Source organism: Desulfacinum hydrothermale DSM 13146, assembly GCF_900176285.1.
Taxonomy (GTDB): Bacteria; Desulfobacterota; Syntrophobacteria; order Syntrophobacterales; family DSM-9756; genus Desulfacinum; species Desulfacinum hydrothermale.
Window position 1 is genome coordinate 1 of record NZ_FWXF01000006.1, and the last position, 57,671, is coordinate 57,671.

39 protein-coding genes and 1 pseudogene (1 of these 40 running past the window's edge) are annotated in these 57,671 nt (G+C 62.0%); 19 read left to right on the forward strand and 21 right to left on the reverse strand.

Annotation, left to right across the window (positions count from 1 at the left end; genetic code table 11):
- Window positions 1-290 (reverse strand): FAD-dependent oxidoreductase (locus B9A12_RS06770; protein WP_170920405.1); only part of this gene is annotated, 290 nt, incomplete at its 3' end.
- A gap of 596 nt (window positions 291-886) precedes the next feature.
- On the opposite strand from B9A12_RS06770, the gene B9A12_RS06775 reads away from it, so the two are divergent.
- The 5 genes from B9A12_RS06775 to B9A12_RS06795 all read left to right on the forward strand — a co-directional run bounded on the left by B9A12_RS06775 (window position 887) and on the right by B9A12_RS06795 (window position 9,914).
- Complete coding sequence (locus B9A12_RS06775) at window positions 887-1,990, forward strand: ABC transporter substrate-binding protein (protein ID WP_170920406.1); 1,104 nt, start codon at window positions 887-889, stop codon at window positions 1,988-1,990.
- Window positions 1,987-5,319, forward strand: a complete 3,333-nt coding sequence (locus tag B9A12_RS06780; RefSeq protein WP_170920407.1) for a hybrid sensor histidine kinase/response regulator — start codon at window positions 1,987-1,989, stop codon at window positions 5,317-5,319. Before B9A12_RS06775 ends, B9A12_RS06780 begins: the two co-directional genes overlap by 4 nt.
- A 122-nt stretch (window positions 5,320-5,441) precedes the next feature.
- A complete protein-coding gene (gene tkt, locus B9A12_RS06785) occupies window positions 5,442-7,427 on the forward strand; it encodes a transketolase (protein ID WP_084057139.1) in 1,986 nt (661 codons plus the stop codon).
- Window positions 7,428-7,517: 90 nt separating this feature from the next.
- The gene (locus B9A12_RS06790) at window positions 7,518-8,294 is read left to right on the forward strand and encodes a DUF3047 domain-containing protein (RefSeq protein ID WP_084057140.1); all 777 of its coding nucleotides are present in this window, start codon (window positions 7,518-7,520) and stop codon (window positions 8,292-8,294) included.
- A gap of 426 nt (window positions 8,295-8,720) precedes the next feature.
- A complete protein-coding gene (locus tag B9A12_RS06795) occupies window positions 8,721-9,914 on the forward strand; it encodes a trans-sulfuration enzyme family protein (protein WP_084057141.1) in 1,194 nt (397 codons plus the stop codon).
- A gap of 273 nt (window positions 9,915-10,187) precedes the next feature.
- Here the strand turns inward: B9A12_RS06795 and B9A12_RS06800 are convergent, their stop codons facing one another.
- From B9A12_RS06800 to B9A12_RS06820, 5 genes are all read right to left on the reverse strand, one after another.
- Complete coding sequence (locus B9A12_RS06800; RefSeq protein ID WP_084057142.1) at window positions 10,188-12,080, reverse strand: SurA N-terminal domain-containing protein; 1,893 nt, start codon at window positions 12,078-12,080, stop codon at window positions 10,188-10,190.
- 81 nt (window positions 12,081-12,161) lie between these two features.
- Entirely contained in the window at window positions 12,162-12,416 is a 255-nt protein-coding gene (locus tag B9A12_RS06805; RefSeq protein WP_170920408.1) for a PLDc N-terminal domain-containing protein, read from the reverse strand.
- 103 nt (window positions 12,417-12,519) lie between these two features.
- Window positions 12,520-14,247 (reverse strand): GTPase, encoded by a 1,728-nt coding sequence (locus B9A12_RS06810; protein ID WP_084057144.1) that lies wholly within the window; start codon window positions 14,245-14,247, stop codon window positions 12,520-12,522.
- Complete coding sequence (locus B9A12_RS06815) at window positions 14,234-16,024, reverse strand: GTPase family protein (protein WP_084057145.1); 1,791 nt, start codon at window positions 16,022-16,024, stop codon at window positions 14,234-14,236. Before B9A12_RS06815 ends, B9A12_RS06810 begins: the two co-directional genes overlap by 14 nt.
- Complete coding sequence (locus tag B9A12_RS06820) at window positions 15,996-16,988, reverse strand: DUF4126 domain-containing protein (protein WP_170920409.1); 993 nt, start codon at window positions 16,986-16,988, stop codon at window positions 15,996-15,998. The genes B9A12_RS06815 and B9A12_RS06820 overlap by 29 nt, the downstream gene beginning before the upstream one ends.
- Window positions 16,989-17,201: 213 nt before the next feature.
- On the opposite strand from B9A12_RS06820, the gene B9A12_RS06825 reads away from it, so the two are divergent.
- The 6 genes from B9A12_RS06825 (at window position 17,202) to B9A12_RS06850 (ending at window position 27,251) form a co-directional block, all read left to right on the forward strand.
- Window positions 17,202-18,305, forward strand: a complete 1,104-nt coding sequence (locus B9A12_RS06825; protein ID WP_084057147.1) for a 3'-5' exoribonuclease YhaM family protein — start codon at window positions 17,202-17,204, stop codon at window positions 18,303-18,305.
- 91 nt (window positions 18,306-18,396) lie between these two features.
- Window positions 18,397-19,059, forward strand: coding sequence for a dTMP kinase (gene tmk / locus B9A12_RS06830; protein ID WP_084057148.1), 663 nt, complete (start codon window positions 18,397-18,399; stop codon window positions 19,057-19,059).
- A complete protein-coding gene (gene holB / locus B9A12_RS06835) occupies window positions 19,056-20,096 on the forward strand; it encodes a DNA polymerase III subunit delta' (RefSeq protein WP_084057149.1) in 1,041 nt (346 codons plus the stop codon). Before tmk ends, holB begins: the two co-directional genes overlap by 4 nt.
- Window positions 20,041-21,027 carry a PSP1 domain-containing protein gene (locus B9A12_RS06840; RefSeq protein WP_084057150.1) on the forward strand — a complete coding sequence of 329 codons (987 nt, stop codon included), beginning with the start codon at window positions 20,041-20,043 and terminating at the stop codon, window positions 21,025-21,027. The genes holB and B9A12_RS06840 overlap by 56 nt, the downstream gene beginning before the upstream one ends.
- Before the next feature lie 16 nt (window positions 21,028-21,043).
- Window positions 21,044-22,978 (forward strand): methionine--tRNA ligase, encoded by a 1,935-nt coding sequence (metG, locus tag B9A12_RS06845; protein ID WP_084057151.1) that lies wholly within the window; start codon window positions 21,044-21,046, stop codon window positions 22,976-22,978.
- Between the two features lie 844 nt (window positions 22,979-23,822).
- Entirely contained in the window at window positions 23,823-27,251 is a 3,429-nt protein-coding gene (locus B9A12_RS06850; protein WP_170920410.1) for a PAS domain S-box protein, read from the forward strand.
- Between the two features lie 61 nt (window positions 27,252-27,312).
- Here B9A12_RS06850 and B9A12_RS06855 read toward each other — a convergent pair whose 3' ends face one another.
- The 6 genes from B9A12_RS06855 to B9A12_RS06880 all read right to left on the reverse strand — a co-directional run bounded on the left by B9A12_RS06855 (window position 27,313) and on the right by B9A12_RS06880 (window position 38,539).
- The gene (locus tag B9A12_RS06855) at window positions 27,313-28,143 is read right to left on the reverse strand and encodes a sterol desaturase family protein (RefSeq protein ID WP_084057153.1); all 831 of its coding nucleotides are present in this window, start codon (window positions 28,141-28,143) and stop codon (window positions 27,313-27,315) included.
- Window positions 28,144-28,157: 14 nt separating this feature from the next.
- Window positions 28,158-32,072, reverse strand: coding sequence for an efflux RND transporter permease subunit (locus B9A12_RS06860; RefSeq protein ID WP_084057154.1), 3,915 nt, complete (start codon window positions 32,070-32,072; stop codon window positions 28,158-28,160).
- Window positions 32,073-32,308: 236 nt separating this feature from the next.
- A complete protein-coding gene (locus B9A12_RS06865; RefSeq protein WP_084057155.1) occupies window positions 32,309-34,522 on the reverse strand; it encodes an efflux RND transporter periplasmic adaptor subunit in 2,214 nt (737 codons plus the stop codon).
- A gap of 351 nt (window positions 34,523-34,873) precedes the next feature.
- Window positions 34,874-35,149 carry a YHS domain-containing protein gene (locus tag B9A12_RS06870; protein ID WP_212636853.1) on the reverse strand — a complete coding sequence of 92 codons (276 nt, stop codon included), beginning with the start codon at window positions 35,147-35,149 and terminating at the stop codon, window positions 34,874-34,876.
- Window positions 35,146-36,630, reverse strand: coding sequence for a TolC family protein (locus tag B9A12_RS06875; RefSeq protein ID WP_084057156.1), 1,485 nt, complete (start codon window positions 36,628-36,630; stop codon window positions 35,146-35,148). Before B9A12_RS06875 ends, B9A12_RS06870 begins: the two co-directional genes overlap by 4 nt.
- 25 nt (window positions 36,631-36,655) lie before the next feature.
- Entirely contained in the window at window positions 36,656-38,539 is a 1,884-nt protein-coding gene (locus tag B9A12_RS06880; protein WP_170920411.1) for an ABC transporter ATP-binding protein, read from the reverse strand.
- A 754-nt stretch (window positions 38,540-39,293) separates the two neighbouring features.
- Between B9A12_RS06880 and B9A12_RS06885 the strand changes: the two genes are divergently transcribed.
- The 5 genes from B9A12_RS06885 to B9A12_RS17295 all read left to right on the forward strand — a co-directional run bounded on the left by B9A12_RS06885 (window position 39,294) and on the right by B9A12_RS17295 (window position 45,898).
- Window positions 39,294-40,310 (forward strand): ATP-binding protein, encoded by a 1,017-nt coding sequence (locus tag B9A12_RS06885; RefSeq protein WP_170920412.1) that lies wholly within the window; start codon window positions 39,294-39,296, stop codon window positions 40,308-40,310.
- 497 nt (window positions 40,311-40,807) lie between these two features.
- The gene (locus B9A12_RS06890) at window positions 40,808-42,679 is read left to right on the forward strand and encodes an ATP-binding protein (RefSeq protein WP_170920413.1); all 1,872 of its coding nucleotides are present in this window, start codon (window positions 40,808-40,810) and stop codon (window positions 42,677-42,679) included.
- Window positions 42,657-44,042: a sigma-54-dependent transcriptional regulator gene (locus tag B9A12_RS06895; RefSeq protein WP_084057160.1), complete on the forward strand. Its 1,386-nt coding sequence runs from the start codon at window positions 42,657-42,659 to the stop codon at window positions 44,040-44,042. Before B9A12_RS06890 ends, B9A12_RS06895 begins: the two co-directional genes overlap by 23 nt.
- 318 nt (window positions 44,043-44,360) lie before the next feature.
- A complete protein-coding gene (locus B9A12_RS06905) occupies window positions 44,361-45,041 on the forward strand; it encodes an SUMF1/EgtB/PvdO family nonheme iron enzyme (RefSeq protein WP_084057162.1) in 681 nt (226 codons plus the stop codon).
- A gap of 89 nt (window positions 45,042-45,130) precedes the next feature.
- Entirely contained in the window at window positions 45,131-45,898 is a 768-nt protein-coding gene (locus B9A12_RS17295) for a thymidylate synthase family protein (RefSeq protein ID WP_084057163.1), read from the forward strand.
- Here the strand turns inward: B9A12_RS17295 and B9A12_RS06915 are convergent.
- The 3 genes from B9A12_RS06915 to B9A12_RS06925 form a co-directional block, all read right to left on the reverse strand.
- Window positions 45,890-46,633, reverse strand: a complete 744-nt coding sequence (locus B9A12_RS06915) for an epoxyqueuosine reductase (protein WP_084057164.1) — start codon at window positions 46,631-46,633, stop codon at window positions 45,890-45,892. The two genes, B9A12_RS17295 and B9A12_RS06915, sit on opposite strands and share 9 nt — an antisense overlap.
- A gap of 305 nt (window positions 46,634-46,938) precedes the next feature.
- Window positions 46,939-47,505, reverse strand: a complete 567-nt coding sequence (locus B9A12_RS06920) for a hypothetical protein (RefSeq protein WP_084057165.1) — start codon at window positions 47,503-47,505, stop codon at window positions 46,939-46,941.
- 75 nt (window positions 47,506-47,580) lie between these two features.
- Window positions 47,581-48,231, reverse strand: a complete 651-nt coding sequence (locus B9A12_RS06925; protein WP_084057166.1) for a class I SAM-dependent methyltransferase — start codon at window positions 48,229-48,231, stop codon at window positions 47,581-47,583.
- Between the two features lie 225 nt (window positions 48,232-48,456).
- On the opposite strand from B9A12_RS06925, the gene B9A12_RS06930 reads away from it, so the two are divergent.
- The 3 genes and pseudogenes from B9A12_RS06930 (at window position 48,457) to ahcY (ending at window position 52,225) form a co-directional block, all read left to right on the forward strand.
- Window positions 48,457-49,233 carry a class I SAM-dependent DNA methyltransferase gene (locus B9A12_RS06930; RefSeq protein WP_084057167.1) on the forward strand — a complete coding sequence of 259 codons (777 nt, stop codon included), beginning with the start codon at window positions 48,457-48,459 and terminating at the stop codon, window positions 49,231-49,233.
- Between the two features lie 392 nt (window positions 49,234-49,625).
- Window positions 49,626-50,792, forward strand: a pseudogene (gene metK, locus B9A12_RS06935) (methionine adenosyltransferase); the annotation flags it as partial.
- A 167-nt stretch (window positions 50,793-50,959) separates the two neighbouring features.
- A complete protein-coding gene (ahcY, locus tag B9A12_RS06940; protein WP_084057169.1) occupies window positions 50,960-52,225 on the forward strand; it encodes an adenosylhomocysteinase in 1,266 nt (421 codons plus the stop codon).
- 159 nt (window positions 52,226-52,384) lie between these two features.
- Here the strand turns inward: ahcY and B9A12_RS06945 are convergent, their stop codons facing one another.
- The 6 genes from B9A12_RS06945 to fmt all read right to left on the reverse strand — a co-directional run.
- Window positions 52,385-53,587: a thiolase family protein gene (locus tag B9A12_RS06945; protein WP_084057170.1), complete on the reverse strand. Its 1,203-nt coding sequence runs from the start codon at window positions 53,585-53,587 to the stop codon at window positions 52,385-52,387.
- A gap of 37 nt (window positions 53,588-53,624) precedes the next feature.
- Window positions 53,625-54,476 (reverse strand): 3-hydroxybutyryl-CoA dehydrogenase, encoded by an 852-nt coding sequence (locus B9A12_RS06950; protein ID WP_084057281.1) that lies wholly within the window; start codon window positions 54,474-54,476, stop codon window positions 53,625-53,627.
- 79 nt (window positions 54,477-54,555) lie between these two features.
- Window positions 54,556-55,227: a ribulose-phosphate 3-epimerase gene (gene rpe / locus B9A12_RS06955; RefSeq protein ID WP_084057171.1), complete on the reverse strand. Its 672-nt coding sequence runs from the start codon at window positions 55,225-55,227 to the stop codon at window positions 54,556-54,558.
- Between the two features lie 88 nt (window positions 55,228-55,315).
- On the reverse strand, window positions 55,316-56,668 hold the full coding sequence (rsmB, locus tag B9A12_RS06960; RefSeq protein ID WP_170920414.1) for a 16S rRNA (cytosine(967)-C(5))-methyltransferase RsmB: 1,353 nt from the start codon (window positions 56,666-56,668) through the stop codon (window positions 55,316-55,318).
- Window positions 56,661-57,437 (reverse strand): DUF116 domain-containing protein, encoded by a 777-nt coding sequence (locus B9A12_RS06965; RefSeq protein WP_084057173.1) that lies wholly within the window; start codon window positions 57,435-57,437, stop codon window positions 56,661-56,663. Before B9A12_RS06965 ends, rsmB begins: the two co-directional genes overlap by 8 nt.
- A 20-nt stretch (window positions 57,438-57,457) precedes the next feature.
- A protein-coding gene (fmt, locus tag B9A12_RS06970) for a methionyl-tRNA formyltransferase (protein ID WP_084057174.1) crosses the window boundary here: on the reverse strand, window positions 57,458-57,671 show its final stretch. 767 nt of this gene lie beyond the right edge of the window; the window shows 214 of its 981 coding nt (coding positions 768-981); the start codon falls outside the window, past its right edge; it ends in the stop codon at window positions 57,458-57,460.

A 57,671-nucleotide genomic window follows, 5' to 3' on the forward strand; every position in this document is an offset into this window, starting at 1 on the left:
AAGTTTCCGGGCTCCCCGCTCACCGCTTCCACTTCGCTCAACGTCAACAACTCGATGTTCAGATGCCGGCCGACCTCGACCAGTTTGGGCGAGATGATTCACATGGCGCAGTCGTTGGTGGGAAAGGTCTTGTCCAGCTGGGCCATGGCCCCGCCGATGGACGGCTCTTTTTCCACCAGATAGACGTAATAGCCCATCTCCGCCAGATCCAGCGCCGACTGCATCCCCGCAATCCCGCCACCCGCCACCAGGACCGATCCGACGGGATTTCTGCTATCGTTTGAATGCATGACGATTCTCCCTGCTCACCTCATGTTCAATGGGATGTGCCAATATGTGCATCTCGGTACAAGTCCAGCCACAAAAAAACCCGACTTCCACGGGAATCCGACGGCACGACGGTCAAATTTTCCGCACTCCCCTTGTTCGCCTCCGGTTTATAAAGTACCTGGGACTCGGGAGTCAAGGCAGAGCGCACCCCGATGCGATCTCCGAAGGGCTGCGGGAAAACCACTGGGTCCAAGCGGAATCATTCCGGCCCCTTATGACTCTTGTCTCGCGGATCGCCTGGCACAAGCAATCCCCTCAAGGGGCTGTGTGAGAATTCAAAGAGCACCAAAGGGTCCGGTGAAATTTCAACCAGTTAGAAACCTCCCGAAAGGCTGAAGGCCCCTTGTCAGACAGCTTCCTGGGTGCCCATCACTCCCCCACCAAGGACGGGGAACCTGGGGGTTCTCGGACAAACTCCTCAAGTGTTGCGCCTCTCTAGACGATAGGTATAAAGAAGTGTGAGCAGGAAGGTTGTGCAAAGTTCTTCCACCAGGCGCGACGAAAGGGGAAATGATTGCGGTTCATGGGCCGGGCTGCGGTGCTCACGAAAGTCCTGATGGCGGTACTTTTGCTTTTGGTTTCGGCATGTGGACAAGAACCCATAAGGATCGGCGTCTCGGGACAGCTGAGCGGAGTCTATTCGGACTTTGCCGTCCAAGGGCGCAACGGTGCGCGCCTGGCCGTTGAAGAGATCAACGCCAGGGGGGGTATCGGCGGACATCGGCTGGAGCTCGTGACCGCCGACGACGGCGGAACGCCGCAGGGCGCCGTGGAGGCGGACCGCCGGCTCATGGGCCGGGGGGTCGTGGCCATCATCGGCCACATGACCAGTGACCGGTGCCTTGCCGCCTTGGCCAATCTTCAGGGGGTAGGGGTCCCCATGATCTCCCCCACCGCCTCCTCCCCGCAACTCAGCGGCAAGCGGGACCTCTTTTTTCGCGTGCAGCCCTCCATCGAAAAGGTCCCCCAGATGCTGGCGCACACTTTGGCCGAACATCGTCCCTTTGCCAAAGTGTGCACCGTTCGTGATCGCAGGGAAGCAAACTATACGGGTCCTTGGGAGGAGGCGTTCGCCCGAGCCTACCGGTCCTCAGGGGGGTCTTTTCTGTGCCGCCTCACCTATTCTCGATTGGACCAATCGAACATGGAAAGGATTTCCGAGAGCCTGAGCTCGTCCCGCCCCGATGCGGTGGTCCTGGTGAGCAGCGCCCAGGACGCCGCCCGATTGGCCGGCCTCGTCCTGCGTTGTTGTCCGAACACACTGATCTACGCCGCCAGTTGGGCCCAGACGGACGACCTCCTGACCCACAGGAAAGAAGGCGTGGAACAGATCCGCATCGCCACGGATATCCTTCCCCTGGATGCCAGCGACGCCCTGCGCCGGTTCGCGTGGAACTATCGAAAGCGTTACGGCGTTCCGCCCTCCTTCGCCGCCGTTCGAAGCTACGAAGCCGTGCGTCTGCTGGCCGCCGCGCTCTCTCGGGTGGGAAACGCCTTGGATCGCCTCCCCCAAACCCTGACCCGCCTGGGCCCCGTCCCCGGCCTCTATGGCCCCATTGAGCTGGATTCCTTCGGGGACGCCGTGGGCACCCTCTACGTGGTGGGCGTACGCTCGGGGAAATTCGTGGTGCTGGAGCAACTCGGGAGAAAAGAGTCTTGAAGCAGTATCCTCCACTAAGGACCGTGGTTCATCGTTTCTTTGTCACACGTCTGGTCATTCCGGTCGTGGTGTTCGCCTTTTTTGCCTCCCTGGCGGGTGTTGCCTTGAGAACCCAACAGATCTACCAGGCCCATCATCGGTTCGCCAAAGGCATGGACCACGCCCTCAGTTTCTGGATGTCTCAGGCGCACCGGACTTTGCGGGAGCTGGCCTGGATGCGGGAAGATTCTTCAACGGAGCCGACGATCCAGGAAATGAGCGCCAGGGATTTTTACCGGATCGTCTTCACCAAGGCCGGGAACCTGGCCGCCCCCTACCCCGTGGAGGAGGCCACGGCCCAGGAAGTCCTGAAGATCCCCTTGTCTCTCTTTCCAGATAGGTACGAATGGCCGGCCGTCTCCGTTCCCTATTACAGCAGGGAACACGAAGCCCTCACCGTGGGCGTGCTGGTCCGCGCCGATCATTGGGTGGCCTTCGGCGAGCTGAAGCTGGACCTCTTCTACCGGCTCATCTCCGGCTTTCTTCGCCAAGAGCCTGGCAAGCAGGTGATCATCACCGACCGCTACGGCAACGTGATCTATCACCCCCATGAGCGCCGGATTCGAGAAAGGGAGAACCTGGCCCATGAGCCACTCATCCAAAAGGCCCTCCGGCATGCCCAACCCATGGAACTCCTTGGAAAGCTTGACGGATCCTGGGTTTTTGCCAACAGCTGGCGCGTGGACCCGTGGGGCTGGGTGATCTTCGTCGTTCAGCCCTTGGTCCCCGCTGTAGCGCCCGTGGTGGCCATGAGCGTCACGGCGACCGCCTTGATTCTTTTGATGGCGGCCCTGCTTACGTGGCGATTCCGGGTCGGCCTGCAGGCCGCTGTGATTGAACCGATCACCTCCTTCGGCAAGACCGTGGATGCTTTGACCATGGGCCGGCCGGATCGCAGCCCCCCCGAGGAATCCGGCCCCCCGACTTTTCTCGAGCTTGCAAGGCTCCGGGAGCAATTCCGAACGATGAGCGAAACACTGCGCACTCGGGAAGAGACCCTTCGGGCCCAAAGGCGAGAGCTGGACCGCATCCTGGATTCCATCAGCAACGGGGTGATCGTGACAGACACCCAGGGCAGGATCCTTCGAATGAACACGGCCGCCCAGGACCTGACCGGCTGCAACAGGCTTCAGTGTCTGGGCAAAACGGTGGAGCGCATCTTCTCCAGGGTCCATCCTCAGGAACGGATGGCCTTGACGGATGCCATGGACCAGGTTCTTTCCACCGGGCGGGTATCGCGCCTGAGTCGCCCCCTTCAGATCGAGAATCCGGAAGGCGGCCTCTACTCTTTGGCGGTTCGTGCCGCTCCCCTTCGCGACGAAGCCGGAAACGTCTTGGGTATCGTCACGGTGTTTTCCGACGTGACGGAGTTGGAGGAAAGCCGCCGGGATTTGGCCGAAAGTGAAGAGAAGTTTCGGACCTTGGCCCAGATGAGCCCCGTGGCGGTGCTCTTGTACCAGGACGACAAGTGGGTTTACGCCAATCCCGTATCGGAGGCCATCACAGGATACAAGGCAGAAGAATTGATGGGGCAGAACTTTTGGGACGTGGTGCATCCCGACTTCCAGGACGTCGTTCGCCGGCGCGGGCGCAGGCGCCAACTAGGCCGGAACGACGCTCCCAACTACGAGCTGAAGATCGTCACCAAAACGGGAGAGGAAAAGTGGTGCTATCTCCGGGGCGGGACCACTTCGTTCCGGGGCCGCCCGGCAGGCATCATCGCCGTCATGGACATCACGGAGCTCAAGGAAGCCCAGCAGGCCCTGGCGGAAAGCGAGCGAAAATACCGCGAGATCCTGGACAGCATGGAAGACGCCTACATGGAACTGGATCAGCGGGGCGTCGCCACCTTTTATAACCCGGCCTTGTTGCGCCTGTTGGAGTGCAAACCGGAAGATCTCCGAAACAAGACCTATGATGATTTTGCGGACCCCAGCAACGCCCGAAAGATGGAGCAATTCTTCAAGGACGTGGCGCGTCAAGGAAGAACCCGCTCGCTCCAAGACTTCTTGATCCGAGATACCAAGGGGCACCAGAAGATCGTCGAGGTCTCCGCCGGCGTACGCCGCGACGACCAGGGCCGGATCCTGGGCCTGCGGGTCCTGGCCCGGGACGTGACCGAAAAGACCCGTGCGGAAGAAAAGAGCCGTTCCCTGGAAAAGATGCTCATCCAGGCGCAAAAGATGGAATCCCTGGGCACCCTGGCCAGCGGAGTGGCCCATGAGTTCAACAATCTGCTCCAGGCCATGAGCGGGTACCTGGAGCTGATCATCAAGACCACCCCGTCGGAAGATCCCCGCAGGAAGTGGGTGGATCGCGTCCACGAGGCCACCCAAAAGGCGGGAGATCTGGTCAAGCGGCTCTTGGCCTTCGCGCGTCCCAACGAGCCGCATCTGGAACCCGTCCGCATGCACCGCGTTATCGAAGAAACCCTGCTCATCCTGGAACGCAGCATCCCGCGTATGATCGAGCTGCGCAAGGAACTGGACCCGAACGTGCTGCCCATCCTGGCCGACAGGCTCCAACTGGAGCAGGTCATCATCAACCTGGTGGCCAACAGCCGGGACGCCATGCCGCCGGAAAAGCCGGGCGCCATCACGATCCGCACCCAAGAGATCTCCGGAAAAGATGGAACCCCCTGGGTTCAGATCTCCGTCTCGGACACGGGTGCGGGGATTCCCCGGGAGATTCAAGACCGCATCTTCGATCCTTTCTTCACCACCAAGGAACCCGGCAAGGGAACAGGGCTGGGCCTCAGCACGGTCTATGGCATCATCCGCGGCCATGGGGGCACGATCCAGTACACCAGCACCCCAGGGGAAGGGACCACCTTCACCATTCGGCTGCCCGGGCGCCGGCTGCCGCTTCAGGAAGAAGCAGGGACAGGCGGGGAAGGCGAAGAGCAGCAGCCGCCCTCCGGATTCCAGCCTGATCGAGCAACCATCTTGGTGGTGGACGATGAGGAACCCCTTCTGGATTTTGTTCAAGCCGGCCTGGAAATGGAAAACTACCAGGTGCTGACGGCTACCTCCGGAGAAAAGGCGCTGGAGATCCTCAGCCGAAGCAACGGGGCGATCCAGTGGGTTCTACTCGATCTCAATATGCCCGGCATGGGTGGGCGGCGGTGCTTGGAGGAGATCCGGACCCGCTACCCCCACATCAAGATCCTTGTGGCCAGCGGCTATTCCGTCCACAGCCTGGACGAACCATTGGAAAGGTACGGGGTGAGAGCGTTTTTGCAAAAGCCGTATCGTTTTGCGGAACTTCTGGCGGCCCTCCAACGGTCGTGATGCCGCCGGCCCATGGTTGCCCTTGACATTGAAGCCAAGCTGAGGCACCTGTGCCTGGAATCGCCGGTACCCATGGAAGGGGGTGGAAAACCCCCATTTCATTTTTCCAAAGGAGCCTTTCAATGAACGGACCCGCACCCACATTGGACGAACGCTGCATCACGACCATCCGCCTGCTTGCCGTGGACATGGTGGAACAGGCCAAATCAGGCCACCCCGGCCTGCCGCTGGGCGCCGCGCCCATGGCATACGCCCTGTGGAGCCGACATCTTCGCCACAACCCGGCCGATCCCGCCTGGCCCAACCGCGATCGGTTCATTCTTTCCGCCGGTCACGGATCGGCCCTGTTGTACGCCTTGCTCCATCTGACGGGCTACGACCTGTCTTTGGACGAATTGAAAAATTTCCGCCAGTGGGGAAGTAAAACGCCGGGCCATCCCGAATTCGGCCTCACCCCGGGAGTGGAATGTACCACCGGCCCCTTGGGGCAGGGATTCGCCATGGGGGTGGGCATGGCCATCGCCGAAAGGTGGCTGGCCGCTCGATTCAACCGCCCCGATTTTCCCGTGATCGATCATTACACCTATGCGCTCGTTTCCGACGGCGACCTGATGGAAGGGGTGGCCTGCGAAGCGGCTTCCCTGGCCGGGCATCTCAAGCTGGGAAAACTCATCTACCTCTACGACGACAACCGCATCACCATCGAGGGAAACACCTCCCTGGCCTTCACCGAAGACGTGGCCAAGCGCTTCGAATCCTACGGATGGCACATCCAGCGAGTGGAAGACGGAAACGACGTGGAGGCCGTCAGCCGGGCCATTGAAAACGCGCAGGCGGAGACCCAGCGGCCTTCGCTCATCCTCGTGCGAACGGTGATCGGCTACGGCAGTCCCAAGCAGGACAGCCCCTCCTGTCACGGTGAGCCCCTGGGCCCCGACGCCACCCGAGAGACCAAGGCGTGCTTCGGCTGGCCGGCCGACGCCGCCTTCCACGTTCCCGACGACGTCCGCCAGTCCATGGGCCGAGCCGTGGAGGCGGGCAAGAGAGAACAGGAAGCGTGGCACAAGCTCCTGGAAGGCTACCGACAGGCTTACCCCCAGGAGGCCGCCCTCCTGGATGCTTATCTCAGCGGCACCCTCCCCAGCGGCTGGACGGACGCGTTGCCGGATTTCGACCCGGCGGAAGGCGCCTTGGCCACCCGAGCCGCATCCGGCAAGGTATTGAACGCCCTGGCCCCGGTGGTCACCAATCTCATGGGAGGATCCGCCGATCTTGCCCCATCCAACAAGACCATGATCGCTGACGGCGGGGATCGCAACCTGCACTTCGGTGTGCGCGAACACGCCATGGGCGCCATTCTCAACGGCATGGCGCTGCACGGCGGAGTGCGCCCCTACGGCGGGACGTTTCTGGTTTTCGCCGATTACATGAGGCCGGCCATCCGCCTGGCGGCCCTCATGGGCACCCGGGTGATCTACATCTTCACCCACGACAGCATCGGCGTGGGAGAAGACGGGCCCACCCATCAGCCCATCGAACAACTGGCTTCGCTGCGGGTCATCCCCAACCTCACCGTCCTGCGCCCGGCGGACGCCAAGGAAACGGCGGCCGCGTGGAAAAGGGCCCTGGAAAGTGACGGGCCCGTGGCCCTGGCCCTCACACGCCAGAAAGTCCCCGTTTTGAGCGCCCCCATGGACCGGATCCAACAAGGCGTTGAAAAGGGCGCCTACGTGGTGGCGGAAAGCGACAGCGCCCCCCGACTGATCCTCATGGCCACCGGTTCGGAAGTGCACCTGGCGCTGGCCGCCCGAGAGATCCTGGAAACGGAGAAGGGCGTTCCCACCCGGGTCGTCTCCATGCCAAGCTGGGAGCTTTTCGCCGCCCAGCCCCAAGCCTACCGCGACAGTGTGTTGCCGCCGCAGATTCGAGCCCGGGTGGCCGTGGAAGCCGGCACCTCCCTGGGATGGCACCAGTGGGTGGGGGATGCCGGGGCGGTCATGGGGATCGACCGGTTCGGTGCCAGTGCCCCCGGCGGCGAGGTGATGAACCGCTTGGGATTGACCGTGGAGAACGTGGTGGATACGGCACTGCGCGTGCTGAACGCCTGACCTTGCCCCCCTCGAGCGGCGGCGGGCCCGTGGCCCCGCCGCCCTCCCCACGCACAAGGTTTTTTTCAGCTCGCTGATAGGGTGCACCTGATGACCGTTTCCGGAACCCGCCGTGGAATCAGGCCCCGATGGGGCCTTTTTTTCGCAGCAGTGGTACTCTCTTGGGCGCTCATGGCCCTTCCTGCCCGGAGCGCCCGCCCCGTTACGGAAACGAGGGCCTTCCGGGAAACCTTCCAGACCCTGGCCCAGTGGGAACCCCTCTTCTTTCCCAAGATCAAACAACACACCCGCTACCGCATCGAAGACGAAGGCGGAAACCGCGTTCTGCGGGCGGACGCCCACGCTTCGGCCTCCGCCCTGGTGCATCAAAAGGTCTTTTCCGTCCGCGATTTTCCATGGATCCGGTGGCGGTGGAAGATCCAAAAGGTCCTGGCCCGCGGAAACGCCGCCTCCAAGGCCGGAGACGACTACCCGATCCGGATCTACGTGATCTTCCACTACGATCCCCGCCAAGCCAGCTTCGGTCAGAGGATCAAGTACGGAGCGGCCAAGGCCCTCTACGGGCGCTACCCCCCGCACAGCACCCTGAACTACATTTGGGCCAACCGGAGACATTCGTCCCGGGTCCTGCCCAACACGTACACCGATCGCGCCATGATGTTCCTCCTGGAACACGGCAACGCCAAGGCTGGCACCTGGGTGACGGAAGAAAGGAACATCCTGGACGATTATCGAAAGGCTTTCGGAGAGGATCCGCCGGATACGGCTTCGGTGGCCGTCATGGCCGATACCGATAACACGGGGGAGACGGCCGTGGCGTGGGTGGACGATCTGGTGGTGTTTCGAAAGGACCCAGACGCAAACTAGGGGACCAACGTCCCCTGTCGGCCCAGGGTCAGTGGGCCATGCACCCGGCTTCTCTTTTGACAGCCGTAACGATTCCGGCGATGCCAAGTGCGGCCCAGGGCGTTTTCACAGACCCAGAGCCCTCATCTTTCCCACGAAAGGGCTCCCCTGGGAAAGGCCAGGCACTTTGGGAACTTTTTTCAAACTGACGCGTAGGAGCTTTTCCGACAACGCCCAGGTTGCGGACGGAGGCTCGGGGCCACCAGGCGGGCCCGTGCGGTCGGCCTGGCGTTTCAGCACTAGGAGCGGGTTCTGAACCCGCCCCCACAAGGCTGTCTAAAAATTCAAAAAACACCACGGGGCCGGTGGGATTTCAACGGGTCCGAAAGGCCCAAAAGGCCGAGAGGCCATTGTCAAACAGCCCACTAGAAAGGAAGTGAATACGGCATGCAACCTTCAAACGGCCAACAGAAGACGACGGGCTTTTCCACACGAGCGGTCCACGCAGGCAACGTGGACGACGTGATGACGGGCGGAGTGAACACTCCCATCTTTCCCTCCTCCGCCTACCGGGTCCCCGGCCCGCTGGGCAAGGTGGTCTATCCGCGTTACCAGAACATCCCCACCCAGGAAGCGGTGGCCCAAAAGATCGCCGCACTGGAAGGCGGCGAATGTGCTCTGGTGGTCTCGTCCGGCATGGCGGCCATCAGCAGCGTGTTCCTGGCCTTCTGCGGCCCCGGCGACCATGTGGTCCTGCAACGGGACCTCTATGGCGGCACGCACCATCTGGCCGCCAAGGAACTTCCTCGGCTGGGAATCGAGGTCACCTGGGTCCCATCCCAAGACCCGGAAGATTTCGAGGCCGCCCTGCGACCCAACACCCGGATCCTCTACCTGGAAACACCGTCCAACCCCCTGATGAAGCTTCTGGACCTGCAGGCCCTGGCCGCCATCGCCCGGCGGCACGGGGTTCTGAGCGCGGTGGACAACACCTTCGCCACGCCCATCAACCAAAACCCCTTGGCGCTTGGGATCGATTTGGTGATCCACAGTGCCACCAAGTATCTGAACGGACACAGCGACCTGTGCTGCGGGGCCATCGTCGCCCGGCGGGAACTCATGGATCGGATCCACGGGGTGGCGGCCGCTTACGGACCCAGCCTGAGCCCCTACGACTGTTACCTGCTGGAGCGGGGCATGAAGACGCTGGCCGTCCGCATGCGCCAGCACAACGAAAACGGGGCCAGAATCGCCGCCTTTCTGGACGCTCATCCCCAGGTGCGACGGGTTTACTACCCGGGCCTGCCCACCCACCCCGGCCATGCCATCGCCGCCCGCCAGATGCGGGCCTTCGGCGCCATGCTATCCGTGAAATTGGACTGTGACGCCGCGCAGGCACAGACGGTCATGGAACGCCTGCAGTTCTTCAAACCGGCGGTGAGCCTGGGCGGAGTGGAATCCCTGGCCTGTTTTCCTGCACAGACCTCGCACGCTCCCCTGAGCCCCGAAGAGCGGCGGGCGCTGGGAATCTCCGATTCCCTCATCCGCCTGTCCGTGGGCATCGAGGACCCGGAAGATCTCATGGCGGACCTGGACCAGGCCCTGTCGGCAATCACAGAGCACCGTGGCAACGACGCCTGAAAGTCGGGGTGATCTGGGATCTGAGATGAGGTAGGAGCCGTTCCGTGAAGAACGCCCAGATTGCTCCCTTCTTGTGGGACGGAAGGTTGTAGGGCGGAAGGTTTGGCGTGGCCAGGCGGGTGCGCGCTGTGGGCTTGGTCTTGCGGGGGGCGGGATCCGAACCCGCCCCCACCAGGCTCTCTGAGACAACTCCAAATCACCCATTGGGGTCAAAGCAATCTCGGACGCTTGGCGTACCCAACATGGCCAAGATCGGCATTCGCGGGAAAGCGCTTAGATCTCCTGCAGGATCTCCACGTCCGCTTCCCGTCGCTTTTTGGAAAGCCAGGCCTGCCAGAGCTGGTTTTGCTTGGTCTGGAGGAGTTGAGCGCGAACAGCCTGACGGTCTTTTTCCATCTTTTCCGGAGACGGGTCGCGGCGATCCAGCAGCCGACAGACCAGGAACTTACCCTGCCAAGGCACCGGCTCTTTGGTGAGGGGCTGGTCTTTCGTCAGCCGGAAAACGGCTTCGGCAGCCTCTCCCCAGAGCATCAGGTCTTTGTCCGGCTCGCTTCGGGAAAACCATCCGCTCTGGGCAACCGAGAGGCCCTTTTCTTTGGCCGCCTTTTCCAGGTCACCGGCCGTGGCAGCCGCCTCCAACAGTTCCTTGGCCGATTTTTCCGCCTCCCGGCGCGCCTGATCCGCCTTGAAATCCGAAAGGACCCGATGCCGAACCTGCTCGAAGGGCGGCACTTCGGGCGCCTTGATCCCCTTCACCTGCGCCACCAGATAGCCGTTTCGGTACTCGATCACGTTGCTGATCTGGTCCTGGTCCAGAGCGAAAAACTCTTTCATGGCCTTGGGCGCCCGGCCCACCTTGGGCAGGGGCTCCGTTGCGGCAAACCATTGGGGGGGTGCCTGCGCGGACAGCTTCATGCGCTGGGCGGCCTTGGTCACGTCCCCGTCGGCAAAGGCCGCATCGGCAAAATCCCGGGCCCTTTCGTAGGCGATGTCCCGCGCCTTCTCGCGCTTCAAGGTGAGCTCGATTTGGGCCCTGGCCTTCTCGAAGGGGATCGTCTCCTCCGGCCGCACATCTTCGGACTTGATGATGTGATAACCGAAACGGGTCCGCACCAGATCGCTGATCTCCCCGGGCTTCAGGGCAAAGGCCGCGTCGGTGAAGGCCGGGACCATCTGGTCCTTTTTGAAGTAGCCCAGGTCTCCCCCTTGAGAGGCGCTGGGCCCCTGGGAATATTGCTCGGCCAGCCGGGCGAAATCTTCTCCCTTGCGCGCCTTGGCCAGCACATCGCGGGCCTGGGATTCCACCTTCTTCACCTCGTCTTCCGGAGCGTTTTCATCGAGGCGGAAAAGGATATGGCGGGCCCGCACCTGCTTTTCCCGATGGAACTCTTCCGGATGGTCTTCGTAATAGGCCTTGAGCTCTTCTTCGCTCACACTCACGTCCTTGGTGTAGTCGTCGATTGGGAAGGCCACCCACGCCAATTGTCGCTTTTCGGGCTCCTTGTACGTGTCCTTGTTCTTTTGGAAGTAGTCCTTGGCCGCCGCCTCATCCACCCGCACCTTCTTTTCGAACGCCTTGGGATCCAGGGTCACATAGGCCACTCGAATCTGGGAATGGGCATGACGGAGGACGGCCTCCACCTCGGCGTCACTCACCACCGCCTGCCGCTTCACGAAGGATTCCACCTTCCGGAGCATCAGGTCCTGAGCCAGCTGCTGTTCGAAAATTTCGGGCGTCATGCGATTCTGCCGCAACACCCGCACGTAGAGCTGCTGGTCGAAGCGCCCGTTTCGCTGGAAGACCGGATAGCTCAAGATTTCCCGTTGCAGTTCTTCCGCCGTGGTTTCCAGCCCCAGCTTGCGGGCGGCTTGAGCGATCAGGACCCGGTCGATGAGCAGGTCCATGGCCTGCCTTTTTGCATCGAGTTGTTTCAAGAGGTCCTGGTTCAGCTTATTTCCAAAACGCTGCCGATAGACGTTCAGCAACTGGTCGTAGGCCCGGTTGTAATCCGCGTAGGTAATGAACACGTCCCCCACCCGTGCGAGACGGGAGGCCTTCCGGGACTGATAGGAATAGCCGCCCCAGAAGATGAAGACGATGACGATGGCAAATAGAGCGACCTTGATGAGCCAACTGGTTGCATGTTGACGAAAGATGGCGAGCATGGGATTGTTTCCTCCGGTTTTTCTCCCTTTTCAGCGTTTAGAGCCCTATCGAGCACGCTTACATGACGCGCAAGGATTCCGTCAAGAACGGTCCTCCCGGGTGCCTTCCGGACCGGCCTTTGATGGCGGGCCGCCCCATTCGGGGGCCAGCACGGTATGGCGCCGCTCCAGCAGCAAGTAGAGCAGGGCGCCCACGCACGGAAAGGTGGCCGCCACGGCAAACCAAACGATCTTGCGGCGACGGCTTGGAAAGCGGCGTTTGGGGATCTCCTGAATCGCCCAAAAGGTGGGCACCAGGGGCAGGACAAAGAGGACGGCCAAAACAAGAATCTTCAAAGGCATCTTTTATTCAAGGTCCTTCCGGTGGGGATTTTCCGTTGTTCGCAGCAAAGGGCGGGTTCCAAACCCGTCCCTTGCTGTCACTTCCTGGCATGCACCGTCAGGGGGCATCGGCATCCGCCAGGAACGCCTCCAGCCTCTTGAGGCGGCTTTCCACGTCTTCGCGCCATTCGCGGAGCGCTTCTTGGGCAAGGCGCCCCTGCTCCGCCCACGCCTCTTCCAGGGCGTGTTGGAGCGAATCTATAATCCCTTGCGCCCGAGCCCGCAAGAATTTCCTGTATCCTTTGTAAAATCGAAGCCCCGAAAGGAATTGGACCACGGCGTAACTTCCCAACGCGGCAAGACCCCGGGGACTGAAAAGGGTGTCCACCACCGCCACCACGACCCCTGCGGCGGCGGCCCACCCCGGACCCATCAAAAAGGTCCGCCAGGCCGCCTCCCCTCCCAAGGCGAAGAGGAGGAACACCATCCAGACCCAACTCACCGCCTTCTGCTTGAATCGAAACAGGCGCGCAGGACCCTGACGCCCCTGGAAGCAACAGGCCGCTCGGATCGTCTCCGCAACCCGAGCGCAGGGCGGCCTCGAGCCCGTACGATCGGCCCATTGCACGCATTCCGATCGCAGGGAGACTTCCAAGGCGAGGGCAGCCGTCCGGTTCAGCACATGGTCTGCAAACCATCGCCACTGCTCCCGGCATCGGTCTTGGGCGCGTCGGACCAGGTCTTCCACGTCCAGATCGCCCCCAGACGGTGATGAACCGCCGGAACCGCCCAGCCGGCGGGCCATCCAACCGGCCACAGCGGTCGGCCCGCTCAGGTCTTCAGCGTTTTCCAGCCATCCGGCCACCGATTCCACCACCCGGGGTGACCACCAGGACCGCCACACCGCCTGGCCGGAGCGGTCCCACATCTGCACCAGCTCGCTTGCCTCCCTTTCCAGTTCACTGACCACGCGCCACAGGCGCCGGAACTGCTCCACCCCCTTGTTCATCCTTTGCAGAACGCTTCGGACCTCCGCATCCAGATTGGATTCCTTGATGGCGCGAATTTCCTTGGCATCCCGCTGCTGCAGAACGGATCTTTTGAGAAAGGAAAACTGGTTCCAGGAAGAGGCCTTGCCCTGGTCCAAAACCTCCCGGGCCGACACGGCGTAGATCACGGGCTCACTGCCGGTGGTCTGTGTCAGCAGATCCCGAAAGGAATGAAAGACCCGGTCCAGATTTTCGTGGGCCCGCCCCGGATTGGATCCGACCAGGAAGGTGTCCGCCTTGTTCAGCACAAAGGCGTAATTTTCCTTTGCCTTGGGAACCTCCCGGAGGAAATCATAGAAGCGCTTGTCCGCGTACTTTTCCGGTGTGGTAACCCAGAGCACCAGATCCAGATGTTCGAGGAAATCCCGGACCCGTTGCCGGTGTTGCCCCACCAGGCTGTCAAAATCCGGCAGATCGCACATGATCACGTGCCGCACGCTGTCCTGACGGTGCGTCACCTCCTGGATCGGCACGTCCGCCCGGCGAATCCGCCGGGGCAGTTGGCACTCTTCATGCCTATAGATGAGAACACGGTCCGTATGGGGTCGGCGGTGGCTGACCGAAGCGATCGGTGCACCGGCCAGGGCATTCATGAGGCTGGACTTGCCCACGCCGGTTCCGCCCAGCAGGCCGATGAAAAGGATCCGGTCCTCCAGGCTTTTCAGTCTGTCCTGGAGGGCTTGCAACTGGACGGCCAGCTCCTGGACTTCCTCCTCGCCCAAGGGCAAGAGCCCTTGGAAATGGAGCAAATCCTTCGCTTCGTCCAGCATCCGCTCCAACTGCTCAGCTCGAGGCATCCCCTTCCTTTCCCCGCTGCCCGTCACGCCCCATGCCCTGGGCGGCCAGGCGCTCCACCCATTGGACACGCTCCGGATCGGGGCTGACTTCGTCCAGGCAGCCCACAAAGCGCCTGTATTGCTCGTCGATCACGGCCACCAGGCCGGCTTGGTAACGATGGGCCAGTTCCCTGGCGATCCGTTGGATCTCCCGATAAGCAAAGAGTTCCATGGCCCCCTGGGTCACATAAGGGGCGATGGCAGCGTCCAGTACGGCATCCACCATGGTGAAGCCGCCCCCCAAGACCGTCTCCAGGCTGACGATCAATAGACCCCACACCACGGAGGTGGAATAGATCCCCCATTCTTTTCCCTTGGGAAGTCCCTTGGCCAGATCGGAAAAGACCGCCTGCAACCAGTCCATGAGCTTTTCCTGCTCCCGATCCACAAAATCCACCACTTCCTGGGGCTGGAGCACGGCACCCCGCTCCAAGAGGGTACTATAAAGCCGGCTCTCTTCCTTTCCATGGAGCGACTCCTCCAGCACCCGGCGGGAAAATCTTTGAACGGCGGCCTGGATGCCCTCCACGTGGATCTTCTCTTTGACGCGCTCCAGGGATTCCCGTCTTCCCGCATTGGGCGCCTCCTTGAGGATTCCCAGCAGGCGCAGGGGAGCCGTCAGGGTCTGGGAGATCCATCGCCGGGGTTTGGCCAAGGGGTCGTACCTGGAAAAGAGCGAACGGATTTCCGCCTGCAGATACGCGCGGGTCTCCGCCGTGAAGTATTTTTCCTGATCGGCGATCACATCTTCTTGGGCTTCCCGCCGGTATTGCTCCACCGTCTCCTTCCACCGCCGGGCCTCCCGAGCCTCTTCTTCCAGAACATCCCTCACCGCCTGCATCTCCAGGCGGATCCTATTTTCAAGGCGGGTCAAGGAGCGTTCACGCAGTCTGCTTCCCGCCGACCCTTCCACCCCTTCCAGCAGGCGGGAACGGAAAGCCTGGAACGAGGCCTCTGCGGGCAGTTCGTCCACGGGATCGCCGGTCAAGAAAGGCAGGAGAACCGCCCGCTGCGGTTCCGCCCCCAGACCGTCCCCCTGGAAAATCTCCAAGACGTCTTGAGATCTCAGCTCCGGGCCTGCCTTGTTGCAGACCAGATGGACCTCGGCTCCTTGTCGGAGGGCTTCTTTGAGCATGCGAGCCGGCACATCGTCCGCGTACTTTTCCGGACTGGTCACGAAGACCACCCCATCGGCCAGGAGGAAAAATTGCTCCGCCAAAAGGCGGTTGGCTTCCTCCACGCTGTCCAGATCGGGAGTGTCCACGAAGATCACCGACACCCACTCATCTTTTTCGTGCAAACGCACATGGAAGACACCGGGCTGTCCAATAAGCGGCGCGCTGTCACTTTCTGAGCCGAAATGGCACTCAACCCGTTCATCCTGGAAAGGAAGATCCAGATCCGACGAGATCCGCACGTGGGCATACCCCACAGCCCCCGCCGTCTTGGGCCGCTCCACCCCCGTCTCGCTCACGCGTTCGCCGCACACTGCATCGAACAGCGTGGATTTTCCCGTTCCCGTCCCCCCCATGAAGAGCACCCAAAGCCATGGATGGGCGGCCTTATGGGCCAGGACCGCGGCGCGCAGAGCCGCCTGTCGGCACAAGGCAGGAAGCTCCCGCCGCCCCCTGTCGGTGAAGCCGGGAACCCGCAGCTCACGGATCCCTTCTTCCCAGGGAGGATCGGTCAGGAAGGGCCCTTCCGTGATCTCAGTGGTCGATTTTTTCGTTTGGCTCATGCCATTCCATCCATGGGGCAGGCAGGGTGTTTGCCATCCGGGAGTACAAGGAAAGGATCCAGGTTTCGCCGCTTCCCGCGACCACCAGTTTGCTCAGGAGCCGTCCCGGATAGAGGCGCACCCGATGCATGTTTTGCCGTGGCATAGATTTGTTTTGCCACCGAAAAAGGCGGCGATAATAGATGCGAAGGGCCAGGGAGGTGAGCACCACGTGCACACGGCAGGCCCGGGGAACTCCGGGCACCCGGGACGCATAGGCGGGTCCCGCCCAGTGCACCTCTTCGGCGTCCGCCGCTTCCCCGGAATAGATGCGGTCGATGTGATAGGGAAGTGAGGGTGCCCCGGCCGATGCCCCGCCGGATCCGAAAGCCGAAAAGATGCGATGAAAGAAAGCCTTCACCAGCATGACCAGGTGGCGCGCCAGCATGGGGAAAAACACGAGCAAGAGCACCAGGAGCACGATGGTGGTGAAAAACGTCCAGCGCGGGTGGGCCAGGCTCACGTAGGCATAACCCACCGCAAAGATGTCCTCCCCGACGCTCAGGGCCATGTTGGAAAAGGGCTCCGGGCTGGCCTGCACCAGCAGGCGGGTTCCCGCCTTGGTCATGTGCGCCGCCGAAGCCAGGCTGGCGCCCAGCATGAAGACGATCACCTCCAGGGCGGGCGAGGCCTGACCCACCTGCATGAGGGCCAGCATGGCGCCGCCCAAGGGCCGGACGATGGTGTGCAGGGTATCCCACAGGGTGTCCAGGCCGGGGATCTTGTCCACCACGAATTCGATGACGTAGAGAAAAAGGGCGACGAAGATGACGGCGTCATTGGCCAATACCTGCAGTTCCGGCGGGAGTCCCTGGACCAGGCCGTGTTTGATGCAAAGGCCCACCACGGCCACGGTGGCGTAAAGGTTCACGCCGCTTACGAAAGACAAGCCCAGCAACGACCCCAATTGCGCGATAATCTCCATGGCATGCATCCTTTCCCGACACAGGGGCAAGATCCCTCCCAAGCCTTGCCCCATCCTATCCGTCGTTTCTGTGGGACGCAATCGCTTCCCGAAACCTTTCTTCCCAATTCCCGGTAACTTCTGTAGTATGCCCCCGAACCAGAAGGGCACAAGGGCCCTCCTTGCGAAAAAGGAAAGGGAGACGCAGACGGGAACGAGCAGGCAGAAGAGAGTATGGACGCCAGAAAATCCAAGACGAGCGAGAAAAAGGACCGCACCTTCATCGCCGATCTCAAGCCCAACCAAGACATCGTTGGAACCTTTGCCGTAGCCTCCAAGGAACTGCGAACCGCCAAGAACGGCATGCCGTACCTCACCCTCACCCTGCAAGACAAGACCGGCCAGGTCACGGGGCGGATCTGGAATGGGGCGGAAGAGGCCGCCTCGCGGATCGCCTCCCAGTGTGTGGTCCGCTTGCAAGGACGCACGGAAACCTTCCGCGATGTCCTGCAGATCAACATTCAGCGGCTGGAAACGATGGCGCCGGAGCACATCGATCTGGAAGACTTCCTGCCGGCCTATCCCGGTGACGCCGCGGCCCTATGGCAAGAATTCGTCTCCAAGCTGGCGACCGTCCAGCAAAAGCCCCTGAAGGAACTGGTCCGGCTCTTCCTGGCCGATAACGCCCTGATGACCGCCTTCCGGAAGGCTCCCGCCGCCAAGAATTTTCACCACGCCTACCTGGGTGGACTCCTGGAACACACAACGTCGGTGATGGAATTGGTGAGCCTGGTGGCCGGACGCTACGCCACGCTGGATCGCGAGCTGCTGCTGGTGGGAGCCTTCCTTCACGATATCGGAAAGGTGTACGAATTCCGTTGGGATATGGCCATTGACTATTCGGACGTGGGGCGTTTGGTGGGCCACATGGTATTGGGCGTGGAGATCCTTGAAAAGAAGCTGAGCCTTTGCAAGGATTTTCCCCAGGAAACCGCCGTGCTCCTCAAACACCTCATCCTGAGCCATCACGGGCAGGCGGAATACGGGGCCGTCCAGCCACCCATGACCCGCGAGGCCTTCGTGCTGCATCTGGCGGACGATCTGGACGCCAAGATGAACAATCTGGACCGGATCCTGGAGCAGGCCGCAGGAGACGAATCCCGCTGGACCTCCTATCAGAAGTCCTATGCGCGCTTCTTTTACAAAGGGGGCGCCTGCGGGGAGGAGACGGCGTCCGACGAATCAGTTGACACCCACGGCGGCCCCTGCCGCCAGCTCAATCTCTTTTCCATGATGGCCGAAAAGCGCCAGGAGGGGCGCGAACGAAGCGGCCCGTGACCCGCATGGCCGGCACAGTCCCTGCCACGGGAAAAGCTCCGGGCAGGACGCGCCCTGGCCGGAAGGCGACACGGACACGGGGGAAACCCGGATGATCCAGGCGGGAGAATCGAACGGAGACAAGCCCTTGTTTTTGAGCGTGGAAGGAATCGACGGATCGGGCAAGACCACGGTGGTGGATTTCGCCGTGCGCTGGCTGGAAGAACGCCACATTCCTTGCCGCCGCGTGCGCGAACCCGGCACCACCAAGGTGGGCGAGCAACTGCGCTCCATCCTCCTGGATTCCCGACAGAAAGCCATCCACCCCTGGACGGAAGTGCTGCTCTATCTGGCCAGCCAGAACCAGCAGGCACACGAAGTGATCCGCCCGGCCCTGGAGGACGGGACCTGGGTGGTGGCGGACCGGTTTGTGGACGCCACTTTGGCCTACCAAGGGTGGGGCCGCGGTCTGGACATGGGTGCCATCGAGGCAGTCCAGTGGAAGATCCTGGAGGGTTTTCGTCCCCACAAAACCCTGCTTCTGGACTGCCCCGTGGAGGTGGCCCTGCAGCGGCGCCTGGGCCGGTCGGGAACGCCGGACCGGCTGGAAGCCGAATCCACAGCGTTCCACCAACGCGTGCGCCAAGGCTACCTGGCCCTGGCGCGCCGGGAGCCCGACCGGTTCCTGGTCCTGGATGCCTCCAAGCCCCTTCACCAGGTTCTCAATCACGTGCAGCGCACCCTGGAGGGCATGGGGACGGGAAGAAAGCCATGAGTCTGGATTCCGTGGCCGGGCAGACCCGAGCCAAGAGATTCCTTGCGCACCTGCTGAGAACCGGAAACCTCCCCCATGCCCTGCTTTTGAGCGGCATGGAAGGAATCGGCAAGGGCCGGCTGGCTCTGGAACTGGCCAAGGGGCTCAACTGCCGCGTTCCACCTGCATCCGAGACGGGCGCCTTGGCCTGCGGCGCCTGTGAGGCGTGTGACAAGATCGCCAGGCGCGTCCACCCGGACGTGGTCTGGGTGGAACGGGAAGGGACCACCATCAAACTGGCCCGGATCAAAGAGGTGAGGGAACGCTGCCGGGTCCGTCCTTTCGAGGGCGCTTTCCGGGTCACAATCATCCAGGACGCCCAGGCCCTGACGGAAGAGGCCGGCAACGCCCTGCTCAAGATCCTGGAAGAGCCGCCGCCGCGAAACGTCTTCATTCTGCTGGCCTTGGACGCCCAGATGCTCCTGCCCACTCTGGTGTCGCGATGCTGCCACGTGCGCTGCCAGCCCCTCGAAGATGAACAGGTGCGGGACCTGGTCATGGACCGGTGGCACCTGTCCAAAACCCAGGCGGAACAGGTGGCCCGGCTTTCCTTCGGGAGCCTGGAATGGGCCCGAGCCTGGGCGGAAGGAGACCGCGTGGAACGATGCCGGCAGGTGATTCAGCGGCTCCTGGACCACGCCCAGGGGCCCATCCTGGAACTCTTTCTGGACACCGCCCAGTGGGTCAAGGAAAGTGAAGACTTGGAACAGGACCTGGAATGTATTAAGTTCTGGGTGCGGGAAAGCCTGATGCAGCACTTGGGAATGACTGAAAAAACGGCCTTCCAGGAACTGGACGCATCGAAAGCGAGAGCCGTTCAAGATCCCGAGACACTGCTCAAGATCTACCAAGTGGTCGAAAACGCCGTGCAGCACCTTCGAGCTCATGCCAACAAACAGCTGATCCTGGAAGGTGTCTGCCTGAAGATAAAGGAATGGTTGGATGGAGAAGGTCATCGGTATTCGTTTCCGGGATGGAGGCAAGATTTATCACTTTGATCCGGGTCCGCACCCTGTCCAGAAGGGCGATTATGTGGTGGTGAACACCGAGCAGGGCAAAGGTCTGGGCGAGGTGGTGGAGGGCCCCTTCCCCAAGAACCCGGACGTACACCCCAAGGAGATCAAGCCCATCGAGCGGCCGGCGCAGCCGGTGGAAATCGAAAGGCATTTCGAAAATCTGCGTTTCGAGGAAGAAGCCGAAGCGTTTTGCCTGGAACGGATCCAGGCCCTGGGGCTCGCCATGAACCTGGTGGACGTGGAGTGCTTCTACGATCGGTCCAAGATCATCTTCTACTTTACGGCCGATGGGCGGGTGGACTTTCGGGAGCTGGTCAAGGACCTGGTGCGGCGGCTTCGCATGCGCGTGGAGCTCCGCCAGATCGGTGTGCGCAATCAGGCCAAGATGGTGGGTGGACTCGGCACCTGCGGGCGTCCCCTTTGCTGTGCCACGTTTCTACGCAACTTCCATCCCGTTTCCATCAAGATGGCCAAGGAACAGAACCTGAGCCTCAACCCATCCAAGATCTCCGGCGCCTGCGGGCGCCTCATGTGCTGCCTGCAATACGAGTACGACACCTACAAGTACTACAAGCAGGGCATGCCCAAGCTGGGTAAGAAGGTGGAGACCCCCCAGGGGCGGGGCAAGGTCATTCGCCAGAACGTGATCGATCGGATCGTCACGGTTCTGCTGGAAAGCGGGCAGGCCATCGACATCGAATATGGTCCTGTGTCGGAACATGGCGCCGCCCGCCCCTGCCAGGCGAACCTTTGCGAACGCCGGAACGACGCCGCCCCCTCCCAAAAAGGAAACGCCCAGGAAAAGCCCAAGCCGTCGGGCTCTGCCAAGCAGGATTCCGGGCAAAAACCCAGGAAGAAAAAGAGCCGGAGCGGCAGATCCAGGAAAAAGACGAAAAAGAAGAGAGCTGAGTGAGAAAGGATAGTGCGGCATGGACACACGGTTCTACATCACCACCCCCATCTATTACGTCAATGCGGAACCCCATATCGGACACGCCTACACCACCATCGTGGCGGACGTGATGAATCGCTTCCACCGCCTCATGGGCTATGAAACCTATTTCCTTACGGGCACCGACGAACACGGAGACAAGATCGTCCAGGCCGCCGAAGCCGCAGGAACGGACCCCCAAACCTACGTGGACCGCATCAGCCGGATGTTCCGCCACACCTGGCCCAAGCTCAATATCAGCAACGACCATTTCATCCGCACCACCGACCCCGCCCACATGAAGGTTGTCCAATACATCCTTCAGAAGGTCTACGACGCCGGGGACATCTATTTCGACACCTACAAGGGCCTTTACTGCATCGGCTGCGAACGCTTCTACACGGAAAAGGAGCTGGTGGACGGGAAATGTCCGGATCATGACAAGCCCCCGGTGGAACGGGAAGAGGCCAACTACTTCTTCCGAATGAGCAAGTACCAGGACTGGCTCATCGAGCACATTGAAAAACACCCCGATTTCATCCGCCCGGAACGCTACCGCAACGAAGTCCTGGCCTTTTTGAGGGAGCCGTTGGAGGATCTGTGCATCTCCCGGCCCAAGGAGCGGCTGAGCTGGGGGGTCCCCCTGCCGTTCGATGACCGGTATGTGACCTATGTGTGGTTCGATGCGCTGATCAATTATGTGTCCGCCCTGGGATATCCCGACGGGGAACTTTTCAGCACCTTCTGGCCCGTGGCCCAACACGTCATCGCCAAGGACATTCTGAAGCCCCACGGCATCTACTGGCCGACCATGCTGAAGGCGGCCGGTATCGAGCCTTACCGCCACTTGAACGTGCACGGCTATTGGAAGATCAACGAAGGCAAGATGAGCAAGAGCCGAGGAACGGTGGTCCGCCCCCTGGATCTGGCGCCCGTCTACGGCGTGGATGCCTTCCGCTACTTTCTCATGCGCGAAATGGTCTTCGGCCTGGACGCCAACTTCAGTGAGGAGGCCTTGATCCAGAGGCTCAATTCGGATCTGGCCAACGACCTGGGGAACCTCTTCAGCCGCACCCTGGCCATGACGGCCAAGTACTTCCAAGGCACGGTGCCCCCGTTCGGAAACCCAGTCCTGCCGGAAGACCAGGCCCTGGAGCGGCAGGTCCAGGATGCTGTCTCCGCCTATCGGGAGGAAATTCCCAAGTGGGCCTTCCACAAGGCCCTCATGGCCGTCTGGGAGATGATCAACGCTGCCAACAAATACATTGACCAGACCGGTCCCTGGGAGCTGGCCAAGGACCCCGACAAGAAGGGGCGGCTGCAGCGGGTCCTGCGCACTCTCCTGGAAGTGAACAAGACCACGGCCGTCCTCGTTGCTCCCTTCATGCCCCAAACGGCGGAAAAGATGCTGGAGCGGTTGGGAGTTCCCGTCAAGGCCCTGGATCTTCGTCTGGAGCGGGACGCCCGTTGGGGCAGTCTGGTGGAAGGGGAAAGGGTGCAAAAAGGCGCCGCCCTCTTCCCCCGCGTGGACATCAAGAAGTGGCAGCAAGAAAAGAACGCCGAGGAAAGGAAACGGAACGTGGAAAAGAGCGACGAAAGCCAAAAGACCTCCGATCTCATCACCTTTCAGGAGTTCCAGCGCCTGGACCTTCGGGCCGGTGTGGTCCTGGAAGCCGAGCGCATTCCCAAGTCCAAGAAGCTCTTGAAGCTCAAGGTGGACATCGGCGAGGAACGCCAGGTGGTGGCGGGCATCGCCGAACACTACGCCCCGGAGGATTTGGTGGGAAAGCAGGTGGTGGTGGTGGCCAATCTGAAACCGGCCAAGCTCATGGGCGTGGAGTCCCAGGGCATGATCCTGGCCGCCCACGACGGCGACGTGTTGAAGCTCGTCACAACGGACGCCCCCGTGATTCCGGGCGGCAAAGTGTCCTAAGCGCTTTTTCGAAAGAGTTTCCGCGACACCAGATCGTTCTGTGAATGCCGTCTTCAGGGGCGACCCACCGGGTCGCTCCTGAAAGACCAGCGCAAGATCCCGTCGCTCTCAGGCCGGCGGGATCCTCTGTCATCGCCCCCCAAGACACCCGGTCCCCACGAAAAAAAAGCCACCTGCTTATCCATTTTCAGACAGCCTTGTCGGGGCGGGTTCGAAACGCGCCCCTACTGCGGCACGGCCAGGCCGGGAGCATGTACCCACCCGGCAGCCCCAACCTTCCGTTCGCACCAGAAGGAAGCCGCCTGGGCGTTCTCGGACAACTTCCCAGGATTTCGCCTAAAAACGCCGGGGATGGGCGCGTTTTTCCGTGGCACGGCCCTTCAGGGCTGCCGAAGAGCTCCCGGAGGCGCCGCATATGCCCTCGGGGACTGTCTTCCCATGGGGTTGCGAGGGCCTTTTTCCGCCATCTGGAGCGGCCGACCCGCGGGCGCACAGGCTTTTGGTCCGCGGGAAGGCTCTTGCCATGTGCCAAAAATTGCGCCATAAAACAACAAATCGTTTTATAGGGCGCCTTTTCCATCAGGCAGACGGGCCTTCTCAGCCAGGCTCCGAAACAGCTTTTCCAGATTAGGTTTCAGCCGGAAACGACAAGAAATTTTCCTTTCCTTGTCACCTGCAGGGCTATCGCTTTGCGGGCCCCGGCCCTCCAAGTCACCAACTCCCCTGACATGTTGCATCCCCTTTCCCACCTCCCATGAGGGAAAGCCGGCCGGGGGCACAAGGAAGAGGAGAAGTCCATTATTTGCGGCCCAGATTGGAGGCACGTATCTCGGGAGATCCCACGATGAACCAGGATGCGGTCCGCTCGATCCCCGGTTGGCTAAAAATCACCCTTGCCCTAACCCTTCTTTTGCTGGTCGCCGCCGGAGCCGGTCTGGTGCGCATGGTCTCCAAGCACCAGGAAAAGGTGGTGAGACAAGAACTGGTCTCCATCGCCCGAGCCAAAGCGAAGGAGATCGCCCAATGGAGGGAGGAAAAGGCAGCCGCCGCCCATCTTCTCATGGGGCGCCATGCCCTGATCGCTTCCATCAAACGCTACCTGGAAGATGGCGACACGACAGAATCCGGTGCAATCCGAAGGCGCCTTCAACCCTTCGCCGAACTCTCTCACTGCGCCAATATCCTGATACTGGACCCGGAAGGCCAGGTCCGTTGGGCCCTCCACCGTGCTCCCAGCGCCCCCCACCCCGAATACGAACGGGCCCTGAAGTCCGCCCTCGCATCGCGAAAACCCGCATGGACATCCCTTCACAGGGGCCCGGAAAATGGCCCATCCCACCTATCCTTGGTGACACCACTTTTTGATCCGGAGGGCAATGGCCGCTTCCTGGCCGCCTTGGCACTGGTGATGGACGCCAGCTCGTATCTCTACCCCCTCCTCCAATCCTGGCCGGTCCCCAGCGAGACCGCGGAAACCCTCCTGGTACGCCGCGATGGGGATCACGTGCTCGTGCTGAACGATCCGCGCCACGGAAAGGACACGGCCTTGGCGGTCCGAATACCCCTAACCCGAACGGAACTTCCCGAAGTCATGGCCGTCCAAGGAAAGGAAGGCATCGTCGAGGGAAAGGACGACCGCGGCGAGGACGTGGTGGCCGCCGCCTTGTCCATTCCCGATTCACCCTGGTTCCTGGTGGCCAAGATTCACAGGGCCGAAGCCTTCGCCATGCGGCATGTCCTGTCCGCAACCATCGTGGGACATCTACTGGGTGTCTTGCTGCTACTCGGCGTGATCACTCTGTACCTAAGACAAGCCCTTCTGAAGAGGCAGTTCCATCGTCTCTATGAAGCGGAAAAGGACCTGCGCACAACTATGGAGCGACATTGGATCACCCTTCAATCCATCGGCGACGCCGTGATCGCCACGGACGCCCGAGGTCGCGTGGAACTGCTCAATCCCGTGGCTGCATCTCTCACCGGCTGGAACCGTGAAGAGGCCCTGGGAAAACCCATCGAAGAAGTCTTTCGGATCATCAACGAAGAATCGCGGCAACCAGTGGAAAGCCCGGTGAGCCGGGTGTTGCGGGAAGGCGCCGTGGTGGGTTTGGCCAACCACACGCTTTTGATCTCCAAAGAGGGCCGGGAAATCCCCATTGCCGACAGCGGCGCGCCCATTCGGGACGTTCGAGGCGAAATCCGCGGGGTCGTCCTGGTCTTTCGGGACCAAAGCGAGGAACGCCTGCGACAACGCGTGACCCAAACCCGACTGGCCTTGGTGGAGTATGCCGCCCAGCACGAGCTCCATGAAGTGCTGGCCCGCATCGTGGACGAAATCTGCGCCCTGGTGGAAAGTCCCATCGGCTTCTACCACTTTGTGGACCCGGAGCAGGGTATGCTCATTTTTCAGCAGTGGTCCACCCGCACGGAGGAGGTCTGCAGGGTCGCAGACCGAGGAACCCACTTGTGCTTGGATCGGGCCGGGGTGTGGGCGGACGGCGTTCGCCGCGGCCAACCTGTGATCATCAATGACTACGCATCCCTTTCCCCCAAAAAAGAACTTCCCCAAGGTCACATTCCCTTGGTTCGGTTGCTGGCCGTGCCCGTAATGCGCCAAGGCCGACCGGTGGCTGTCCTGGGCCTGGGAAACAAAGGCAAGGATTACACGGAAGAAGACGTGAAGACCGCCTCGCTCTTGGCCGATCTCACATGGGACATCGTGAGCCGCAAACAGGCGGAAGAGGCCCTTCGAGTCAGTGAAGAGCGGTTCCGGATCGCCTTCCAGTCGAGCCCGGACGCCATCAACATCAATCGCCTGGAAGACGGCTTGTACGTGGACATCAACGAAGGCTTCACCCGGGCCACCGGTTACACCCGCGAAGACGTCCTGGGAAAGACCAGCCTGGAACTGGACATCTGGCACGATCCCGAGGACCGAAAACGCCTGGTAGCCGCCCTCCAGCGGGACAGCTACTGTGAAAACATGGAAGCCCTCTTCCGTGCCAAAGACGGCCGGATCCTCACGGGCCTCATGTCCGCCCGGCTCATTCACATCCAAGGCGTGCCTCATATCATTTCCATCACACGGGATATCACCCGAATGAAGGAAGCCGAAGAAGAGCGAAGGCAGCTGGAAGCCCAACTGGCGCAGGCCCAGAAGATGGAATCCGTGGGGCACCTGGCCGGGGGCGTGGCCCACGATTTCAATAACCTCTTGAACGTGATCTTGGGACACGTGGAACTCATGGGCCTGCAGATGCCTCCCGACGACCCCCAACACGCCAGGCTCCGGCAGATCGAGAAGGCCGCCCGGCGCTCGGCCGATCTCACCCGCCAGTTGCTCGCCTTCGCCCGCCGCCAGCCCATCTCCCCCAAAGTGCTGGACCTGAATGAAACCGTGGAAAACATGCTCAAGTTGCTCCGGCGTCTCATTGGAGAAAACATCGACCTCATCTGGCGGCCCGATTCCCACTTGTGGCCCGTCAAGATGGACCCGACCCAGGTGGATCAGATCGTGGTGAACCTGTGCGTCAACGCCAGTGACGCCATCGGCGATCACGGGCGGATCACCCTGGAAACCGAAAACGTGGAGATCGCGTCTTCGGAGGCCCGGAAGCTGCAATGCGAACCCGGCGATTACGTGAAGCTGGCGGTGAGCGACACCGGCTGCGGCATGGAAAAGGAAATCCTGGATCGGATCTTCGAACCGTTTTTCACCACGAAAGAAGTGGGAAAGGGAACGGGACTGGGGCTATCGACCATCTACGGCATCGTCAAGCAAAACCAGGGCTCCATTGAGGTCACCAGCGAACCCGGGAAGGGGACCCGCTTCGAGGTCTATCTTCCTCGGCACAATGGCAAGACCGAAGACTCGGAGGTGGAACAGGACGCCGAGGTGCCGCGAGGACACGGTGAAACGGTACTCCTGGTGGAAGACGAGCCCTCACTGTTGCTGCTGGGACAAACCATGCTGGAAACGTTGGGCTACCAGGTGCTGACGGCGGGAACCCCCCAGGAAGCCCTACGGCACGCCCGGGAATATCCCGCGAAGATCCATCTACTCATCACCGACGTGGTGATGCCGCAGAAGACCGGAAAGGATCTCTGTGAGGCCATCCAGGCCATCCGTCCGGAAATCAAAGTCCTCTTCATGTCGGGGTATCCCTCCAACGTGATCGCCCCTCAAGGCGTTCTGGAACCGGGCGTCCACTTCATCCAGAAGCCCTTCTCGTTGACCACATTGGGACACCGGGTGCGGGCGGTCTTATCCAGCTGAGGCCCCTGGATGGGCAAAGGGGCGAAGCCGGAAGGCCGGGCCTCCAAACAGGAGCGGCCTTTCAATGCCGGTTGATGGGCTGACGGCCGGGATCGCCCGTGACCGGAAGGACCAGGAGCCGGGCGAGGCTGAGCCCGCGCGGGTCTCGAAACTGGCTGAGACCGATGGTCATGTGCCCATGTCCCTTTTCCGGCTGGTCCTTGTAAGTCCCGAAGAGCCGATCCCACCAGGACAGGCAGAAGCCGAAGTTGCTGTGGGTCTCACGGATGATGACCGAATGGTGCACCCGGTGCATGTCCGGAGTGACCAGGACGAGCCGCACGGCGCGATCCATCGCAGCGGGCAGCTTCAGGTTGGCGTGGTTGAAAAGCGCGGTGCCGTTGAGAAGGATCTCAAACAGGATCACCGCTCCCACCGGCGGTCCCAGGGCCGCCACCGCGGCGGTTTTGAGCCCGGCGGAAAGCAGGATCTCCACGGGGTGAAAACGCACGCCGGTGGTGGTGTCCAGATCCAAGTCCGCATGGTGCACCATGTGGAGGCGCCACAGGGTGGGCACGGCGTGGGTGAGCACATGCTGCAGGTAGATGACAGCATCCAAGGCCACGATGGAAAGCCCCCAGGTCCAGACCGCCGGAAGGCCCCCGTGATTCAAAAGCCCCCAGCCTTTTTGGGATGCCAGGCCGGCGGTCTCCACGGGCACCAAGGGCAGTATCCCCCGCACGAGAGCCGCTCCCACCAGGACCATGACCAGGTTGGCAGGCCACCGTTCCCCCCGGGGGCGGCTCCGGGGCCGTCGCGGAAAGGCCGCCTCCAGGGCGGCCATGACCAGAAGCGTCCCCGCAAAACAAGCCAGCCGCAGGAACCTCTCATGGGAAATGTCCACCACCTTCATCCGCCTCCTGACCCTCAAGCCTTACCACGGCGGTCTTTCCAGCGCAACTTGGCCTCTTCCTTGGCACAATAAAGGACAGGCACAAGGAGCACGCTGATGAGGGCCAGCAGCATCCCACCGAAAGAGGGGATGGCCATGGGCACCATGATGTCCGCTCCCCGTCCCGTGGAGGTGAGCACGGGAAGCAGGGCCAAGATGGTGGTGGCGGACGTCATGAGAGCCGGCCGCACCCGACGAACCGCTCCCACCACGGTGGCATCCCGCACATCCTGAACAGTCTCGATCCGCGCCTGCCGAAAGCTCTCATCCAGGTAGGTGGCCACGATGACACCGTTGTCCGAGGCGATGCCGAAAAGGGCCAGGAATCCCACCCAGACGGCCACGCTCAAGTTGACCGGATGCACGGAGAAGAGATCCCGCATGGACATTCCAAAAACCGAAAAGTCCAGGAACCACGGCTGGGCATAGAGCCAGAGGGTCAAGAATCCTCCGGACCAGGCCAGCAAGATGCCGGAAAAGACCAGCACGGTCGTCAGTCCCGAACGGAATTGGAAATAGAGGATCATGAAGATGATGAAGAGGGCCAGCGGCAGCACCACGGAAAGCTTCTTCTGGGCTCGAATTTGGTTTTCGTAGCTTCCTGCGAAGGTGTAGCTCACTCCGGCCGGCAGCTCCAGTTCCCCCGAAGCCAGCTTTTTTTGGAGATGGGCCTGGGCCTGCTCCACCACGTCCACTTCCGCGTATCCTGGCTTCTTGTCGAAAACCACGTAGCCCACCAGGAAGGTGTCTTCGCTCTTGATCACCTGTGGACCCCGCACGTAGCGGATCTCCGCCAGTTCCTCCAGGGGGATCTGGGTCCCGTCGGGAGCGGGAACCAGTATGCGGGCAAGGGATTCCAGGGTGTCCCTGAGCTCCCGCATGTACCGCACCCGAACCGGATACCGTTCCCGGCCCTCCACGGTGGTGGTGATCCTTTTCCCACCCACGGCCACTTCGATCACGTCCTGAACCCGCCGAATGGAAATGCCGTAACGAGCGATGGCCCGACGGTCGATCTGGATCTCCAGGTAGGGCTTTCCCACGATCCGGTCGGCGATGACGGTGGCGGGTTCCACCGAGGGCACTTCCTTGAGGAACCGCTCCAGCTGCAAGCCCACCTTTTCGATGCTTGCCAGGTCGGGCCCCTTCACCTTCACGCCCATGGGAGCGCGCATGCCGCTCTGAAGCATGACGATGCGCGCAGCGATGGGCTGAAGCTTGGGGGCCGAGGTGGTGCCCGGGATCTGAGCCGCCTGCACGATCAGGTCCCAGATGTCGTCGGGCTTTCGCACGCCCGGCCAGGGATCGCGTCCCTCATTGAGGTCCGGGTCCAGCGCCGGACGCCACAGACGAAACGGCATGCCGTCTTCGTCGGGGATGAGCCGCCCCTGGTCGTCCCGTTCGAACTTGCCCTGCACCGTGTACGGTTTGCCGTCGGGAGCCGGAAGCGGCACGCCGTTTTCATCGCGAAAAAGGTCCGTCTTTTCGGGGGAGAAGCGGAACCGGAGGCGACGTCCGGCCTTGTCCACCAGGTACTCGGGCTTGTAGTTGATGATGGTCTCGATCATGGAGATGGGCGCCGGATCCAGAGGCGATTCCACCCGACCGATCTTTCCCACCACCGTGTCGATCTCGGGGATCGCCCGGATGGCCATGTCCTGCTTTTGCAGCACGTCCAGGGCCTCGCCGATGGATGCATGGGGCATGGTGGTGGGCATGTAGAGATAGGACCCCTCGTCCAGGGGCGGCATGAATTCTTTGCCCAGCCCGGGAAAGACCCGGGCCAGGGTCTTTACGGGGGCCGACTGCCGCATGCCCTGGGGCAGCCACCCAAAGAAGGCATCGAAACCCAACCAGACCACAAAACCGACCACGGTCACCACCAGGGGCACGGTCATGAAAAGCATCTTGTGCCGAAGGCTCCAGCGCAGCACCGGTTCGTAGACCACGCGAAAGAGAAAGAAGATACCCAGCAGGCCGCAGACCAGCACGGCCACGAAGAGGAAATTGAGCACCATGCCGTTTTCGGGGCCCAACGGCAGCCATTCCAGGGCCAACAAGAGCGCCACCAGCACCACGATCAGCACATTCAAAACGATGGAACTCCAGCGGGAAAACCAGTCCGGCAGCCACCTTTCCGCCAGCAGATAGCCTCCCGCCACCACCAGGGGCAGGGCACCCCACCAGGGAAGGAACCAGAAGGCCGCCACACCGGCCGCAACGAGCAAGCCATAAAGGGCGGATCGCAGGAGGCCCGCCCGGGAGCGCGCGGCCGTCTTTTCCCGAAAGAGAAGATGGGCCAGGGGCGGAATGACGGTGAGGGCCACGATGATGGAGGCGATGAGGGCGAAGGTCTTGGTATAAGCCAAGGGCTTGAAGAGCTTTCCTTCCGCCGCCTCCATGGTGAAGACCGGCAGGAAACTGACCACCGTGGTGGCCACCGCCGTCAACACGGCGCTTCCCACCTCCACCGACGCCCCATAGACCACTTCCAGGCGGTTGGTGCCCGGCGGCGCTTCATCCAGATGGCGCAGGATGTTTTCACAGATCACGATCCCCATGTCCACCATGGTGCCGATGGCGATGGCAATGCCGGAAAGCGCCACGATATTGGCATCCACGTGGAAAAGCTTCATGGCGATGAAGCACATGAGCACGGCCAGGGGCAGGAGCCCGGAGATGAGCGCCGAGCTCCGGAGGTTCATGACCGTGAGGAGGATGACGATCACGGTCACCAGGATTTCTTCGTACAGGGCCGAGTTGAGGGTTCCCAGGGTTTCGTAGATGAGCCCCGTGCGGTCGTAGAACGGCACAATGGTCACCTGGCTCACCGTCCCGTCGGGCAGGGTCTTTTTGGGCAGGCCCGGGGAGATCTCGGCAATCTTTCGTTTCACGTTCTTGATGGCCGCCAGGGGATTTTCCCCGTAGCGAACCACCACCACGCCGCCCACCACCTCGGCGCCTTCCTTATCCAGCGCGCCGCGCCGCAACGCCGGCCCCAGGGTGACGTGGGCCACGTCCCGCACCCGGATGGGCACCCGGTCCCGCACAGCGACCACCGTTTCTTCCAGGTCCTTCAGGCTGCGCACAAACCCCAGGCCACGGATCACGTATTCCACCTTGTTCACTTCGATGGTCCGGGCCCCCACGTCCACATTGGAAGCCTTGACGGCCTGGAAGACGTCCTGCAGGGTGACCCGATGGGCCCGCATGGCGTCTGGGTCCACGTCGATCTGGTATTCCTTGACGAAGCCGCCGATGGAGGCCACCTCGCTCACCCCGTCGGCGGAAAGGAGCGCATAGCGAACGTACCAGTCCTGGACGCTGCGCAGCTCGTCCAGGTCCCAGCCTCCCGTGGGACGGCCTTGGGCGTCGCGCCCTTCCAGCGTGTACCAGAAGACCTGGCCCAGGGCCGTGGCATCGGGACCCAGAGCCGGCTGAACCCCCGGAGGCAGCGTGCCGGCGGGTAGGCTGTTGAGCTTTTCCAGCACCCGGGATCTGGACCAGTAGAAATCCACCCCCTCCTTGAAGATGACGTAGATGGTGGAAAAGCCGAACATGGAATAGCTTCGAATGGTCTTCACGCCGGGAATACCCAGCAAGGAGACCGTCAGGGGGTAGGTGATTTGATCCTCCACGTCCTGAGGCGATCGGCCCATCCACTCGGTGAAGACGATCTGCTGATTTTCCCCGATGTCCGGGATGGCGTCCACCGGCACCGGATCCCGGGGAAGACCCCGCAGATCCCAATCGAAGGGTGCCACCATGGACCCCCAGGCCACCACCATGAGCACGAACAGGAAGACCACGATCTTCATTTCCAGACAGAACCGGATCAGTCGGGCGATCCAGGATCCGTTGTCCGCTCTTTCGCTCCGTGCATGTGCCATCATTTTCACCTTGCTTCACCGCCGAATCCCACGACCACTGAGTGCGCTGGACCACCCGGGCGGGATGTCCCCCACCCGGGATCCCCTTGGCGGCGACCGGAACGGCGCCGCCAAGGACCGGGCCGTCGAAAAGAGGAGCACACGCCCGGCATCCTTTTTTGCCACGCCCTAGCCGAACTTGAGCTGGAATCCGTCCTCCATGTTTTGTTGAAGCCGTCGCGCCCTTGGTCTCGGCCCTATGGGATCACCTCCAACACGTCGCCGCAGCCGAGCATCCGCGGGCCGTAGTAAGGGTTGCGTACCTGGTCGTCGGGTTGAAGCCAAGTGGCTCCTCGTCCCTCAAAGGCCATGGGACACCGGATGCGATAGAGTGGCCTGTGCGTTCCCAGGGCGAAGTCCTTCGCCAGGACGGCCATGGCCTCGGACAGGATGGCAAAGCCCTTTCGAAAGGTGGCCGCCTCTTTGGACTGCTCCATGAGGGCCAGGGCCTTCTCAGTGTCTTCCAGCACCTGCATCCACTTCATGTGCGCATCGCCCTGAAGGAGCGCCATGTCCACCCGGCCCAGGACCGTGCGGATCCCGTTCACGGCCTCCTGGGCCTCCTGGGTCTTGTCCGCGGCCAGAGCCTCATGGGCCTCCAGGTAGGCGTCGATCACCCCTGCAACCTGTTTCCGAAAGGTTTCCGGTACCTCCAGGGGCTTGGAAGCTTCCACCATCTTTTGGTGATCCAAGGCGAACTGAGCCATGAGCCGGCCCATGTGGCCTTCCAGGCCGGCGAAGGCATCCCGGCGCTCCCCTTCCTTCTTGGCATCCAGGGCCACGATCACGTCGTTTTTGAGCAGCATGGAGAGCTCGTCCCAGACCATCCAGGGGTGTCCATCCAAAAGGCCATCGTCCACCCGGTCCAGGGCCGCCTTCAGGTCTCCGTAGGCACTGCGGGCCGCCGTCCAGTCGCGCGCTTCCACGGCCTCTCGAACGGCCCCATAGGCCTGCATCACGGGCATCAGCTGACGGCGAAACAGCGCGGGAACCTCCATGACGCCGGCACGGGAAGCGGCCTTGGCCTTCGCCGGCTCTGAACCGCCATGATGGTGCATGCCTCCCCCGCCGCCGCCTTCCGGCGTCATCATGCTGGGCTTGGCCAGGATCTGCACCGCGCTGTCGATCTTGAAGTTTCCGCGGGTCACCACCCTCTCGCCTTCCCGCAAGCCGTAGCGGACCACGTAGTAGCGGTCCGCCCGGGGACCCAAGACCACTTCCCGCCCCTCGTAGGTGCCCGGCTCATCGGGGACGGCCACGTAGACCACCGCCCGCTTTCCGGTGATCAGGGGCGCCGAGGCGGGGATGACCAAAGGAGGCCGGTCTCCGTCCAGGGTGGCATGGAGCTCCGCGCGGACGAACATGCCGGGGCGAAGACGCCCTTCCGGGTTGGGGACATCCACACGTACCTTGATGGTCCTCGTCTTTTCGTCCAGAAAGGGATCGATGAACGAAACGGTCCCGGCGAACTCCTCTCCCGGATAGGACTCCACTTCAAAGCGCACCCGATTGCCCACCCGGATCCAGGGAAGATCCGACTCGTAGGCATCCAGCTTGAGCCACAACGACGACAGGTCCGCAATGGTGTAGATGCGGGTGCCGGTCTTGACGTACATGCCTTCGAAGCCCTCCTTGCGCACCACGGTGCCCCCCATGGGCGCCAGGATGGTCATGTGATCCGAGGGAGTTCCTCGCCGCAGGATTTCCTGGATCTGGGCATCGGTAAGCCCCCAAAGGCGGAGCTTTTCCTTGGCAGAGACGATGGTCTGGGCCGCGGTGGAGCGGAGGGATCGCAGGTTGGACCGGCGCAGGTCCTTGGCGGCACGCACGGCGTGGAGAAGTTCCGATTGGGCGGCCAGAAGTTCCGGGCTGTAGAGGTAGACCATGGGCCGGCCCTTTTCCACCACGGTGCCGGTGAAATCCACATAGAGACGATCGAGACGCCCGGAAACCCACGAGGTGATGTGGGCCACGCGGCGTTCGTCGTAGCTCAGTTTGCCCACCAGCCGCCGCGTGACTTCCACCGGCCTGCGTTCCACGGGACTCAACTGGACCTGGGCGATCCGGCGGGCGGTTTCGGAAAGCACCAGACGCCTCATGGGCGCTTTTCCACCCGCGGTGGCAGTGCCCTCCTGGGTGGCGGGAATAAGATCCATGCCGCAGATGGGACACTTGCCCGGGTTGGGAAGCCGAATCTGGGGATGCATGGAACAGGTCCAAATCTGGCCCTTCTTCTCCGATCCGTTATCGTTTTGGGCATGGGCCGGGGTGACCATGGCGGGCGCCCCATCGGTTCCCTGCTGCGGCCTTTGGCCGAAACCACCCCAGACCATGAGGGCCACGACCATCACCGTCACCGCCAGCGCCTTCCACCCAAGTCCTTTGAATTTTCCTGCCGCCCACCGTTTCATCGCTGCTCGCCTTTCTCCCGCCGCGTCCGACACGATTCCAAGCCCTCTGCGTCCGTTGTCGGTCTTTTAGGAGCTTCTCCGAAAATGCTGACTTTAGAACATTTGGGCATGCCAAGTGTTCGAAATTGCGTTGACCCAAATGGAGGATTTGGCGTTCTCAGACAGGCTCCCAGCCGCCCATCGCTGCCCCACTCGGGACGGGAAACTTTGAGGCCCCCAGAAATCCCGACCACCGGGTGGAGCCCCGTTCCAGCCCACAAATCCCTTCCCCTCCATGCCCCCTCCCCTAACCCATCCCACCAGGGAAGGGGAACGTTTAGGCATTCATCATGCTCCCAGGAATCGGCCCCATCAGCTATCGGACGGAGCCTTCTCCAGTTCCACACCTTCCGCTTCCAGCTTCTTCATGTACTTGTCCGGATTTTTCTTGAAGGCATCCGGACAGGCCGGACAGCAGAAGTAGATCCTTTTTCCTTGATAGTCCACATAGATATCCTTGTTGACGGCCCCTCCCATCACGGGACACTTCTCCTGGGGATGGCCGCCTGCGACCGCCAGACCGGCTCCCAGCGTCCCCAAAGCAAACATCAGGGCCATGACCGTCACGATCCATTTTCTTCTCGTCATCCTTCGTTCCTCCTTGCTTCTTTCGGGGTCTCCACCTTCCATACCGCGGCGTCGGCCGTCGCAGCGGGCCGTGAAGGCGCCTTTGCCAGAAAGCGCCCCACGAGCCGTTCCACTTCCGCCAACCGCTGCGCCCTGTCCGCCTCCGCCCGCTCATAGGCCAGTTCGAACTCCAGGAGCGTGCGCTGTGCGTCGATCACGTCCAAGTAGCCTGCCAGATCCGCTTCGAAATCTTGCAGGCTTACCTGCAGCGCCTGCTGTGCCTTGGGGATCAGGCCGTTCTTGTAAAGGTCGACGCGTCGTTCCGCATCCCGGAGATTGTAGAGGACCATGGCCAATTGGGCGCTTAATTGGTTTTGTTTCTCTTTCAGGCTGCCTTCGGCCGCCCTCCTTCGGCTCCGAGCCTCCCGCACACCCGCGTCATACTTTTCCCACCAGATGGGCAGGTTGAGGGAAACGCCCACCGCCACGGGGTCTTTGCCGCTGTCGGGAGTGGCCGGGTTCAAGGCCTGCCCCGTATCCACCGCTTCCACGCGCACCGTCACGTCCGGATAGTAGTTCTGGCGTGCCAGCTCCGTTGCCGCCTTTTCCTTGTCCACACGATGACTCAACGCCTTCAGCTCCGGATTGCCTTCCAGGAGCCAGGTCAGGATCTCTTCATCCTTGGCAGCAAGGGGTTCCAGCCTCACCGGATCCGGCCAGGGGAGCGGAGCGTCTGCGCTCCGGTTGAGGGCGGCGTTCAGCGCCGCCGAGATGGGATTTCGCAAATCGCGCAGCGTCTTGAGGCGATCTTCCAATCGGGCCAGCTCGGTCTGGAGCCGGACCAGCACGCCGTAGGGTGTCAGGGAAACCGCGTACCGCGTCTGGACGGCCCGCTCCAGGTGCTTCAATAGCCGAACGTTTTCTTCCGTGACCGCCACGGCCCGCCGCAGGTAGGCGTATTCGTAGTATGCCTTCTTCACCTTCTCGAAGAGTTTCCATTTGGCCGCTTCGTAAAGCGCCCTCCTGGCCCGGGCCTCCCGGACGGCCACATCCCCCCGCAATTCCAGCTTGCTCAGCCATGGGAAGGTCTGGGCCAGCGCGAATTTCTGACGCTGGGGTCCCACCCGCGTCTCCACGCGTTCCACCAGATAGGCGTAGGTAAAGCGGGGGTCGGGAAGGCTTCGCACCTGGGGGATCTTCCACAGGGCGGCCTTCCAGTCGTCGAAGGCAGCCCGCAGGCCGGGATTGTGGAGCGCGGCGTAGGTCAGATAGTCCTGGAGCGTGGGGCGTTCCGGCAATGCGCTCTCCTCTTGCGAAGAGTCCAGATGGCCAGGCAAAGCGGCCTCCAACTGGGTAAGATCGCTCCAGCCGCCGGCAAGCTCCGGTACGCGCCCGGATCCCGCACACCCGGCCAAAACCGCGGCGATCAGCACCCACGCCCACCGCGCCGGCGGCGGGTATTTCCGGGATTTTTTCCTGTTTCCATCCTGCCCGTCTTTCACGACCGTCCTCCCATCACGCCTTTCCTCATGCCTCCAAGATTTCCTGGGAACCCGCCGGAAGGGGGGATTCCTCCTCGGCCCGTTGGGATTCCCACAGCCTTTGATACAGTCCGCCCGCCTGGACCAGATCTTCGTGGCGCCCTGACTCCACCACCTCTCCGCCGGACAAGACCACGATCCTGTCGAAATCCATGATGGTGGCCAGTTGGTGGGTTACCATGAAGGTGGTCCGCCCCCGGGTGAGCCTTTGGATGGATGCCATGACCCGCTTTTCCGATGCGGCATCGAGCCCCACAGTGGGCTCATCCAAAACCACGATGGGAGCATCACGAAGGATGGCCCGGGCGATGGCAAGGCGCCTTTTCTGTCCTCCGGACAGCCCACCGCCGCCCTCGCCCAGCTGCGTATCGTAGCCCTGGGAAAGGCCCAGGATGAACTCATGGGCTCCCGCCGCCCGTGCCGCCGCCACCACCTCATCTTCCGTAGCCCCGGGTTTGGCCATGGCGATGTTGTCTCGAACGCTCATACGGAAGATATAGGAATCCTGGAGCACCACGGCCATCTGGTTGCGGAGGGAGGCAAGGGTGAACTCGCGGATGTCCCGCCCGTCTACGAGCACGGCGCCCCGGTCCGGGTCGTAGAGGCGCATGAGAAGATGCAGGAGGGTGGACTTGCCGCTGCCCGAATCCCCCACCAGGGCCACGCGCTCACCGGCGGCCACGGCCATCTCAAATCCGCGCAGCAAGGGTCGGTCTTTGTCGTACCCAAACCACACATCCCGGAACTGAACGTGCCCGCGGAACCTGGGCGCCGGCACCGCATGCGGCACATCGCAAGCCCCCATCTCCGCGGGATTCAGGGCCATGATCTCCTCGATCCGCTCCAAAGCGGCTGACGATTTGGCCCACCGGCCGGCAAACTTGCTCATCTCCCGGATGGGCTTGAAGAGGCTGTTGAGGTAGCTGAGGAAAACCATGAGCTGGCCCACCGTGAGGCAGCCGTGGATGATGCGCAAAATCCCCACGAAAAGAACCAGCAGCGAGGTGGCTCCCACCAGCATATCCATGGACGCCGTGAGCATGCCCTGGTAGCGCCCCGCCCGGACAGCCTGTTGGGCGCTTTCCCGCCCTCCCTCAAGGAAGTCGTCCACCACCTCGTTTTCCAGGGACAGGCTCGTCACCGCCTTGTGGTAGTAAAAGGTCTCCTGAACGCTGGAAGCCAATGCGCCCTCGATGCGCCGCTGCCGGCGAACCGCTTCCCGCGTGCGCCGGGAAAAGAAGACGTTGGCCCAATAGACCACCGGGATCACCATGACAAAGGTGAGCGCGTAGATCCAGTCCATGACGAAAGAAACAACCAGGATGCCCACAACGGTGGGCAGGCTCCGAATAAGCACCGTGAGGAGCGATTCCAGGATGTCCTGGGCATCGGCCGTATCCTTGGAGATGCGACTGGTGAGATCCCCTGTGCGGGCCTTTTCGAAAAACCCGTGGGGAAGAGAAACCAGGTGGGAGAAGAGCCTTTCCCGGATGGTGAGCACCACGCGTTGGCCCAGGGTGGCCAGGGCCGTGTTCTGCACGTAAAGGAGCAGCGCGTTGCCGCAATAGATGAGGGCCAAAAGGAAGATCCCCTGAAAAAGGAAGTGGTAAAGATCCTCGTGGAAAAAGCCCCGGATCGAGACCAGGATAAACTCCGTCAGGCTGTAACGGGACATGAGATCGTTCGTATTCGAGGGGTTTTGCACCACATGGTCGATCAGGGCCCGAAGCGGCCACGGCTGGGCCAGAGTGAGAAGCGTCTGACCCGCCATGGCGGCCGCCACCAACAGGGCCACCTTCCAGTGGCGGCGCACCGCGCTCGTGAGCTGGCTGGCGCCAAGTGCCCTCTTTTGAACTGTCCGGTCCTTCATGTTCCGACCTTTCTTCCTTTTCCGCTTTCCGCCTCCGCCCCCCATCCCATGGAGACAACCGGTGCGAGTCACCGGTCCTTCGCGAAGCATGTGGGTCCGGGAGGACGGCGATTGGTCTTTCAAGAGGCAATTCCGATACCAAGTCGGGATCAGTACGGAAACAATGTCATTTGCTCAACGACGACGGGAAAAGGGAACGGACCCTGGACGCACGCTGAAGGCCACCTGCAGAAGCGGCGAAAGCCGCCATGCCGTCTCGCCCCTCCATGCCCGGTAGGGCTTCCGCGGATCATCACAGGGCCTCCGACCATACGGATCGCGCCTCTCGGCACTCCTGCAGAAGAAAACCCACCAACTCCTCTATTTGACAACGCGCGCCATCCAAAGCCGGCCCCCTCCAAGGCGCCACCAGCCCAACGGCCTCAGGCCCGATCAGGCGGCGATCTTTGTTAAGGCAAGTTGGGATCTCTGGTCTTTCGGAGTAGGTGAAAAAGGCGTTGAAAGAAATTTTCCATCTGGGAGAAAAATCCTTTCACTTTCCGGTTTCGGGGCCCCGTGATGCGGCAAGGGGATGGGTGGAAAGAGCTTGATCCGCTTGCGGAAGAGCAATTGGTGCGATCATTGCTCCGCCAATGACAAGGAACCTGGCAACGGGGGGATGTTCCCCGCCTTTCTTATCCCAATGGGGAGTGCGATTATGGAATCGAATCATTTTAACGACAAAAAACCGCGCGGCAAAGGATGGGCCGGGCTTGTGATCCTTGCAGCCGCGGCAGTCACCGTTTTTCACTACAGCACGGCCGTGGATCGGACGGCCTTTCACACCCTCTACCGGGACTTGTACTTCCTGATCATTCTTACGGCCTCCTTTTTCGGCGGCCTCAAGACCGGCCTGTGGACGGCCGGGCTCATCACGGCCGCTTACGCCCCCCATGTGGCCATGACCTGGCACGCTCAGCCCGGCGTGAACATTGGAAACCTCCTCCAAATGGTCCTCTTTCTTACGAGTGCCGCTGTGGTGGGGATCCTGAGCGACCGGGAAAAGAAGCGCCTCCAGGAACTGCATCAGGCTTGGAATCTGGCGTCTCTGGGCCGGGCGGCGTTGGCCCTCTCTTCGGAAATCCACGAGCTCCTCTCGCTCACACGGCAAACCCTTCGAAGGGAAGACCTCACCCAGCCAGGACGCCGGAACCTGCAGCGGATCATGGAAAAGCTGAGCGTGCTGGAGCAATCCCTGACTCACTTCAACCCGGACGCCTTGAGCCAGGAACGCCAATTCCTCTGTCCGGACGGGGTGTTCCAACGGGCGCAACAGCACCTCAACCAGGCCGCAGCTCCCCATGGGGTCCACCTGGATCTGCATCTCCAAGCCGGGGAGGCTCTGGTCTACGCAAGCCGATCCGATCTCCTGTGGCTGGCCCATCAGTTGGTTCGAAACGCGGCCGAAGTCTCCCCGCCCGGCACCACCATCTCCCTGGCCACCCGGGCGGACGACCGTGGTTTTCACATGATCGTCCGGGATCAAGGACCCGGCATTCCGGAAGAGAACCTGGAAAAGATCTTCACCCCCTTCTTTTCCACCAAACATGGGGGAACGGGTCTGGGATTGTCCGTGTGCCGAAAGATCGTCTCGGATCACGAAGGGGCCTTGCGTGTGGAGAGCCGTCTTGGAGCGGGAACGGCCTTCCATGTCTGGCTTCCCCTTGCCTTTGGTGAAAAGAAGGACCCGCATGCAAGCGGGGCGGATCGGAAGGGAGGGGAGAGTGCTTAGTGTCCGGCAATGGCATGGCGGCCCTTCGGGAGCTTTTAACTGGTTGAAATCCCACTGTGCCCCGTGGCTCTTTTTGAGCCTTGTAGGGGCGGGTTCGGAACCCGCCCCTACTGCTGAAACGCCAGGCCCGTAGCACGAGCGCGCCTGCACCCCAACCTTCCGTCCACGCAAGTAAGGAAACAACCTGGGCGTTCTCGAACAAGATCCCAGGATCCGGTCCGAGAAACCCAGGCTAAAAAGGAAAGTTTCCCGGCATCTTGAATCGGAAAGCCCTTCTCGGACATGCTTAGAAGGCTCCCCCAACACGACCCGGTGGGTTCCTTTTCGTGCGGACGGGCGGTCAAGGCTGCCATGACAAGGTTTCCTGCCGGCCTGTGAGTGAACAGCCCTTGCGCTCGATGGGGGCTACCCGCCAGGTCGATCCCACAGGCGGCGGGCGCACAAAGGGCTCATGACCAGAAGCCCGTTTTCGGCTTAGCCCCATGACGGAGGTAACCGTGCCGACCCGGATCGTTCATCGCTTCCTCGTTGTGCTGATTCTCCTCACAGCCCTGCCCATGGCTCTTCTGGGAGCCGCCTCCTACAGAGCGGCTCGCAAGGCACTTACCGGCACGGCCCTCATGCACATGGAGACCATCGCCGAAGACCACAAGAACCACCTGGACTTCTGGTTCCGGGAACGGCTGCAGGATCTGACCACCGTGGCGTCACTGCCTCCGGTGCGCATGGTCTGCACCCGGTGCAGCACGTCCGGATGCCCCATCCAGTCGGGTACAACCCTGGAGGCGGTTCGGGCATCGCTTCGTTCCGTGACGGGCTCGCCGCCTCTCTATGAATCCATGGCCCTTTACAGCGCGGACGGCCGGCTCCTGGCCGCCGCCGGCCCGCAAGACAAGGCACCCCGGCCGGCACCGATCCGCCCCCCGAAAGAGCCCACCTTCGGCACGCCCCTTCGCGGGCCCGATGGCCTCTGGCATGTGTCCCTCGCGGCGCCCATCCAGGGCGAAGAGGGGAAGCCGGTGGGAACCGTGGTGGCGACGGTGAATATGAGCCAATCGCTGGATCCCATGATGACGGACCGGGCCGGACTGGGGAGCACCGGTCGGACCTATCTTCTTACACCTCAAAGGGAGATCGTCACCCGGATCCACGCACTTTCCGACGGCGCAGGCGAAATCTCCTCGCCCCACTCTTTTGCCATTGAACAGGTCCTGGCCGGACAAAGCGGAGCCGGCCTCTACAAGGATTTTCAAGGCCGGGAGGTGGTGGGCGCCTACCGCTGGCTCAGTGGTTACCGCCTGGGCCTCTTGGCCGAGATGACCACGCGCGAGATTCTGGCTCCCGTCCAGTGGATGCTGGCCTGGACAGTGGCCGCTGTGGCGGCGCTGCTTCTCAGCTGTTTCATTCTTGCCTGGGCGGCGGCCGGAAGGATGTCCCAACCCATCGTGGAAATGAGCGAAGCGGCCCGGCGCATGGCCGACGGCGACTTTTCCGTGCAGATCAACGCCTCGCGCAGGGACGAGCTGGGGATCTTGGCACAAAGCTTCAACGAAATGAGCCGTCGGACCGCCCAGACACTGGAAGAACTGCGGGCCAACGAGAGATCCCTTCGTCGGGCCTACCAATCCCAGAAGGTCCTGCAACGCCGGCTGGTCCAGTCCGAGAAACTGGCCGCCGTGGGGGAACTGGTGGCGGGGGTCGTCCACGAAATGCGAAATCCTCTCTCGTCCGTGAAGCTCAACCTGCAGATCCTCCAGCGCAGCCTGGACCGGGAAGGGCCCCTGGCGGAACACTTCTCCCTCGCCCTGGAACAGGTGAAACTGCTGGAAAACATGTTCCGGGATCTTTTGGACTACAGCAAGCCCCTTCAGATCACCGCTCGCCCCGAGGCTCTGGAACTCCTGGTGGAGCGGGCTCTGGAGCAGGCCTCTGCGGAAGTTTCCCTGGCGGACGTTCGAGTGGAAAAGGAGCTGGACCGCGATTTGCCTTTCGTGGAGGTGGATGGGGAACGTGCCGTGCAGGTGCTGGTCAATGTGATCAAAAACTCCGTGCAAAACGCCGACGGCCCCCTCCGCCTGCGCTTTCAGGCGGCTGTGAAGGAAGACCCGAGCGGATCCGCTCCGGTCCTTCGTCTGGCCGTTCAGGATACGGGCCCCGGCATCCCGCCCCAGCATGTCACACGGCTCTTTCAGCCCTTTTTCACCACCCGCACCAAGGGCACGGGCCTGGGCCTTTCCATGGTGAAAAAGATCATGGACGCCCATGGTGGAAGCGTGGAGATCGAAAGCACACCGGGTCGTGGCACCACGGTCCATCTGGATTTTCCCATCTCAGGGAGCGAACCTCATGCAGAAGATCCTCATCATTGACGACGATCCTTCCTTGGCACGGACCCTGGAACTCTATTTCGCCGGTAAGGGACATCAGGTCCTCACGGCCGGAAACGCCCGGGACGCATTGGCCCTATGGGACGCCGAAAAGCCGGACATGATCCTGCTGGACGTCCAGCTACCGGACATGGAGGGCCCTCAGGTGCTCAAGCAAGCCAAGGCGCGCGGTTACACCGGTGACGTCATCATGATCACCGCCTTCCAGGACACGGAAGCCACCCTGGAGGCCATCCGCCACGGCGCCACGGATTATCTCTACAAGCCGCTGGACCTGGACTCCCTGGATCTTCTCATTGAAAAGGTGCAGCGACGAAAGGAAGAGCGACTGGAGCTGGCCCGCCTGAGCCATGTCATCACGGAGGTTCAAAAGCCAAACCAGATCGTGGGCCGCAGTGCGGCGATCCTGGAGGTGATCAAAGCCATCGCCCGCGTGGCCCAGAACCCCACGCCGGTGCTCATCCAGGGAGAAACCGGGACGGGAAAGGAACTGATCGCCCAGACACTGCACGAACAGTCGGCTCCGGGGGAGCCTTTCGTGGCCATCAACTGCGCCGCCATGGTGCCAGCGCTCCTGGAAAGCGAGCTGTTCGGCCATGAAAAGGGCGCCTTCACGGGCGCCGTCACCCGCAAGATGGGCAAGATTCAGCTGGCCGGGGCCGGTACCCTCTTTCTGGACGAAATCGGGGAGATGCCCCTGGATCTGCAGGCCAAGCTGCTGCGGGTTCTGGAAACGCGGGAATACCAAAGGGTGGGCGGACTGGAATCCCTGCCGCTCAAGGCGCGCATCGTGACCGCCACCAATCGGGACCTGGAACGCATGGTTCGGGAAAACCGCTTCCGGGAAGACCTCTATTTTCGCCTCAAGGTCTATGTCATTCACATCCCACCCCTTCGGGAAAGGCCGGAAGACATCGTGCCCCTGTGTGAATACTTTCTGACCCGCCTCAATGCGGAGCTGGGCAAACAGGTCACTCGCATCCCCCGCCGATACCTGGAGCTTTTCCAGGCCTACCCGTGGCCGGGAAACGTTCGAGAGCTCCACAACATCCTGCGCCGTGCCGTGATCCACTCCCCCGACGAGGTGCTTTCCCTGGACGAAGGCTGGCTCCGCGCGCCCTCCCAACAGGCGGAGGCCTCCCGGCACGACGCGTGGGTTCCGGAAAGCCTGGAGGAAGTGGAACGGCGCCACATCGATCGGGTGCTTCGCTACACGGGCGGAAATTACGGCCGGGCCTGCCAAATCCTGGGCATCAGCCGCCCCACGCTCCGAAAGAAAATCCAAGACTACGGACTCGCCGCCCTGGCGGAAGAAATCCGAGACAGAAAAGGGACCCCGCCATGAATCCAACGGCCTCAGACAAACCGGACACCACGCTCCCCATCGGCATGGTTCTCAAGGACAAGTGGGTGATCCTGGAGGCCATCGGCAAGGGCGGCATGGGCGAGGTCTACCGGGCCCACCAGATCAAAAGGACCTCAACGGTCGCTGCTTTGGGGCTTGGCCCTGGTGCTGTTGGCCCTGGTGGGGGCTGTGGGGGTCCATTTTTATCCTCCCAAGTCATTTCAAGGCCAGGTTCCCGGCCCGCCGCGTCGCGCGGCATCCACTCCCGGCGCCGCGTGATCTCAACCGGAGACCTTGGAAAGCTCGGACTTTGATTTGATGCATCGCATTCCAGGGGGCACCCTGCTACTGCCCAAGAGTTTTGGGACCGAGGCCGGCGAAACGATCCAGTTGGAGGCCTTTAGGATGAATGAAGCCCTCGTGACGAACCAACAATATGTAAACTTTTTGAACGCCGTCCTGCCTCGAATCACAGTGCAAGACTCCGTCGTGGAGGGCAACGGCCAGATCTGGTTGATGCTGGGAGAGGTGGTCAAGGGCTACGAACCCATTGTTTTTCGAAACGGCCGATTCTACGTGAAAAACTCGTTGCACACGGCGTGCCCGGTGGTTCGGGTCACCGCTTATGGAGCTCAGGCCTACGTGGATCATTACGGGTTCCGACTTCCTTCGAAAGGGGAATGGCTCTGGGTGGCCCAGCGCCAAGCAAGAAGGCTCCGCCCGGTAAGCCAATCAAACGACTGGCGCAGCGCCGAAAGCTGGATGATGAAAGAAATGGCGGACAGCACGTCCACAACTCGAACGGCTGGAAAAAAGCTTTTGAGCGGAGGAAAGGATCTTGCCACGGGAAGGCACATTCCGGTGAAAGCCCTGACCGGGGACGGCGTGGGAAGTGGCGTGGCGGTCTGGGGAAAGGGTTTCGTGCGCGGTGGTCATCGTCTGCAAGCCGATTTCCGCGGTATGGTGACGGGCCGCCACCGGCGCTTTCCCCGACCCTGAGCAAGTTGCTCCCCGCGGGCCGAGGGTGTATATGGGGGGGCGGAGACGGCAAACAAACGACAAGACAACCACAAGGAAAGGAAGCGGCCATGCTGAAGGCGGCTTTTGTGGTGGCCCGGGACATTCCGGATCTGTGGTACCAGCTGGTTCGAAAGGCCGTGGAGGAAGGCCGGGAATACAAGGTGGAAAAGGGCAGCACCCCCACCAAGCGCTGGGAGCTGGACTTTGTGTCGGCCCAGATCACCCATCCCGGCACCCGGCCTTTGGAACCGGACATTCCCCCCGGCGTGGGCATTCCCAACCCCATCGAACCCGGTTACGCGGAAAAGTATCTGCCCTACTACATGACGGATGTGGCCCAGCCCGGTGAACACTACACCTACGGACAGGACCTGGCCTGGCAGATCGAGTGGGTGATCGACTACTACCGAAAGAACAGCCCCGGGACCAAGCATTGCTACATGACGGTGGGACGTCCGGAGAGTCTCCTTTTCTACGACGAGTCGGTGGACTACGAGGAGGTAATCCGCGTGGCGGACCGGGCCACGGGGAAGACGGTGCGCAGTCGCACCCTCTCCAACGCCTTCAACAAGGAGGAGCCCGGGACGACCCAGTGCCTTCGGGGCGTGGACACGGCCATCAAGTACGGCAAGCTCCACTTCAGCATCCACTTCCGCAGTTGGAACCTGTGGAACGGGCTGCCGGCCAACCTGGCATGCCTCCAGATGGTGAAGGAATACATGGCCCAGCAGATCGGCGTGGAAGACGGGGAGATGTTCGTGACCTGCCTCAAGCTCGGCCTTGCCGAGGCCTACTTCGATCTGGCCAAGCTGCGGCTCTATCTCAATTCACAATGATTCTTTCCCCACGGGGCAGGCCAGTTCGCATCGGCGGCAGTACTTGATCCGCCGGCCGCTTCCGGAACGCCCCGGCACTGGAAGTAACTCGGCATGTGCCCGGTCCCTGTCCATCTGGATCGAACACCGCGTCACGTTGTAGCCGGCGTTCGGTTCCGTGGGTTCGCCCGAAAAGGCCTGTTGGGGACAGGCCGTGCGGCAGGGCATGGAACAGCCGGCGCAGGGATCGAAAGCTGTCCCCCGGGTGGCGGGCAGATCCACCGCGGTGAGAAGGAGCCGGAGCCGCACGCGCGGCCCGTATTCAGGGGTTACCAGCAGGTTGTTTCTACCGATGCGGCCCATCCCCGCCAGGACGGCCGCATCTTTCATGAAGAGCCCACCTCGCTCCAGATGATAGGGGATGGGAAAGCACGCATGGCCCGTTTCTTCCCGGATCCATCGGGCCAGACGGGACGCGATGCGGATCAGTTCCTCGTTGCCCGGCGTGTTTCCCGTTCCCGACTCCTTGATCCACCAATCCAGCTCCGGCTTGTCCTCGGGGTGGACCAAGGCCAGTACGATCACAGAACGGGCGTGCTCCGGCCAACGGCCTTCCTCTTCCCGGGAAGACGAATCAAAGCGAAGCACATGGGAGGGCGAACACCGAAGGTCATCCACCGGGCACACCCCCGCCAGACTCGCCCCGAACCGGATCGCCGCGGAAATCACATCCACCGTCACGGCAACTCCTTTCATCCCTCCCGGCAGACCGCCCCAAAACAGACCAACCTGCCCGAAAACACAGGCAGGGAGTGGTTTGCTTGTGGCGCAGCCCTTCAGGGCGGTGGAACCATCACCGAGCACCCCTTCGGTTCTGGAAACGGTCTGTCGTTTCATTGGGCGACGATAGCCATTTCCAACCCTGTCGGAGCCGCCTTGGAAGCGATCCGCACAGCGACCAAGCCATCTCTGGGGCCGTCCGAGAACGCCCAAGTTGCACACTTTTAGTACGAACGGAAACTTAGAGCTGGCAGCCGGGCCCGTGCCTCGGGCCTGGCCTTTCAGCGCAGCAGGGGAATTCTTTCATGGTCGCCGTCCCGGTCCAGGTCGAAATCGAAAAAAACCGTTCCCAGCCGCTGCGCACGTGCCGCCTTCCATTGCGCAGGCACCGGCGTCCTGGTGGGGCGCCCCAGTTCCACTTCATGGGTCACGGGATTGCTGTAATGGTTCGCCCGGTCGTGGATTCGAAGCACCGCCCTCAAGGTCTGCCATCCCGAACGTGAAAGAAGGGACGGTGTGGGAAGGTGAATCACACCCTTAAAATGCGCCTTCCGATCTCCTTCGAGATAGACCCGGTGGTTGGACCACATGTTTCCGCCCAGCTGGGACACCTCGACCCAGATATAGTCCATGTCTCCGTCCGGGTCTTCTCCTTCCACGAAGATTTCCCAGGTTTTTCCGAACCAGAGGTTGGAAACCGCAAAACTGGTCTGGATGCGCGGCGGGTGCAGGCCGGTGGGCAAGGCTTCGTCGGCTCTCCGCGCCCCTTGCGTGAAACAGCCGCTCACAAGAAGCCCGATGAGCCCCAGCGGCGCCAATAGCCTGAAAATATGATCGGAGCATTTCATGGCACGTCTCCTTTCTTCCATTTCAAATACCCATCGTGCCCGATCAGGTCAATGCCCCCGCGTACGCATCACACATCATGGACGTCGGTCTTTCGTGTCCGCGGTGTGGCCAAACGAGGCCAGGTAGAGCCCGGCGGTGCCTTTCCAAAACGATCGGCGCTCGAGGAGGGTCCAATTCCCGGAGGAGAGCAAGGCATCGGTTCCCCCGGCCTGCAGGTATTCCCGGAAGCATCGGTAATGGGCCCGACCGGCCCTGCGTTCCACCAGGGAGAGGACCCCAAGGACGATGCGGCCCGCGATCGTTACGGGCTGGGCATAGTCCAGGACAAAAAGGCGCCCGGCAGGTTTCAGCACGCGGTGGGCTTCCACCAGCATGGCCCGACGGATCGGAGCGGGCTTTTCATGGAGAGCAAAGGACAGGATGAGACCGTCGAAGGCGGCGCCGGGGAAGGGAAGCCGTGTGGCATCGCCTCGCACCAAGGCCGTCCCGCAAAGTCCTCCCTTCCGGACCGCCTGGTTCAACATGGCTTGTGACAGATCCAGGCCCACCGCCCGCACGCCTTCCCGGCGCAAGGCCGCCACCTGGGTTCCCGTACCGCAGCACACGTCCAGCACCCGCCGGCAGCCGGCCTTGGCCACGGCCCCTTCCAGAACCCTTCTCACTGGCACCATCACAGGCTCCATCCAATCGTAATACCGAGCAAAAGTTCCGTATTCGTCCGCCATCGCCTCACTCCTTGTGTCTTTTTGGTGACAATCCTACCAGACGGAAAAAGCCCCTTGACATCTTTTTCACACCCTGTATGATCCCCAAATGTTTCTATCAAAACGATCTCGGTGCGTAATATCGCTGATCGTATGTTTGGAAGGTAAAGATCTTTTAGTCGAATCAAACGGGGACGGATCAAGCCGTCCCCCCCTCGCTGCATGGATGCCCAAAGGAGGGTCCCAATGAAGAGACACCAGTGTCGCATCGTCTTTCCCAAGGTTTCCGACGTCCTGGACCAGGACCAGGAGTGGATCTTTGTGGAACGGAACGGCCGGATGCAAAAGATCCGGCTGCACAACTACGGGGACCTCTACCGAATCCCCGGGCTCTACGAGGAGCTCTTTTACGAAAAGCTCGGCTGCGACTCCCCCAACGTGGTCTGCCGCCTCTTGGCCCGGGCCATGGAACGCCACGGAGGTCCCGATTCTCTGCGCGTGCTGGACTTCGGTGCCGGCAACGGCATGGTCGCCGAGAAGCTGAACGAGCTTCGCAACTGCGAGTTCCTCGTGGGTATCGATATCTTGGAGGAAGCCAAGGAGGCGGCGGAACGGGATCGCCCCGGTCTTTATGATCGCTACATGGTGCTGGATCTGGCGCAGCTGGATGAGTTCAATCGCAAGCGGCTCCAATCCTACGGATTCAACACGCTGGTGACGGTGGCCGCCTTGGGTTTCAACGACATTCCCAGCCGGGCCTTTCTCAACGCCTTCAACCTGATGCGCAAAGGATCGTGGATTGCGTTCAATATCCGGGACAAGTTCCTGAGCCAGGGAGATGATTCGGGCTACCGTACCCTGCTGGAGCGACTCCAGGACACCTGTTTTCGGATTCTGGACCAGACCGACTATTGCCACCGGCGTTCCATCACGGGTCGGGAATTGTGCTATCGCGCCATCGTGGGGCAGAAGACGGCGGATGCGGACATCGACGGCCTGTTTGCCGGCCGGTCGTCGGGCTGAAAAGGCAAAACCTGTTCCTGGGACGCAGCCGGGGCCACTTTTCTGACGGAAGGGGGTCCCGACGGCCGTGGGCCCTTTCGGGGACCCATCCCGGACCAGGGGACGGGTCGGGGGAACGACCAGCCGTTTGCCTGATAGACGCCCTGGGGCGTCCATTGTGAGGCGCGAGTCGCAAGTGGCCAGAATCCAGGATTTTCCGTTCAATCACTTGTCGCCCACCAAGGCTTGGATGTTGCGCTGCCGCGCCCTGCCCTCATGAGGGGGACTCCGTTTTCGGTCAGCCCTCGGCGGGGGAAACGCTCAAATCGGGTTGGCAACCGATGCGGCGGCGCTGAACGCCCACCAAAGTGGATCAGGTTCCACAACCAATGCAAAGGAGGAAGAACTCAATCATGGGCAAGGAAAGGTTTCTTTTCACATCCGAATCGGTGACCGAAGGCCATCCGGACAAGATAGCCGACCGCATTTCCGATGCGATCCTGGATGCCATCATGGCACAGGACCAGGGATGCCGCGTGGCGTGCGAAACCATGGTGACCACGGGTATGGCCATGGTTTCCGGTGAAATCACCACCAGTTCCTGGGTGGACCTTCCCGAGATCGTGCGCTCCACCATTCGCGACATCGGCTACGACAATTCCGACATGGGTTTCGACTGGAAAACCTGTGCGGTGATCAGCAGCATCGACAAACAGTCGCCGGACATTTCCCAAGGCGTTACCGCCGGCGAAGGACTTTTCGAAGAACAAGGGGCCGGCGACCAGGGTCTCATGTTCGGCTACGCATGCACGGAAACCAGCACCTTCATGCCCATGCCGATCCATTACGCCCACCGCATCACCCGGCGCCTGACCCAAGCGCGCAAGGACGGCATCCTCGATTTCCTTCGACCGGACGGCAAGTCGCAGGTAACCGTGGAATACGTGGACGGCAAACCCCGCCGCGTGGACACGGTGGTGGTGGCCTCCCAGCACCATCCGGACGTTTCCTACGAGACCCTCCAGGAAGGGATCATCGAAGAGGTGGTCAAGAAAGCCATTCCGGAAGAGTTTCTGGATCAGCAAACCAAGTATTTCATCAATGCCACGGGCCGTTTCGTCATTGGGGGTCCCATGGGAGATTGCGGGCTCACCGGGCGTAAGATCATCGTGGACACCTACGGAGGCTACGGGCGCCACGGCGGCGGCTGTTTTTCGGGAAAAGATCCGTCCAAGGTGGACCGCACGGCCTCGTACATGGCCCGCTACGTGGCCAAGAACATCGTGGCCGCCGGTTTGGCGGACCGATGCGAAGTGCAGCTGGCTTACGCCATCGGCGTGGCGGAACCGGTGAGCGTCATGGTGGACACCTTCGGCACCGGAAGGTTTTCCTCGGAGCAGATCACACAGTGGGTGCGTCAAGTCTTCCGTCTGAAACCTGCCGAGATGATCCAAGATCTACGCCTGCTGCGCCCCATTTTCAAGAAAACGGCGGCCTACGGTCATTTCGGCCGAAACGATCCCGACTTCACCTGGGAAAGAACGGACAAGGCCGACGCACTGGCTCAATTGGCGGGCATGGACAGTGCCGACCGGCCGGCCGCAGCCTCCGGTGAGCGCCGCGGTATGCGCGTGGTCCGTTAGGCACCCAGATCCCATTCCCTGAAACCATCAGCATGAATAACCGGGGCGGAACCGGACCTCATGTCCGGAACCGCTCCGGTATGCCCGAACGAGGAGAACATCTTATGCAAGTTCCAGCGGACGTGACCAATCTCGAACTGGCTTCCAAAGGGCGAGAACGAATCGAGTGGGCGGCGCAAGCCATGCCGGTGTTGGCGTCTATTGAAGAGGATTTCAAGAAAGAAAGGCCCCTGGAAGGCGTCAACCTGGGGGCGTGCCTGCACGTGACCACGGAAACGGGGCGCCTTATGCAAGTTCTCAAGGCGGGGGGGGCCCGGGTCGCCCTGTGCGCCTCCAATCCCCTGTCCACCCAAGACGACGTGGCCGCCTCCCTGGTGGCCCACGACGGCATCAGCGTCTTTGCGCGTCGAGGCGAAGACCGGGACACCTATTTTCGTCACATCCATGCCGTGTTGGACATCCGACCCCGGCTGACCATGGACGACGGAGCAGACCTGGTCTCCACCATCCACACGGAACGGCGCGATCTGATGGATGGAATCCTGGGGGGCACGGAAGAGACCACCACCGGGGTGATTCGCCTTCGGAGCATGGCGGAAAAGGGGGTCCTGGGATACCCCATCATCGCTGTCAATGATGCCAACACAAAGCATCTTTTCGACAACCGCTACGGCACGGGCCAGAGCACCGTGGACGGGATCATTCGGGCCACCAATCGTCTTCTGGCCGGCAGCACCTTCGTGGTGAGCGGCTACGGCTGGTGTGGACGGGGCGTGGCCATGCGCGCGTCGGGAATGGGCGCCCGTGTGATCGTCACGGAAGTGGACCCCTTGAGGGCCCTGGAAGCGGTTATGGACGGCTACACGGTCACCACCATGGACGAAGCGGCCGCCGTGGGCGACTTTTTCTGCACCGTGACGGGAGATATGCACGTTCTGCGACGCGAGCATTTCCACAAGATGAAGGACGGTGCGATTTTGTGCAACTCCGGTCACTTCGACGTGGAAATCGACCTGCCCGCCCTGGTGGATCTGGCGGTACAAAGGAAACGCATCCGGGACGAAGTGGAGGAATTTCTCTTGCCGGACGGACGGCGCATCAACGTGCTGGCGGAAGGCCGACTGGTGAACCTGGCGGCAGCCGAAGGGCATCCGTCCAGCGTGATGGACATGAGTTTTGCCAATCAGGCCCTGTGCGCCGCCCACCTGGCCCAAAACGGCCGCCGGGGGGGAAAGGCTCAGGTCTTGCCCGTTCCGGTGGAAATAGACCGTAAGATCGCCCGGATCAAGCTCCGTTCCATGGGCGTGGCCATCGACTCGCTCACCCCCGAACAGGAAAAGTACCTGTCTTCTTGGGAGATGGGCACGTAGGCTGGAAGGGCCGCGCGCGTGGAAGGCAGAAGGGGAATCTTCCTTCCTCGAGCGTCGGACCGGAAAAAGACAGCCGGCGGCAGACCCCCGGGTCTGTCCGCCGGCTCTAAACGGCGCGGCGCCCCCTTCCGTCCGACTGAAGGCCCGCGTCCTTTTCTTCTAATCCCGGGCCACGATGGTGGCCATTCCCATGCCGCCGCCCACGCACAGGGTGGCCAATCCCACGGACAGATCCCGACGAGCCATCTCGTAGGCCAGGGAGATCACGATGCGAAGCCCCGTGCAGCCCACCGGATGGCCCAAGGCGATACCGCTTCCGTTCACGTTGGCGATGGCCCGGTCGAAACCGATGCCCCGCTCACAGGCCAGGTACTGGGCCGCAAAGGCCTCGTTGAGTTCGATGAGCTGGATGTCCTTCAGGGTCATGCCCGCTTTCTTGAGCACCTTTTCGGTGGCCGGAACGGGCCCGTAGCCCATGTATTCCGGTTCCACACCGGCCGCCGCCGTGGCCACGATCCGAGCCAGGGGCTGGAGACCCATCTCTTTGGCCTTGGCCCGGGTCATGACGAGCGCCGCCGCGGCCCCGTCGTTCAACCCGGAGGAATTCCCGGCCGTCACCGTCCCGTCCTTTTTGAAGACCGGCTTGAGCCTGCTCAGATCGTCCATGGTGAGGCCGAATCGCGGGTGTTCGTCCTGCTCAAAAACCGCGACCTTGCCCTTGGGACCCGGAATCTCCACGGGGACGATTTCGTCTTTGAAACGGCCTTCCTTGATGGCCGCCTCGGCGTTGTGATGGCTCCTCAGGGCCACCTCATCCTGTTCCTGGCGGTCGATACCGTATTTTTGCGCAAGATTTTCAGCGGTCTGGCCCATGATCATGGGGTTTCCCAGCAGCCGGCTTCCCGAATGGAGCATCTCCCAGACGGAATCCAGCACCTCGTGGTTCATGAGCCGCATGCCCCACCGGGCTTTGGGAAGGTAGTAAGGAGCCGAACTCATGGACTCCACGCCGCCCACCAGGACCACCTCCGCATCTTCGGCGCGGATCATCTGGGTGGCCGCGGCCAGGGCCTGCATACTGGAAGCGCACTGCCTCTGAATGGTGTGGGCCGGAATCTCCACGGGAAGGCCCGCCTTGAGCATGGCGGTGCGCGCCGTGTTGGCCTCATCGAAACATTGGGCGCAGTCGCCCGTGACCACCTCGTCCAGGATGGCGGGATCCGGGTTGCCGGCCCGCTTCAATACCTCCTCCATCACCAGCGCCAACAGGCTGGAAGCCCGCACATCCTTGAGGCTCCCACCAAACTTTCCAATGGGCGTTCTCGCCGCCGATACGATCACCACATCCCGATCATGACTCATCACAAACCCCTCCTGACTCGCTTCTTCGGAGATTTCCTCATTTGGTATAGTCGTAGAAGCCCTTACCGCTCTTTCGCCCCAGATAGCCGGCCCGAACCATCTTGCGCAGCAGGGGCGCCGGCCGATACTTGTCTTCCCCCAACTCCTTGTGGAGCCCCTCCAGGACGAAGAGCAGCGTATCCAGGCCCACCATGTCCGCCAAGGCCAGGGGGCCGATGGGGTGGTTGGCCCCCAGGGTCATGGCCCGGTCGATGTCTTCGGCGGACGCAACGCCCTCCGCGTACACAAAAATCGCCTCGTTGATCATGGGGCACAGGATGCGGTTCACGGCAAACCCCGGAGCTTCCTTGACCTCCACGGGGGTCTTGCCGATGCGTTCCACCAGGGCCTTGGTCACCTCAAAGGTGGCGTCGTCGGTCACGAAGCCGCGGATGATCTCCACCAGCTTCATCACCGGAACGGGATTGAAAAAGTGCATGCCGATGACCTTGTGGGGGCGGGCCGTCACCGAGGCCATTTCCGTGATGGAAAGGCCCGAGGTGTTGGAGGCCAGGATGGTTTCCGGCTTGCAAAGAGCGTCCAGTTCCTTGAAAACCTGTTTTTTCACATCCATGTTTTCAATGACCGCCTCAATGACAAAGTCGGCCTGGGAGGCGGCGGCCTTCAGGTCCGTGGCCCCCTGAATGCGGCCCAGGACGGCGTCCGCTTCGCCCTGTTCCATCTTGCCCTTGGCCACGGCCCGTTCCAGGTTCTTCCTGATGCCCGCAAGGCCCTTTTCCACGAAGCGATCTTCGATGTCTCGAAGCGCCACCTGGTACCCGGCCTGGGCCAGCACCTGGGCGATCCCGGAACCCATGATCCCCGCACCCAATACGCAAACCTTTTGAATCTCCATGTCCCCTCTCCTTTCCGTCATCTGTGATCCGCAAATCGTGCGCCGGATCCCCTCACCGTTTACAGCTGACGCCTTATGAATGGAACCGAGACTTGAGCGCCTTCACCGTGACCGCATAATCGTCGCCGCGGAAGACGGCCGATCCCGCCACGAACACATCCACGCCCGCCTCCACCAGCTCGTCCACGGTGTCCGCGTTCACCCCCCCGTCCACCTGGAGGAGCACCGGCAGACGGCGCTCGTCGATCCAGCGCCGCAAGGTCCGCACCTTGTCCAGCACGGGCCGGATGAAGGTCTGGCCGCCGAAGCCGGGATTGACCGTCATGAGCAGCACCATGTCCACCTCTTCCAGGATGGGCTCCACCCAGGAAAGGGGCGTGGCGGGATTGAGGGACACGCTTGCTTTCTTTCCCAGCTCCTTGATGCGCTGAACGGTACGATGCAGGTGCACGCAAGCTTCCACATGCACCCCCAGCCAATCGGCGCCGGCATGGGCGAAGTCCTGCAGGTAGCGGTCGGGCTCCGCGATCATGAGGTGCACGTCCAGGGGCAGCGTGGTGGCCCGCCGGACCGCCCGGACCACGTCCGGCCCGATGGTGATGTTGGGCACGAAATGACCGTCCATCACATCCACGTGGATCCAGTCCGTCCCGGCCGCCTCCACGGCTTGCACCTCCTGGGCCAGTCTGCCGAAATCCGCCGAAAGAATGGATGCCGAAAGGAGCTGTTTTCTCTCTTGTTTCACGATCTTCCTTTCCCATCATGCCGGCCGTCCAAGAAAATGGCTCGGCCCTCAACCCTCATCCCACCTTCCCAAAAGGGGAAAACAGGCGTCACTCGTTACCCTCCACCCGCCGAAGCCGGGCGATGAAAAAGCCGTCCGTTCCGTGCCGGTGCGGCCAGGACTGGAGGTAGGACCCGTCCGCCATGTCCCGGCAGGACTGGGGGAGCACCCCGATCACCGGCTCCGTCCCCCATTGGGACTCATCGCGCAGGAACCCTTCCACTACCCCCCGGTTTTCCTCTTGGAAGATGGTGCAGGTGGCGTAAACCAGAATCCCGCCCCTTCTAACAAACCGAGCGGCCTGGCGCAACAGGGCCGACTGGGTCCGGGACGCCCGGAAAGGCGCCTTGATGGAACGCCGCCACTTGATGTCCGGATGGCGTCTCAGCACCCCAAAGCCCGTGCACGGAGCGTCCACCAGCACCCGGTCGAAAAGTCCCAACCGGTCCGGGTCCAGGGTGAGCGCATCGGCGACGTGGGTTCGGATGCAGGTCCATCCCTGGCGGCGGGCGTTGTCCTGGAGGGCTTCCAGCTTCCAGGCCGCCTCATCCACCGCCGTGATCTCCCCCCGATCCTCCATGAGGGCGGCCAGGTGCGTGGTCTTTCCGCCGAACCCGGCGCACAGGTCCAGCACCCGCTCGCCGGGTTCGGGCGCAAGGGCCAGGGACACCAGCTGGGACGCCTCGTCCTGCACCTGAATCCAGCCGTTTTGAAACGGCTCCAGGCGGCTCATGTCCATGCGAAGGGACGAAAGGCGCAGGGCGGCGCTCAGCACCGGCGAAGGCTCCACGGCGACGCCCTGTTGCTCGAACCAGGTGCGAACCTGGTCGGGAGCGATTCTTCGGGTGTTGACCCGGACCGTGATCCCGGCGAGTCGGTTGTTGGCCTCCAGAATCCGGCGCGCTTCCTCATAGCCCCACCGCTTCAGGGCATATTCGGCGAACCAGTCGGGATGGGAGGTTTCCACGGCCAGGGACAGAACGGGTTGGGAGGCGGGGTCGGGAAACGGCCAGTCGTTTCCACGCCGCACCGCCTGGCGCAGCACACCGTTGACAAAGCCCACGATATGCTTGGGATGGGCCGTTTTGGCCAACTCCACCGTTTCATTCACGGCCGCATGGGCGGGCACCTTGGTGAGAAAGAGGATCTGATAGAGACCCAAGCGCAGCAGGGTCCGCACCGGAGGATCCACCTTCTTCCGGCCAACCAGCACCTCCAGGTGCCAGTCCAGGCGGCGCCTCCAGCGCAGCACCCCGTAGACCAGCTCGGTGAGCAACGCCCGGTCACGGTCGCTCATATCCCGATGGCGCTCCAGGGCCGTGCGCAGCAGTCGATCGGGATGGGCCGGCCGCCATTCCATCTGCAGGAGGATCCGGTGGGCGGTGGCGCGAACGTTATCCATGGAGCGCCTCCCGTTGCAGCACCTGGTCCAAAACGGAGCGAACCCGGTCCAGGGGCACCAGAGTATTGAAACAGGGCCCATTGGGCCGTTGGTTGAAGATCCCGTAAACGGGCAGGGGCAGCGTGTCCTGGATCCCGCTCACCAGATCGCGCTCACAGGCCACGGCCACGATCAAATCGGGCCGGGTCTGCACCACGATGCGGCGGGCGATGGTCCCCCCCGTGGCCACCGCCAGATCCACTCCGTAGGTCTCGCTCAGCGCCAGAAGGCCACCGATGGGGCACTGGCCGCAACGCTTGCAGTTGGAGACGTGGTAGGTGATGCGAACGGAACATTCGGCCCGCTGGAGGCAGTGGGGCATGAGCAGCAAGATCCTTCGGGGAGGTTGTCCCGAGCGGCAGCGGGCCAGGACCAGCTCGTTGTTGAAGGCCACGAAGGCATGCTGGACCTGCCTTTTGGAAATGCCCACCAGCCGACCCACGAAGACAAGGAGAGGAAGCAGGCCCTTGGCGGTGAAGCCGCGCAGGGTGGCGGAAAAGGGCACGTCGCGGCCTCGCAAGGCGGCGGTGACCAGCAAGGCCACGACGCCCAGTTGCGCCGCAGCGAGACCGCCGAAAAAAAGCCCGGCCCACAGCGGAAGCCTGGGATGAATCCGCGCAAAGCCGTAGTAGGGAACGGCGAAGAGGAGCGCCAGCACGGCACAGACGAGCGCACTGGCGGCCAGCAGAAGAAGAATCAGAAGGGCCTTGTCCGATAAAGCGCGCGCCATGCCGGGAAACCCCCTGTGATTTACTGGAGAAGATCCCCGGCGGGAAGGGCATGACCGCGCAGGAATTCCTGGGCATCCAGAGCTCTCTTCCCTTCCCCTTGCAAGCGACCGATGAGGACCGCCTTGCCGTCTCCCGCCGCCACCAGCAAACCGTCCTCGCACTCTCCCAGAACCTCGCCGGGGCGCCCCGAAACATTCAGTTGGGACGGGCGGGCCCGGAAGAGCTTGAGGCGC

Coding starts and splice junctions, on each gene's coding strand:
- B9A12_RS06775 (WP_170920406.1), top strand. CDS start 887: ATGGCGGTACTTTTGCTTTTGGTTTCGGCATGTGGACAAGAACCCATA.
- tkt (WP_084057139.1), top strand. CDS start 5,442: ATGAACGGACCCGCACCCACATTGGACGAACGCTGCATCACGACCATC.
- B9A12_RS06790 (WP_084057140.1), top strand. CDS start 7,518: ATGACCGTTTCCGGAACCCGCCGTGGAATCAGGCCCCGATGGGGCCTT.
- B9A12_RS06795 (WP_084057141.1), top strand. CDS start 8,721: ATGCAACCTTCAAACGGCCAACAGAAGACGACGGGCTTTTCCACACGA.
- B9A12_RS06800 (WP_084057142.1), bottom strand. CDS start 12,080: ATGCTCGCCATCTTTCGTCAACATGCAACCAGTTGGCTCATCAAGGTC.
- B9A12_RS06810 (WP_084057144.1), bottom strand. CDS start 14,247: ATGCCTCGAGCTGAGCAGTTGGAGCGGATGCTGGACGAAGCGAAGGAT.
- B9A12_RS06815 (WP_084057145.1), bottom strand. CDS start 16,024: ATGAGCCAAACGAAAAAATCGACCACTGAGATCACGGAAGGGCCCTTC.
- B9A12_RS06820 (WP_170920409.1), bottom strand. CDS start 16,988: ATGGAGATTATCGCGCAATTGGGGTCGTTGCTGGGCTTGTCTTTCGTA.
- B9A12_RS06825 (WP_084057147.1), top strand. CDS start 17,202: ATGGACGCCAGAAAATCCAAGACGAGCGAGAAAAAGGACCGCACCTTC.
- tmk (WP_084057148.1), top strand. CDS start 18,397: ATGATCCAGGCGGGAGAATCGAACGGAGACAAGCCCTTGTTTTTGAGC.
- holB (WP_084057149.1), top strand. CDS start 19,056: ATGAGTCTGGATTCCGTGGCCGGGCAGACCCGAGCCAAGAGATTCCTT.
- B9A12_RS06840 (WP_084057150.1), top strand. CDS start 20,041: ATGGAGAAGGTCATCGGTATTCGTTTCCGGGATGGAGGCAAGATTTAT.
- metG (WP_084057151.1), top strand. CDS start 21,044: ATGGACACACGGTTCTACATCACCACCCCCATCTATTACGTCAATGCG.
- B9A12_RS06850 (WP_170920410.1), top strand. CDS start 23,823: ATGAACCAGGATGCGGTCCGCTCGATCCCCGGTTGGCTAAAAATCACC.
- B9A12_RS06855 (WP_084057153.1), bottom strand. CDS start 28,143: ATGAAGGTGGTGGACATTTCCCATGAGAGGTTCCTGCGGCTGGCTTGT.
- B9A12_RS06860 (WP_084057154.1), bottom strand. CDS start 32,072: ATGGCACATGCACGGAGCGAAAGAGCGGACAACGGATCCTGGATCGCC.
- B9A12_RS06865 (WP_084057155.1), bottom strand. CDS start 34,522: ATGAAACGGTGGGCGGCAGGAAAATTCAAAGGACTTGGGTGGAAGGCG.
- B9A12_RS06870 (WP_212636853.1), bottom strand. CDS start 35,149: ATGACGAGAAGAAAATGGATCGTGACGGTCATGGCCCTGATGTTTGCT.
- B9A12_RS06880 (WP_170920411.1), bottom strand. CDS start 38,539: ATGAAGGACCGGACAGTTCAAAAGAGGGCACTTGGCGCCAGCCAGCTC.
- B9A12_RS06895 (WP_084057160.1), top strand. CDS start 42,657: ATGCAGAAGATCCTCATCATTGACGACGATCCTTCCTTGGCACGGACC.
- B9A12_RS06905 (WP_084057162.1), top strand. CDS start 44,361: ATGCATCGCATTCCAGGGGGCACCCTGCTACTGCCCAAGAGTTTTGGG.
- B9A12_RS17295 (WP_084057163.1), top strand. CDS start 45,131: ATGCTGAAGGCGGCTTTTGTGGTGGCCCGGGACATTCCGGATCTGTGG.
- B9A12_RS06915 (WP_084057164.1), bottom strand. CDS start 46,633: ATGAAAGGAGTTGCCGTGACGGTGGATGTGATTTCCGCGGCGATCCGG.
- B9A12_RS06920 (WP_084057165.1), bottom strand. CDS start 47,505: ATGAAATGCTCCGATCATATTTTCAGGCTATTGGCGCCGCTGGGGCTC.
- B9A12_RS06925 (WP_084057166.1), bottom strand. CDS start 48,231: ATGGCGGACGAATACGGAACTTTTGCTCGGTATTACGATTGGATGGAG.
- B9A12_RS06930 (WP_084057167.1), top strand. CDS start 48,457: ATGAAGAGACACCAGTGTCGCATCGTCTTTCCCAAGGTTTCCGACGTC.
- ahcY (WP_084057169.1), top strand. CDS start 50,960: ATGCAAGTTCCAGCGGACGTGACCAATCTCGAACTGGCTTCCAAAGGG.
- B9A12_RS06945 (WP_084057170.1), bottom strand. CDS start 53,587: ATGAGTCATGATCGGGATGTGGTGATCGTATCGGCGGCGAGAACGCCC.
- rsmB (WP_170920414.1), bottom strand. CDS start 56,668: ATGGATAACGTTCGCGCCACCGCCCACCGGATCCTCCTGCAGATGGAA.
- B9A12_RS06965 (WP_084057173.1), bottom strand. CDS start 57,437: ATGGCGCGCGCTTTATCGGACAAGGCCCTTCTGATTCTTCTTCTGCTG.